Origin of the sequence: Mitsuaria sp. GD03876 (assembly GCF_029840635.1) — a bacterium.
Classification (GTDB): domain Bacteria; phylum Pseudomonadota; class Gammaproteobacteria; order Burkholderiales; family Burkholderiaceae_C; genus Roseateles.
Genome location: NZ_JAOCCU010000015.1, coordinates 55,213 through 111,463, shown reverse-complemented (window position 1 = coordinate 111,463; position 56,251 = coordinate 55,213). Strand labels below are relative to the sequence as shown.

The following is a 56,251-nucleotide window of genomic DNA, read 5'->3' as shown; positions in this document are numbered from 1 at the left end:
TGCCGGCCGCCTGCTCGCCGGGGCGGTTGCGGTGGCTCTGCGTGATGCCGGTCGGCACGAAGTACGGGCACAGCACCGAGGCGCGCACCTGGTCGGTGACCAGCGCCAGGTCTTGATGCAGCGTCTCGCTGAGCGACACGACCGCGTGCTTGGACACGTTGTAGACGCCCATGTTGGGCGGATTCAGCATGCCCGCCATCGAGGCCGTGTTGACGATGTGCCCCTGCCACGCGGGGTCCTGGCGGGCCGCCTCCAGCATCATCGGCGTGAACAGCCGCACGCCGTGCACCACGCCCATCAGGTTGACGCCCAGGACCCAGTCCCAGTCCGACAGCGTGTTCTCCCAGATCAGCCCGCCCGAGCCGACGCCGGCGTTGTTGAACACGAAGTTCGGCGCGCCGAAGCGCTCCCGCACCGCCGCGGCCAGCGCCTCCATCTGGTCGGCCTTGGCGACGTCCACGCGCCGCGCCAGCACCGGGTGCCCGGCGAACTCGGCGGCGGCCTGGTCCAGCGCGTCCTGCTGGACGTCGCACAGCACCAGGTTCATGCCGCGCGCCGCGGCGATGCGCGCCACCTCCAGGCCGAAGCCCGAGCCCGCGCCGGTGATCACCGCCGTCTTGCCTTGATAGTCCTTCATGCGCCTGTCTCCTTGTTCTGCTCGTGGGGCCGTCCGTCGGATCAGCCGGCCTTTTTCAGCGTGTAGCGGATGCGGGGGAAGTGCACGTGCACCCGGCCCGCGCGGTCGTCGTCGCGGGCCAGCGTGACGGTGCGGCAGCTCAGGCCGACCAGCTCGCCGGCGACCGCGTCGCGGGCGTAGTCGTAGGGCGTGACGGTGACCGCGTCGCCGGCCTCGAAGCCCAGGCCCGCCTCGACCGTGGTGGCCCGGGGCGTCGACGCCTGGGCCAGCGCGATCGCGCCGGCGCCGTCGAGCTTGCCCCGCTTGTCGCCATGGCCGATCGCGCCGACACGGCCCATCCACGCCCGCAGCGCCTCGTGCGGCTGCAGGATCTCCGCCAACGGGCCGGTGCGGGTCAGGAACCACAGCGGGTGGTAGACGCTCAGGTCGGCGATGCAGGCCGCGTCGCCCAGCAGCCAGGGCCGCCCGTCGGCCAGCATCGACGACAGCCACTCGAGGTACTGCGTCAGCGCCGCGCCGGCATCGCTGCCGCGCACCTGCGGCATGCCCTCGCTCATCGCCTTGCGGTCGGCGACGAAGACCTTGAGCATCTCCGGCGGCGCGCCGGCGAACAGCGCGGTCGCGCCGGCCGGCTGCATCGCGTACGGCAGCACGGTCCAGAACAGCTCGGTGTCGGCCCACTGCGCCAGCGCGCGCGCCTGCCCCGCGATCGCCGCGGGGAACAGGCTGGTCGACGGGCGGCGCGCCTCCAGCAGCTCCGCGATCAGCGCGGTGTCGCAGAAGATGTCGGCGCCGACCTGCAGGAAGGGCGTGCGCCGGTAGCCGCCGGTCAGCGCGACCACGTCCGGCTTGGGCAGCACCATCGGCACCGTCACCGAGTGCCAGGCCAGGCCCTTGAGGCCCAGCATCAGCCGCGCCTTCTCGGCGAAGGGCGAGCTGCCGTAATGGTGCAGGACCAGGTCGTCGCCCGTCACCGCGTCGATCGCGTCGCTCATGGCGTCGCCTCCTTGCGCATGTCGATGTGGGGGATGCCGTCCTCGTCATAGACGTCGGAGACCGGCACGAAACCGAAGCTGCCGTAGAACGCGCGCAGGTGGGCCTGCGCGCCGAGCTCGATCGGCGTCGCGGGCCAGAGCTTCTGGCACTCGCGCACCGCCTGGCTCACCAGCGCCCGGCCCAGCCCGCCGCCGCGCGCGGTCGGCGCGGTGATCACGCGCCCGATGCGCGCGCTCCCGTCCCCGATCGACGGCGGCAGCAGCCGCGCGTAGGCGAAGAGCATCTCGGCGCCGTCCACGCCCTGCCCCAGGCCCTGCAGGTGCCAGGCGTCCTCGTCGAGCCCGTCGGGGTCGAGGTAGATGCAGCGCTGCTCGATGACGAAGACCTCGGAGCGCAACCGCAACGCGCGGTACAGGCCCCGCAGGCCCAGGTCGTCGAAGCGCTGACAGGTCCAGCGCGGCCCGGACATCAGAGGAGCTTCACCAACTGCTTGCCGAAGTTGCGGCCCTTGAGCAGGCCCAGGAAGGCCTCGGGCGCGGCGGCCAGGCCCTGCGCGACGGTCTCGCGGTACTTCAGCTTGCCGGTGGCCACCAGCGTGCCGAGTTCCTTCAGCGCCTCGGGCCAGACCTCCATGTGCTCGGAGACGATGAAGCCCTCGATCTTCATCCGGTTCACCAGGATCAGCTGCGGCGCGCTCAGCGGGATGGGCTCGCCGTTGTAGCCGGCGATCATGCCGCACATCGCCACGCGGCTGAACGCGTTGGCGCGGGACATCACGGCGTCCAGGATCATGCCGCCGACGTTCTCGAAGTAGCCGTCGATGCCGTTGGGGCAATCGGCCTTGAGCGCCGCGGACAGCGACTTCGCGTCCTTGTGCTGCTTGTAGTCGATGCAGGCGTCGAAGCCGAGTTCCTCGACGACGTAGCGGCACTTGTCAGCGCCGCCGGCGATGCCGACCGCGCGCGCGCCGCGCGCCTTGGCCAGCTGGCCCACCGCGCCGCCGACCGCGCCGCTGGCGGCGCTGACCACGACGGTCTCGCCCGGCTTCGGATCGATGATCTTCACCAGCCCGTACCAGCCGGTCACGCCCGGCATGCCGACCGCGCCCAGGTAGGCCGACAGCGGCACGTGGGTGGTGTCGACCTTCTGCAGCACGCCGCGCTGGCTGGCGTCCACGAGCTGGTACTCCTGCCAGCCGCCCATGCCGACGACCTTGTCGCCGACGCCGAAGTGCGGGTTCCTGGACGCGACGACCTCGCCGACGGTGCCGCCGATCATGACCTCGTTCAGCGGCTGCGGCGTGGCGTAGCTCTTGCCCTCGTTCATGCGGCCCCGCATGTAGGGATCGAGGCTCAGGTAATGGTTGCGCACCAGGACCTGGCCGTCGGCCAGCTCGGGCAGCGGCTGTTCGACCAGCTTGAAGTTGTCAGCGGACGGCTCGCCGGTCGGGCGGGACGCCAGCAGGATCTGACGGTTCACTTGGCTCATCGGGGACTCCTCGGTCTTGATTCAGCCATGTCAGGGCATGGCTTCGATGGGGGATCGGCGGGTGGGTCACCCACCTCGATCCGTGACGGAATGCCGGCGATTGAACCACGCCCACCCCCTACGCCGCGTCCCTCGCGCGACAGAAAAGAACGAGCGTGCTTTTCTGCGGCGGGGTGCGGATGACGCCGATGAAGGTCAGCAACCCGCGGGGGCGGATGGCGACTGACCACCTTCTTTCGACCCTGGCAGCCTGCCATCACCGCCATGCAGATCTTCCGCCGCTCGAATCTCCCCTGGGCCGACCACAAGTCGCACCCGGAGCGGGCTCCCAACGACGCCGAGGTGCGCGACTGGATGAAGCGCGACACCCTGCCCAAGCCGCTGACCGAACCGCTGGCGCGGCTGATCGAGAAGGCGCTGGCGCGCAAGCCCGAGACACTGGACCTGTCGTCGGTGCACTACCGGGCCCTGGAAAGCCTGAAGGTGTCGCTGCTGGTGCGGCTGCGCGGCCCGACGCGCGTCCTGGTGCTCGACGAAAGGACCTGCCCGCCGCAGCTGGCCGCTCGATTGATGCTGGAAACCGGCGCCCGGCGGATCGAACCGCAGTCGCTGATGGACACCGTGGAAGAGAAGTGGCGACCGCACCAGCGTCGGCCGTTGCCCCCGATACCGACGGACCCGTCCGCAGCCGGCGTGGGCGCCAAGGCCGCGCCACCGCGCCATGGACCGATCGGCGCCGTGCCGCAGCCGCGCGAGGAGAACGTCTACGAAGCGCTCCCGGGCCTCCAGGCGGACCCGATCTACGACGTGCCCCCGCGGCGCGAGGTGGCGTCGATCTACGACGTGCCTCCGCGGCGCGAGGCGGCCCCGACCTACGACGTGCTCCCCCGCCGCCCGTCGGAATCGATCTACGACGTCCCGCCCCGGCGCGACGAACTCTTCGCCCGGCGACCTCGCACCGGCCTGGCGCGGCAGATCGACATGCCGCCGTCGCCGTCCGCGCCGCGGGTCTCCCAGCAGGACCTCGAGGCCGCCGATACCGTGATGCGCACGCTCCATGCCTGGCAGCGGGCGCACGCCGGCAACGAGGGCCAGCATCCCCGCTGCGCGATGTCGTCCCAGAACGCCGACGCGCTCGCCCGGGCGTTGCTGGATACGCCGACGCGGCTGCTCAAGCCCCACGAGCGGACTTCCTTGCACCGGGCCTCCGCGGTCCTGGCCGCGCGCCAGCCCGGACGCCTGCTTCAACTCGATCCGGAGACGGTCCGCCACTTCGGCGTCGCGATGCAGGCCGTGCAGGGCCTGGCGACCGACCGGGCGCGATGACGATCGAGGGCCGCGGCCCGGCCGTCAGCCCTCGCTGCGCTGCAGCGCCTTGAGGCTGCGGCCCTTGCCGGGCAGCGCCTTGAGGTACTTGAAGGTCCCGGTCGCGTGCGCGCAGAGCTTGCCGTCCTCGCCGTAGACCGAGCCGTCGCAGAAGGCCATCGTGGTGGAGCGGTGCAGCAGCCGCCCCACCGCCCGCAACGCGCCCTCGCCCGGGCGCATGAAGCTGGTCTTCATCTCCACCGTCACCACGCCCGGCCCGAAGCCGGGCTGGTCGCGGTGCACGCTGCGCGCGGCATGCGCCATCGCCACGTCCAGCAGCGTCATCAGCACGCCGCCGTGCGCCACTTCCCACGAGTTCAGATGCAGCTCGCGGATGTCCACCCGCAGTTCCGCCTCGCCGTCGTCGATGCGCGTCAGCTCGAAGCCCAGCTGCTGGACGAAGGGAATGTGGACGGGGAACTTCAGCGGCTCGGACATGGGATCGGCGGGGTGGAAGGCATCAGCTGCCGTGGACGGCGGACACGCCGCCGTCGACCGCGAGGACCTGCCCGGTGATGTGTTTCCCGGCGCGGCTCGCGAACAGCAGGGCGGCGCCCTTGAGGTCCTCATCATCGCCGATGCGCTTGAGCGGGGCGTGCTCGGCGAGCTTGTCCTCGCCGATCGCCGCCATCAGGCCCTTGGTCATCTTGCTGGGGAAGAACCCCGGCGCCAGCGCGTTGACGGTGATGCCGTAGGCGCCCCACTCGCCGGCCAGCGCGCGGGTGAAGTTCACTGCGGCGCCCTTGCTGGTGTTGTAGGCGATGGTCTTCATCATCCCGCTGTTGCCGCCCAGGCCGGCGATCGAGGCCACGTTGATGATGCGGCCCGACTTGCGCGGGATCATGCTGCGCCGCGCGACCTCCTGGCTCATCACGAACAGGCTGCGGATGTTGAGGTCCATGACCTTGTCCCAGGCCTCGACCGGATGGTCCTCGGCGGGCGCGCCCCAGGTCGCGCCGGCGTTGTTCACGAGGATGTCGATCTTGCCGAGCCTGGCCAGCGTCTGCTCGACGATGCCGCGCGCCTGCGCCTCGTCGGACGCGTCCGCGGCGACGAACTGCGCCTCGATGCCGCGCGCCTTCAGGTGGGCCACGGCCTCCTCCAGGTCGGCCGCCTTGCGCGAGCTCAGCATCAGCGTCGCGCCGGCCTCGCCCAGCGCCTCGGCGATCTGCAGGCCCAGCCCGCGCGATCCGCCGGTCACCAGCGCCACCTGGCCGGTCAGGTCGAAAAGGTCTTGCACCTTGCTGCTCATCGTCGTCTCCTTGGGTCGTTCGTTCAGAACCACGCGTCCTGCATCTCGCGGGTGAGGGCCTCGCGCCGCGCCACCACGCCCAGCCAGGCATGGATCTTGGGCAGCTCGTAGGCGAAGAAGTAGCGCTGCGCCGAGCGCTTGCCGTGGGCGAAGTCGTCCTCCCGCCCGTCCAGCGCCAGCACCACGTCCAGCCAGACCCACGCCAGCACCAGGTGGCCGAAGGCCTGCAGGTAGGGCGTCGCGTTGGCCAGCGCCGCCTCGGGCTCGCCGGTGGACCAGGCCTTCTTGGTCGCGCCGCCGACCGCGGCCAGCGCCGCGCCCAGTTCATTGGCCGCCTCGGCAAGACCTGGCACCTGGCCGGCGCGCTGCGCGGTGTCGCTGACGCGCGCGGCCAGCGCCATCAGCGCCTGGCCGCCGTCCATGACGACCTTGCGCCCCAGCAGGTCCAGCGCCTGGATGCCGTGCGTGCCCTCGTGGATCATGTTCAGGCGGTTGTCGCGCCAGTACTGCTCCACCGGGAAATCGCGCGTGTAGCCGTAGCCGCCCAGCACCTGGATCGCCAGCGAGTTCGCCTCCAGGCACCACTCGCTGGGCCAGCTCTTGGCGATCGGGATCAGCACCTCGAGCAGCCGCTTCGCCGCGGCCGCCTCGTCGTCCGAGCCGGTGTGCTGCTCGTCGACCAGCCGCGCGCAGAACAGCTCCAGCGCGAGCCCGCCTTCGACGTAGCTCTTCTGCGCCAGCAGCATGCGCTTGACGTCGGCATGCTCGACGATCGGGCGCTGCGGCTGCGCCGCGTCCTTGCCCGCCGCCGTCACCGGCCGGCCCTGCGGGCGCTGGCGCGCGTACTCGAGGCTGGCCTCGTAGCCGGCGTAGCCCAGCATCACCGCGCCGAGGCCCACGCCGATGCGGGCCTCGTTCATCATGTGGAACATGCAGCGCAGGCCCTCGCCCGGCTTGCCGACCAGGTAGCCGATCGCGCCCTTCGCGCCGCGCGGCGCGTGGCGGCCCTCGCCGAAGTTGAGCAGGCAGTTGGTCGTGCCGCGGTAGCCCAGCTTGTGGTTCAGGCCGGCCAGCGCGACGTCGTTGCGCTCGCCGGTCAGTTGGCCCTGGGTGTCGACCAGGTGCTTGGGCACGATGAACAGCGAGATGCCCTTGGTCCCCGGCAGCGGCTTGCCGTCGGGCCCGGGGATCTTGGCCAGCACCAGGTGGACGATGTTCTCGGTGATCTCGTGCTCGCCGCCGGAGATCCACATCTTGTTGCCGGCGAGGCGGAAGCGCGGGCCGAGCGGATCGGCCTCGAAGTCCGCGCCGTCGGGCTCGGCGCGCGTGGCGACGTCCGACAGCGACGAGCCCGCCTGCGGCTCGGACAGGCACATCGTGCCGAACCAGCGCCCGCTGAACCCGTTCATCGCGAACACCTCGCGCTGCGCCGGCGTGCCGTGCGCCATCAGCAGGTTGGCGTTGCCGTTGGTCAGCATCGCGTAGCCGCCCAGGGCCACGCTGGCCTTGCTGAAGAAGCAGTTGGCGGCCATCTCGACGACGCAGGGCAGCTGCATGCCGCCGTGCTCGTAGTCCTGCGCGGCGGCCAGCATGCCGGAGCCGACGTAGGCGGCGAGCGCCTCGTGCGTCGCGCGGGGCAGGTGCACCCGTTCGCCGTCGAAGCGCGGCTCCTCGGTGTCGGCCAGGCGGTTGAACGGCGCGAACTTCTCGCGGGCGATCTTCTCGCAGGTGTCGAGCACCGCGTCGAAGGTCTCCCGCGAGTGCTCCGAGAAGCGCTCGCGCCGGCCGAGGTCCTGCACCTTCAGCCAGTCGTAGAGCAGGAATTCCAGCGTCTGGCGCATGCGGACCTCGCGTCGGTCAGAGGACTTCGAACACGCCCGCGGCGCCCATGCCGCCGCCGATGCACATCGTCACGCACACGCGCTTGGCGCCGCGGCGCTTGCCTTCGATCAGCGCGTGGCCGGTCAGGCGCTGGCCCGACACGCCGTACGGGTGGCCGATCGCGATCGCGCCGCCGTTGACGTTCAGCCGGTCCATCGGGATGCCCAGCGTGTCGGCGCAATACAGCACCTGCACCGCGAAGGCCTCGTTGAGTTCCCACAGGTCGATGTCGGAGACCTTCAGGCCCAGGCGCTTGAGCACCTTGGGCACGGCGAAGACCGGGCCGATGCCCATCTCGTCGGGCTCGCAGCCCGCGACCGCGAAGCCCAGGAAACGGCCCAGCGGCTTGAGGCCCTTCTTCTCTGCATAGGACTCGCTGACGATCGCGCAGGCGCCGGCGCCGTCGGAGAACTGGCTCGCGTTGCCCGCGGAGATCACGCCGCCGGGCAGCGCCGTGCGCAGGTCCTTGATGCTCTCGTAGGTGGTGCCCACGCGCAGGCCCTCGTCGACGGAGACGGTGACCTCCCGGGTCATCATCCCGCGCACCTTGTCGGCCACGCCGGCCATCACGGTGATGGGCACGATCTCGGCGTTGAACAGGCCCTCGGCCTGCGCCGCGCAGGCGCGCTGCTGCGACGCCGCGCCGTAGCGGTCCATGCGCTCGCGCGGGATCTTGTAGCGCTGCGCGACGTTCTCGGCCGTCTGCAGCATCGACCAGTAGATCTCGGGCTTGTGCGCCGACAGCCAGCTCTCGTGGATCATGTGGCGGTTGGCCTCGTTCTGCACGCAGGAGATGCTCTCCACGCCGCCGGCGACGAACACGTCGGCCTCGCCCGCGACGATGCGCTGCGCGGCCGTGGCGATGGTCTGCAGGCCGCTGGAGCAGAACCGGTTGACGGTCTGGCCCGAGACGCTGACCGGCAGCCCGGCGCGCAGCGCGACCTGGCGCGCGATGTTGCTGCCGGTGGCGCCCTCGGGCGTCGCGCAGCCCATCAGCACGTCCTCGACCTCGCCGCCCTCGATGCCGGCGCGCTCCAGCGCGGCACGCACCACGTGGCCGCCCAGCGTCGCGCCGTGGGTCATGTTGAACGAGCCCTTCCAGCTCTTCGCGAGCGGGGTGCGGGCCGTGGAAACGATCAATGCCTTGCTCATTCTTTTCTCCTGATGCGGGTCCGCGGGGTCAGTCGTTGAAGCCCTTGCCCTGGTCGGCCAGGCGCTGCAGCAGCGGCGCGGGCTGCCAGAACTTCGCGTCGTCCAGCGGGTTCTTGGCGAAGCGCTTCATCGACTGCGCGACGTTGTACAGGCCGACCGTGTCGGCGTAGCACATCGGGCCGCCGCGGAAGAGCGGGAAGCCGTAGCCGGTCAGGTAGACCATGTCGATGTCGGAGGCGCGCAGCGCGATGCCCTCCTCCAGGATGCGGGCGCCCTCGTTCACCAGCGCGAAGACCAGGCGGTGCACGATCTCCTCGTCGCTGATCTTGCGCGGCGTGATGCCCAGCGTGGCGCGGTGCATGTCGATCATCTCGTTGACGGTCTTCGAGGGGATCGCGTCGCGCTTGCCCGGCAGGTAGTCGTACCAGCCCGCGCCGGTCTTCTGGCCAAAGCGGCCCATCTCGCACAGCAGGTCGGCGGTCTTGGAGTAGCGCAGGTCCGGCTTCTCCAGGTAGCGGCGCTTGCGGATGTACCAGCCCACGTCGTTGCCGGCCAGGTCGCCCATGCGGAACGGGCCCATCGCGAAGCCGAAGCGCTCGACCGCCTTGTCCACCTGCTGCGGCGTGCAGCCCTCCTCCAGCAGGAAACCGGCCTGGCGGCTGTACTGCTCGATCATGCGGTTGCCGATGAAGCCGTCGCAGACGCCGGAGACGACGCAGGTCTTGCGGATCTTCTTGCCCAGCGCCATCACGGTGGCCAGCACGTCCTTGGCGGTGGCCGCGCCGCGCACCACCTCCAGCAGCTTCATCACGTTGGCCGGGCTGAAGAAGTGGGTGCCGATGACGTCCTGCGGCCGCCTGGTGAAGGCCGCGATCTTGTCCACGTCCAGCGTCGAGGTGTTGGAGGCCAGGATCGCGCCGGGCTTCATCACCTCGTCGAGCTGCTTGAACACCTGCTCCTTGACGCCGATGTCCTCGAAGACGGCCTCGATGACCAGGTCGGCGTTGCCGATGTCGGCGTAGTTCAGCGTGGTGTCGAGCAGCGCCATGCGCTGGGCGTAGCGGTCTTCCTTGAGCTTGCCCTTCTTGACCTGCGCCTCGTAGTTCTTGCGGATGGTGGCCACGCCGCGGTCCAGCGCGTCCTGCTTCATCTCCAGGATCACGACCGGGATGCCGGCGTTGAGGAAGTTCATCGCGATGCCGCCGCCCATCGTGCCGGCGCCGATGATGGCGACCTTCTCGACCTTGCGCAGCGGCGTGTCCTCGGGCACGTCGGGGATCTTGGAGGCGGCGCGCTCGGCGAAGAACGCGTGGCGCAGCGCCTTGGATTCCGGCGTCAGCATCAGGTGGGCGAAGGCCTCGCGCTCGGCGCGCATGCCGTCCTCGAACTTCATCGACACCGCGTTGGCCACGGTCTCCACGCACTGCAGCGGCGCGGGGAAGTTCTTGGCCATCGCGCCGACGGTGTTGCGCGCGAACTGGAAGTAGGCCTGCGCCTCCGGGTGCTGCGCCTTGATGTCGCGCACGCGCGGCAGCGGGCGCTTGTCGGCGATGTCCATCGCGAACTGCACCGCGCCGTCGATCAGGTCGCCGTCGATGACCTTCTGGAACAGCACCTGGCCGGGGACCTGCGCGAGCAGTTCGCTGGCCACCGGCTCGCCGCTGACGATCATGTTCAGCGCGGGCTCGACGCCCAGCGCGCGCGGCAGGCGCTGCGTGCCGCCGGCGCCGGGCAGCAGGCCCAGCTTCACCTCGGGCAGCGCGATCTTGGCGCCCGGCGCGGTGACGCGGTAGTGGCAGCCCAGCGCCAGCTCCAGGCCGCCGCCCATGGCCACGCTGTGGATCGCGGCGACGACCGGCTTGGTGCAGGACTCGACCCGGTTGATCAGCGAGCCCAGGTTGGGTTCGGCCAGCGCCTTGGGCGAGCCGAACTCGCGGATGTCGGCGCCACCGGAGAAGGCCTTGCCGGCGCCGGTGATGACGATGGCCTTGATGGCGGGATCGTTCTCGGCCTGCTCGACGCCCTCGGCGACGGCCAGCCGCGTGGCATGGCCCAGGCCGTTGACCGGCGGATTGTTGAGCGTGATCACCGCGACCTGGCCGCGGACTTCGTAGCTGGCACCCATGTGAGTTCCTTCCAGTGGGGGAATGAGCCTCGCCGCCGGCGCGATGTCTCCTCGGACGCCAGGGCGAAAAGAACGATCGTTCGATTCTAGGCAGCCCGGGTGCGAGACGCTTGTCTCTGCTGTGACAAGCAGTTCGGCGCGGCATCGGGGGAAGCCCCGACGGCCGGGGCGACCAGGGCGACCAGGGCGACCAGGGCGATCAGGGCGGCCAGGGCGGCCAGGGCGACCTGGACGGCCGGGTCGATCAGGCTGGTCGGGACCGACAGGGGCCGCGACGCGGCCGGACCGGCGCTCCCGCGCCGGCCGGGGTGGTCAGAACGGCTTGTCGAGCTGCGTCGGCGCGAAGCCGCGCGGCGCGGCGTCCGAATCCTGGATCTCGGTGCGGGCGAAGCCGCCCTCGGCGGCGCGTTCGCGGGCGCGTTCGGCGCGCTGCGCGGCCAGGTCGACCGGCGGCTCGGGCGCGCGGGGTTTCTCGATCGGACGGAAGCTCGACAGCGGCGAGGGCGCGCTCACGGGCGAGACGGAGTCCAGCGGCAGGATCGACTCGGCCGCGTCCTGCTGCGAGTCATGCGGCACGGCCGCGAGCGCCGCCTTGCGGCGCATGCGCTCGGCGATCAGGCGCAGCTCGCCGAGCTCCATCTGCATGCGCTCGATCTGGCGCCGGGCCTGCGTGGTCTGCTCGTTGAGCAGCTGGCGCGACGATTCGATGCGGTCGATCAGGCGCCGAGCCCGCTTGAGCTTGGCCCACCACCATCCGCTGGCGACCGCCCCACCCACCGCCAATCCAGCCAGCGACCCCGCGACGACCATCCAAGGCTGCACCGAATTCATGGGCGGCTCCCTGTTCTTCTGTCCTGGCGGCCAATGTAGTCCGCCACCCCCCGCTTGTCGCGGGATGGGCCACCCGGATCAGGGGACGCCGGCACGCGGCGGGGGGCCTTCGAACGTGGGGGGAGGCGATGTCGGGAATGCCGACATCCCGACGGGGCGCGGTGGCCCGCCGGGACCTGCCTCAGACCTCCAGCCACTCCTTGCGCACGTAGGCGTTGGCGCGCAGCTCGGCAGGCGTGCCCTCGAACACGATGCGGCCATGGCCCATCACGTAGCAGCGCTCGCTGATCTCCAGCGCGATCGCCAGCTTCTGCTCCACCAGCAGCACCGACACGCCGCGCCGCTTGAGCTCCTTGAGGTACTCCGCCACCAGCTCGACGATCTTGGGCGCCAGCCCTTCCGTCGGCTCGTCGATCATGATCAGGTCCGGGTCGCCCATCAGCGTGCGGCACAGCGTCAGCATCTGCTGCTCGCCGCCGGAGAGCACGCCGGCCTCGGTGTGCTGGCGCTCCTTCAGGCGCGGGAACATCGCGTACATGTCGTCGAAGCTCCAGCGCGGCTTGGCTCCGCGGCGGCCGCCCTTCTCCCCGAGCATCAGGTTCTGGTGCACCGTGAGCTTGGGGAAGATGTCGCGGTTCTCCGGCACGTAGCCGATGCCGCGGTGCGCGATCTCGTAGGCCTTTCGGCCCAGCAGCTCCTCGCCGCCCCAGGCGATCGAGCCCGTGCCGTCGACTTGCCCCATGATCGTCTTCACCGTCGTCGAGCGCCCCGAGCCGTTGCGGCCCAGCAGGCTGACGATCTCGCCGGGCCGCACCGTCATCGACACGCCGTGCAGCACATGGCTCTTGCCGTAGAAGGCATGGACGTTGTCCAGCGCCAGCGCCCGCGTGCCGGCCGCCGTGGCGCCCGCCGCCGCGGCGCGCATCGCGCCGACGTTGCTGTCGTGCAGGGCGGCGCTCATGCGTGCGCTCCCGCGGCCTGAGACTCGGCCAGCACCGAGCCGAGGTAGGCCTCCTGCACCCGCGTGTTGGCGCGCACCGCGTCGGGCGTGTCGAAGGCGATCACCTCGCCGTAGACCAGCACCGCGATCTTGTCGGCCAGGCCGAAGACGACCCCCATGTCGTGCTCCACCGTCAGCAGCGTGCGGCCCTCGGTGACCTGGCGGATCAGCTGGATGAAGCGCCTGGTCTCGCTCTTGCTCATGCCTGCCGTCGGTTCGTCCAGCAGGATCACCTGCGAGCCGCCGGCGATCGTGATGCCGATCTCCAGCGCGCGGGCCTCGGCGTAGGTCAGGTTGACCGCCGGCACGTCGCGCTTCTTGTCCAGGTGGATCATCTCCAGCAGCTCCTCGACCCGGTCGTTGACCTCGTCCATGCCGGCGAGGAACTTCCAGAACGCGTACTTCTGGCCCATCGACCACAGCAGCGCGCAGCGGATGTTCTCGAACACCGACAGCCGCGTGAACAGGTTGGACACCTGGAAGCTGCGCGACAGGCCGCGGCGGTTGATCTTGTAGGGCGGCAGCTGGTCGATGCGCTCGCCGAAGAGCCGGATCTCGCCGCTGGTGGGCGCGAAGCGGCCGCTGATCAGGTTGAACAGCGTGGACTTGCCGGCGCCGTTCGGGCCGATGATCGCCACGCGCTCGCCGGGTTTCACCGCGAGCTCCGCGCCGCGGATGATCTCGCTCTTGCCGAAGCTCTTGCGCACGGCCTTGAGCTCCAGCGCGTACGGGGTGTTGGCGGCGCTCACAGGCTCTCCCTCCGCTTGATCTCCTTCTCGATCTCCTCCTGCGCCTTGTCCCACTCGGCGCGGAACTGGCGGCGCAGCAGCTCGAACAGGCCCAGCCCGGTCAGCAGCACGAAGCCGGCGCCGAACCAGGACTCGACGCTCCTGGCGTTCAACGCCAGGCCGAGGTAACTCATCTTCGGACCGAGGGCCTCGTTGAGCTGCAGGTGGTAGAGCATCTCCACCATCGCCGAGCCGCCCAGCAGCATCGTCACCGCCGCGCCGGCCAGGCCCAGGTAGGACGGCCACAGCGCGCGCAACTTGCCGAAGGCCGCCAGCCGCAGGTTCATCATGATCAGCGAGGCGATGCCGCCCGGCGCGTACATCACCATGAACAGGAACACCAGGCCCAGGTAGAGCAGCCAGGCCTTGGTCAGCTCCGACAGCAGCACCAGCGCGACCACCATCAGCACCGCGCCGATGATGGGCCCGAAGAAGAAGGTCGCGCCGCCCAGGAAGGTGAACAGCAGGTAGGCGCCGGAGCGCGCCGCGCCGACGACCTCCGCGGTGACGATCTCGAAGTTCAGCGCCGACAGCCCGCCCGACACGCCGGCGAAGAAGCCCGCGATCAGGAACGCGAGGAAGCGCACCCACTGCGTGTCGTAGCCGATGAATTCGACGCGCTCGGGGTTGTCGCGCACCGCGTTGAGCATGCGGCCCAGCGGCGTGCGCGTGAACGCGTACAGCAGCGCCGTGCAGACGAAGCAGTAGACGGCGATCAGGTAATAGACCTGGATCTGCGGCCCGAAGCTGATGCCCCAGACCGCCTTGCCGACGACGCGGTTGGAGGAGATGCCGCCCTCGCCGCCGAAGAACTCCGGCAGCATCAGCGACATCGACCAGATCAGCTCGCCCAGGCCCAGCGTGATCATCGCGAACGGGGTGCCGGATTTCTTGGTCGAGACGTAGCCGAACAGCGCCGCGAAGCCCAGCCCCGCGAAGCCGCCGACGATCGGCACCAGGCTGACCGGCAGCGCGAGCTGGCCGGCGCCGACGGTGTTGAGCGTGTGGATCGCGAGGTAGGCGCCCAGCCCGCTGTAGACCGCGTGGCCGAAGCTGAGCATGCCGCCCTGCCCCAGCAGCAGGTTGTAGGACAGGCACGCGATGATCGCGATCCCCATCTGCGACAGCATCGTCTGCGCCAGGCTGCTGGTCCACATCAGCGGCGCGACGATCAGCGCGATCGCGTACAGGCTCCAGATCAGCCAGCGGCCGACGTTGTGCGGCTTGAAGTGGTAGGTCTCGCCCCGCTTCGCGCGGCCGGGGCGCTCGCCGGCCGACGCGGCCGCCGGCGTGGCGGCGGTGGAGGAGGTGCTCGAGGACGGCATGACGGCGGACATCGGTCAGCCCTCCCGCGTGCCGAGCAGGCCCTTGGGCCGGAAGATCAGGATCAGGACCATCAGCAGGTAAGGCAGGATCGGCGCGACCTGCGCCAGCGTGAGCTTGAGCAGCGGGTAGCCGAAGGTGTCGGGGCCGAGCTGGAACGCCTGCGCCAGCGACACGTCCACGGTCAGCGGCAGCGTCTGCAGCAGCCCGATGACGATCGAGGCGACGAAGGCGCCGGCCAGCGAGCCGATGCCGCCGACCACGACCACCACGAAGATGATCGAGCCGACGATCACCGCCATCGCGGGCTCGGTGACGAAGGTGATGCCGCCGATCACGCCGGCCAGCGCCGCCAGCGCGCAGCCGCTGCCGAACACCAGCATGAACACGCGCGGCACGTTGTGGCCCAGCGCCTCCACCATCTCCGGATGGGTCAGCGCGGCCTGGATCACCAGCCCGATGCGGGTGCGCGTCAGCAGCAGCCACAGCGACAGCAGCATGAACAGCGCCACCAGCATCATGAAGGCGCGGGTCAGCGGGAACTTGGAGCAGCTGGCCGCGGCGCACAGCGCGGCCGGGGCCTCGCCCCAGACCAGGCTCAGCGCCTGGTCGGGCGCGTGCACCAGCGTGAAGGCCGCGCCCTGCAGCGCCGCCGGCGGCGGGAACGGCACCGCCGTGCGGCCCCAGACCAGCTGGACCAGCTCCAGCACGACGTAGGACAGGCCGAAGGTGATCAGCAGCTCGGGGACATGGCCGAACTTGTGGACGCGCCGCAGCGCGCCCCGCTCGAACACGGCCCCGAGGCCGCCCACCACCAGCGGCGCGAGGAACAACGCGGGCCAGAACCCGATCCATCCGGCGATCGTGTAGGCGACATAGGCGCCCAGCATGTAGAAGCTCGCATGCGCGAAGTTCAGCACGCCCATCATGCTGAAGATCAGCGTGAGGCCGGAGCTCAGCATGAACAGCAGCAGCCCGGAGGACAGGCCGTTCAGCAGGTTGATCAGGATCTGTTCCACGTCGTGTCGCTCGCGTTGTCGGAGACGGTCAGCCCGGGCGCTTCATCTGGCAGCTCGTGGGCGTGCTGGCCACGTAGGCGTCGTAGGTCTTCACCATCGCGAAGTTGAAGCCGGTGTTCTCGACGTTGTACGGATGCTTGGCGTCGACCTTCTCCCAGCGCGAGATGAAGATCGGCTGCTGCAGCTGGTGGTCGGTCTTGCGCATCTCGACGTCGCCGTTGAAGCTCTTGAACTTCAGGCCCTCCAGCGCGGCGGCCACCTTCAGCGGGTCGGTGCTCTTGGCCTTGGCCATCGCCGCGCCCAGCGCCGAGTAGATGTGGATGACGCTGCCGGTGTAGAAGTCGTCGTTGAACTTGGCCTTGAACTCGTTGGCCCACTGGTCCATCTGGCCGCCCATGTTGTTGTAGTTGTAGGCCGCCTGGTAGACCCGGCCGGCGCCCGCGGCGCCGATGGCCGTCGGCGTGCCGGTGACGCCGGCGTAGTAGGTGTAGAACTTGCCGTTGAAGCCGGCCTCGGCCGCGGCCTTGACCAGCAGCGCCAGGTCCGAGCCCCAGTTGCCGGTGATCACCGTGTCGGCGCCGCTGGCCTTGATCTTGGCGACGTAGGGCGCGAAGTCGCGCACCTGGGCCAGCGGATGCAGGTCCTCGCCGACGACCTGGATGTCGGGCCGCTTCTTGCCCAGCATCTCCTTGGCGTACTTGGCGACCTGGTGGCCGTGCGCGTAGTTCTGGTTGAGCAGGTAGACCTTCTTGACGTCGGGCTGGTCCTTCAGGAAGGTCGTGATCGCCTCCATCTTCATCGACGTGTCGGCGTCGAAGCGGAAGTGCCAGTAGCTGCACTTGCTGTTGGTCAGGTCGGGATCCACCGCCGAGTGGTTGAGGTACAGCACCTCCTTGCCGGGGTTGCGCTCGTTGTGCTTGTTGACCGCGTCGATGATGGCCAGCGCGGCGCCCGAGCCGTTGCCCTGCGTCACGTAGCGCACGCCCTGGTCGATCGCCGACTTCAGCGCGTTGAGCGACTCGGCCGGGCTGAGCTTGTTGTCGATCGGGATGATCTCGAACTTCACGCCGGCGGGATTGGTCGCGTTGAACTTCTCGGCGAAGAACTGGAACGACTTCACCTGGTTCTGCCCCACCGGGGCCATCAGCCCGGACAGCGGATCGATCCAGGCGATCTTCACCACCTCGCCCTTCTGCGCGTGGGCGCCGGCGGCGGCCATCAGCGCGAACGCGCCGACCACCACGGACCGGGCCACGGGAAGGGCCAGCGAAGGAATCGGACGCGTGCTGTGCTTGCTCATGCTTGTCTCCTGATGTGGTTGTGATTGCAAGGCGATCGGAAGCGACGTAGTACGGCGTGAAGCGACGGACTGCTGAGGACTGCGGTGAAGAAAATCGGCGGGACGACTCCTGCGGAGAGGGACCGGGCGCGGCGGGCTCGATACCGCGCGGGATCCGGGGAACGCGGCGGGCTCAGCAGCCCGGCAGCTTGTGGGACTTGAACTGCTCGCGCAGCCGGAGCTTGAGCATCTTGCCGGTGGCCGTGTGCGGGATCTCGTCGACGAACACGACGTCGTCGGGCACCTGCCACTTGGCGATCTTTCCCTCGTAGAACCCGAGCACCGACTCGCGGGTCAGCGCCGCGCCGGCCTCGCCGGGCTTGCGCACGACCACCAGCAGCGGGCGCTCGTCCCACTTCGGATGCGGCACGGCGATGACGGCGGCCTCGTGGATCGCCGGATGCGCCATCGCGATGTTCTCGACGTCGATCGAGCTGATCCACTCGCCGCCGGACTTGATGACGTCCTTGCTGCGGTCGGTGATCTGCATGAAGCCGTCGGCGTCGATCGCGGCGACGTCGCCGGTGGGGAACCACAGGCCGGCGTCGCGGCCGTCCTCGCCGGTGACGCGGATCAGCGGCGAGCCGTCATGGCCGAAGTAGCTGTCGATCACCCAGGGCCCGCGCACCACCAGGTTGCCCGAGGTCTTGCCGTCCCAGGGCAGCGCGCGGCCGGTGTCGTCGACGACGGCCATGTCCACGCCGTAGATCGCCTTGCCCTGCTTCTCCAGCAGGTGGCGCTGCTGCTCGACGGGCAGCTCGAGCTGCCGGCTGTTGAGCCTGGAGAGCGTGCCCAGCGGCGACATCTCGGTCATGCCCCAGGCGTGGATGACGTCGACGCCGTAGTCGTCCATCAGCGTGCGCAGCATCGCCGGCGGGCAGGCGGAACCGCCGATCACCGTGCGCTTGAAGGTCGAGAACTTCAGCCCGTTCGCGCCGACGTAGTTCAGCAGGCCCAGCCAGACGGTGGGCACGCCGGCGCTGAAGGTCACCTGCTCGTTCTCGAAGAGCTCGTACAGCGACTTGCCGTCCAGGTGCGGCCCCGGCATCACCAGCTTGCAGCCCACCAGCGCGGTGCTGTACGGCAGGCCCCAGGCGTTGACGTGGAACATCGGCACCACCGGCAGGATCACGTCGCGCCGCGAGGCGGCCATCGCGTCGGGCAGCGCCGCGCCGTACGCGTGCAGCACCGAGCTGCGGTGGCTGTAGACGGCCCCCTTCGGATGGCCGGTCGTGCCGCTCGTGTAGCAGATGCTGGAGGCGGTGTTCTCGTCGAACTCCGGCCAGACGTAGCGGCCGTCCTCGGCGGCGACCAGGTCCTCGTAGCACAGCAGGTCCGGGATGGCCGTCGACGCCGGCATGTGGGCGCGGCCCGTCATCAGGATGAAGTGGCGGACCTGGCCGAGCTGCGGCGCGATCTTCTCGATCAGCGGCAGGAAGGTCAGGTCGAAGCACAACGCGCGGTCCTCGGCGTCGTTGGCGATCCAGGCGATCTGCTCGGGGAACAGCCGCGGATTGATCGTGTGGCAGACCAGCGCGGAGCCGGAGGTGCCGTAGTAGATCTCCAGGTGGCGGTGGCCGTTCCAGGCCAGCGTGCCGACGCGCTCGCCGGGCCGCAGGCCGAGCCGGGCGAAGGCCTGGGCCAGTTGCCGGGAACGGAACTCGACCTCCGCCCAGGTGGTGCGGTGCACGTCGCCTTCGACGCGCTTGCTGACGATCTCGGTGTCCCCGGAATGCCGCGCCGCATGCTGGATCAACGACGAGATCAGCAGCGGCATCGACATCATCTGGCCCATCAGTGCCATGTCGTCTCCTGGTGTTGTGGACGGGTCTCTTCGCGCCGGCGCGCCCGGACCCGCTCGTTGTCGGCCTTCGGGTCAGTCTATCGACCGGCCCCCACGCCTCGCGTCACCCTAGTGACGCGGCGGCGGTTCTGGCATAGGGGATTACACGGGACCGACGCGTGTGGAAGTTCTCTTGGCGCTGACACGAAGCGCTGCTCAGAATCGGTGCGTCCGGCTCCCGGCTTCCGAAAACCAGAACCCACGACCAAGGAGACACCGATGCGGCTCAACGACCTTCCCCTGGCCAGCAAGCTCAACGGCGCGATCGTGCTGCTCATCGTGGCGATGCTCGTGGTGGGCACGCTCACGCTGTGGCGCAACGACCGGATCGCCAGCGAGTCCACCGCGGCGATCAACGACGCGCAGGACATCATCCGCAAGTCGGTCCAATGGCAGGGCATGACGCAGACGGCGGTGGCGCGCAGCATGGCCAGCGCGATCAGCTCCGACCCCGCGGTGGGCGAGCTGTTCAAGGCCAACATCGCCAACGACGCGCCCGAGGTCGCCAAGCTGCGCGAGCAGATCGCCGCGCAGGCGCAACGGCCCGAGGACCAGGCCAAGCTCAAGGAGATCGTCGGCCTGGGGCAGACGCTGCTGGCGGCCAGCAAGAAGGCGCGCGAGGCCGGCGCGGCCGGCGACTGGAGCGCCACCAGCCGCATCGTGCAGAACGAGTACGCGCCGTCGGTGAAGGTCTACCTCGAGGCGATCGGCCAGTTCGTCGCGATGCAGGAGCAGCGCGCGGACGCGGCGCGCCAGGCGGCGGTCGACGCGCGGTCGGCGCTGCGCTGGCAGGCGGGGCTGAGCGCGATCGTGATCGCGGCGGTCGGCCTCGTCACCGCCTGGCTGCTGAGCCGCGCGATCGTGCAGCCGATGGCGCAGGCGGTGCGCGTGGCCGAGGCGGTCGCCGGCGGCGACCTGCGCTCCGACATCCGCATCGACAGCCGCGACGAGACCGGCCAGCTGCTGGGCGCGCTCAAGCGGATGAACGACAGCCTGACCGGCATCGTCGGCCAGGTGCGGATGAGCAGCGACTCGATCGCCACCGGCACCGGCGAGATCGCCACCGGCAACGCCGACCTGTCGCAACGCACCGAGCAGCAGGCCGCCAACCTGGAGGAGACCGCCGCCTCGATGGAACAGCTGACCGCGACGGTCAAGCAGAACGCCGAGACCGCGCGCACCGCCACCCAGCTCGCGCAGACCGCGTCGACGGTGGCGGCCGAAGGCGGCCAGGCGGTGCAGGAAGTGGTCGCGGTGATGCGGCAGATCGACGAAAGCTCGCGCCGCATCACCGACATCATCGGCACCATCGACGGCATCGCGTTCCAGACCAACATCCTGGCGCTGAACGCGGCCGTCGAGGCCGCCCGCGCCGGCGAACAGGGACGCGGCTTCGCCGTCGTCGCCAGCGAGGTCCGCGCCCTCGCTCAGCGCAGCGCGGCGGCGGCCAAGGAGATCAAGACACTGATCGGCGACAGCGGCGCCAAGGTCGAAACCGGCTCCCGCCTCGCGGGATCGGCCGGCGAAACCATGGGACAGATCGTCGACCAGGTGAAACGGGTCTCCGACCTGATCTCCGAGATCAGCGCCGCCAGCGCCGAACAAAGCCAAGGCATCGACCAGATCGGCGACGCGATCAGCCAGCTCGACCAGGTCACGCAGCAGAACGCCGCGCTCGTCGAGGAATCGGCCGCCGCGGCCGAAAGCCTCAAGCAACAGGCCGCGCAGCTCAATCAGGCCGTGGCCGTGTTCAGGCTGTGAGGGTCAGGTCTTGCGACCCTCGGGCAACTCGATCTTCACCTCGAGCACCTCGAGGTCGTCCTGGCGCTCCATGTGCACCTTGATGTCGTCCGGATTGATGGCGACGTACTTCGAGATCACCGCCAGCAGCTCGCGCTGCAACTGCGGCAGGTAGTCGGGGCTCGCGCCCCGGCCATTGCGTTCGTGGGCGAGGATCAGTTGCAGGCGCTCCTTGGCGACGCTGGCAGTGCTTTTCTTCTCGCCCAGGAAGAAGGACATGAATCCCATGGTCTCTCCCCGTGGATGTCAGCGACCGAACAGGCGCTTGAAGAAGCCCGGCTTCACCGCCTCGACGAAGCGCATCGGCTTGTCCTCGCCCAGGAAGCGGGCCACGACGTCGGCATAGGCCTCGGCGACATCCGTGCCCTTCAGGTGGATCGCCGGCAAGCCCTGGTTGGACGCCTGCAGCACGCTCTCGCTCTCCGGGATCACGCCGATCAGCGTCGTGCGCAGGATCTCGTGGATGTCCTCCAGCGACAGCATCTGCCCGCCCTCGACCCGGTTCGGGTTGTAGCGCGTGATCAGCAGGTGCTCCTTGACCGGCTCCTTGCCCTCGATCGCCCGCTTGGTCTTGCTGTTGAGCATGCCCAGGATGCGATCGCTGTCGCGCACCGACGAGACCTCGGGGTTGGTCACCACCAGCGCTTCGTCCGCGTAATGCATCGCCATCAGTGCGCCCGTCTCGATGCCGGCCGGCGAGTCGCAGACGATGTAGTCGAACTCCATCGTCTTGAGCTCCTCCAGCACCCGCTCGACGCCCTCCTGCTTGAGCGCGTCCTTGTCGCGCGTCTGCGAGGCCGCCAGGATGAACAGCTTGTCCAGCTGCTTGTCCTTGATCAGCGCCTGGCCCAGCTTGACCTCGTCGTTGATGACGTTGATCAGGTCATACACGACGCGACGCTCGCAGCCCATGATCAGGTCGAGGTTGCGCAGGCCGACGTCGAAGTCGATCACCGCGGTCTTGTAGCCGCGCATCGCGAGGCCGGTGGCGAAGCTGGCGCTGGTCGTGGTCTTGCCCACGCCGCCCTTGCCGGAAGTCACCACAACGATCTTGGTCATGGGTCGAGGTCCTTCTTTCAATGTGTCTGGTTGGGGAGGATCCCGGGCCCTCAGGCGCCCAGCGGCTCCATGATCAATTTCTCGCCGTCGAGCCGGACCTGCGCCGCCTTGCCGCGCACGTTGTCCGGCAGCGGGTTCTCGCTGGTGCGGTAGATGCCGGCGATGGCGATGAGCTCGGCCTCGAGCTGCTGCGCGAAGATGCGCGCCTGCGCATTGCCGCGCGCCCCCGCGATCGCCTTGCCGCGCAGCGGCGCGTAGACGTGGATGCTGCCGTCGGCGATCACCTCGGCGCCATGGTTCACCGCCGCCAGCACCACCAGGTCGGCCCCCTTGGCGTAGACCTGCTGGCCCGAGCGCAGCGGCTTGTCGACGTAGACCGTCTTCGACTCCGCCGGCACCGGCACCTCGACCGGACGCTCGACGACCACTTCCTTGACGACCTGCTGGACGACCTGTTCGACGCGCGGCTCGCGCTCGGCGCGCACCGGCTGGTCCGGCGCCTCGGCCAGGCCCAGCGCCGCGGCCTGCTCGAGTTCGGCGGCGTTCGCCCCGATCACCCCCACCGGCTGCAGCCGGTGACGGCGCAGCAGCGGCAGCAGCGCGGCGAGCTCCACGCGGGCCGCCGGCTCGGCCGCGGCGACCGGCGCCTCGGCGTCCAGGCCCAGTTCGCCCTGGCCGTCGGCGGCGGCGGAAGCCTCCACCGGGGCCGGCGCCTCGGCCGACTCGGCCACGGCGGGCAGCTGGCTCAGGTCCAGCAGCAGCGGATCGTGGTGGAAGGCGTCGGGCGTCTCGCCCAGCCTGGCGGCCAGTTCCCCGTCGAGCGCGGCCGGATCGGCCGTCTTCAGGACGAGGGCGAGCAGGCTCAGCGAGGCGCTCTTCAGTTCAAAAAGTTCCGGAGTCTTGCCGGCGGCCGACCGCCCCGACAAAGTGCCCGCCACTGCCTGCGTCATGAAAGAAATGAGGAATGCGTTTGCAAAGTCGCGGATTTTAGCGGTGCGCCGAGCGCCTCCTTTTAGGGGCCTGCCCGGCCCGCGCGGCCCTCGACACCGTCATCGGCTGTCGCGCGGATGTCATCCACGGACGCCATGTCGCCTCGTCCAGCGTCATGGCCTCGTTGTCAACCTAAAAATCATGGACCTGGGGCTTGACTTATCCCCATCGCGCCGCTTACCCGAACTGGCGCGCACCCGTGCTGCATCGCAGCTGCTCGTTTTCCCGGCACGCCGCCAAGTCGTTGATTCATATGGAGCGATTTCGCGTGCCCGGAAAAGAGGCACGGAACCTCCGACGACCGTCGATCAAGGGTTTAGAGCGATCCCCGGCAGGTTTCCCACAAAGTTATCCACAGCCACGGTGGATAGCTTTCGGGGGTCTTTGAAATCAACCATTTAGCGGGGGTCGTTGAACCGCCGGACGAGGTGGATCCCCCTTCCGGAAGGCGCCGGAGGGGCTGTCGGAGGGGCACGACAGGCGCCCGGACCGTTACAAGTCGGGGCCATGACGCCGTGCGCAGGCCCGTCGGGCCGTGCGATTGCCGTCATGAATGCACCACCGCGCGTCACGAATCCGACATCCGGGGCGGACAGCGTTCCGCCGCGCTCGTCAATCGGGACACCGGCAAGGCTGATGACAGGCGGGCAAGTCGCGCGCCCGCTAGAGTCCCTGCTTTCCCCGATGGTCACGACATGCCGGCCCCGCCGGCGGAAGGAAAGCGATGGGCATCCGCGCCTGGGTCCGCAAGGAGTGGTTTCTGATGGCCCTGGTCGGCGCGGTCGCGCTGGCCAGCGCCTGGCCCGACCTGGGCCGCAGCGGCGGGCTGCTGCGGCTGGAGGTGGTCAGCAACTGGGGCGTGGCGCTGGTGTTCTTCCTCACCGGCCTGGGCCTGTCGGCCGCCGCGCTGCGCGACGGCGCGCTGAAGTGGCGCGTGCACGTGCTGGTGCAGCTGTCGACCTACGTGCTGTTCCCGCTGCTGTGGTGGGGCTTCACCGCGCTGTTCGGCCGCTGGCTGCCGCCCGACCTGGCGCTCGGCTTCGCCTACCTGTGCGCGCTGCCGTCGACGATCTCGTCCTCGGTGGCGATGACGGTGCTGGCCAAGGGCAACGTGCCCGCGGCGATCTTCAACGCCAGCGCCTCCAGCCTGCTGGGCATCGTGCTGACGCCGCTGCTGGTGACCTGGATGGCCGGCACCAGCGGCGCGACGCTGCCGCTGGGCGAGGCGGTCTGGAAGCTGACCCAGCTGCTGCTGCTCCCGCTGGTGGCCGGCCAGTTGCTGCGGCCGCTGCTACTGGGTTTCCACACCCGGCACAAGGCGCGGATCACGCTGGTGGACCGCTGGGTGATCGTGCTGCTGGTGCTGTCGGCGTTCAGCGACTCGGTCGCCTCGGGCCTGTGGCGCGACCACGGCGCGGAACTGCTGGTCAAGGCCGCCCTGGGCGCCGCGGCCTTCCTGGCCGTGGTGATCGTGCTGAGCCGCCTGGCGGCGCGCGCGATGGGCCTGTCGGTGGAGGACGAAATCGCCGCCGTGTTCTGCGGCTCCAAGAAGACGCTGGCCTCCGGCGTGCCGATGGCCAAGCTGCTGTTCGGCGCGCATCCGGCGGTCGGCGTGATCGTCCTGCCGATCATGTTCTATCACCAGCTGCAGCTGATCCTGTGCTCGTGGCTCGCCCAGCGCTACGCGGCGCGGCCAAGGCCCTCAACCGGCGCCTAAAATGGCCGGTTCCCCGCACGTGGCCGCACCGATCCAGGCTCCGGGCGCGCGGGGAACCCCTCGCAGCTCCCATCGCGCCATGACACGCAAGCTCTTCGTCACCACCGCCCTCCCCTACGCCAATGCGAACTTCCACATTGGCCACATCATGGAGTACACGCAGGCCGACATCTGGGTGCGCTTCCAGCGGATGGCGGGCAGCGAGGTGCACTTCGTCTGCGCCGACGACGCGCACGGCGCGCCGATCATGATCGCGGCCGAGAAGGCCGGGAAGGCGCCGCAGCAGTTCGTGGCCGACATCGCCGCGGGCCGCCAGAAGTACCTCGACGGCTTCCACATCAGCTTCGACAACTGGCACACCACCGACGGCGCCGAGAACCACGAGCTCTGCAAGGAGATCTACAAGTCGCTGCGCGCCAACGAGCTGATCTCGGTGAAGACCATCGAGCAGTTCTTCGATCCGCAGAAGTCGATGTTCCTGCCCGACCGCTTCATCAAGGGCGAATGCCCGAAGTGCGGCGCCAAGGACCAGTACGGCGATTCCTGCGAGGTCTGCGGCGCCGTCTACACGCCCACCGAGCTGAAGAACCCGTTCTCCGTGCTGACCGGCGCGACGCCGGTGATGAAGAGCTCGGAGCACTACTTCTTCAAGCTGTCCGATCCCCGCTGCGTCGAGTTCCTCGAGCAATGGACCCAGAGCACCGGCCGGCTGCAGTCCGAGGTGCTCAACAAGATCAAGGAATGGTTCGCCAAGGACGAGGACGGCAAGGGCGGCCTGGGCGACTGGGACATCAGCCGCGACGCGCCCTACTTCGGCATCGAGATCCCCGACGCGCCGGGCAAGTACTTCTACGTGTGGGTGGACGCGCCGATCGGCTACCTGGCCTCGCTGAAGAACTACTTCGGCAAGATCGGCCGTGACTTCGACGCGTTCATGAAGGACCCGTCGACCGAGCAGATCCATTTCATCGGCAAGGACATCACCTACTTCCACACGCTGTTCTGGCCGGCGATGCTGCACTTCAGCGGCCGCAAGACGCCCAACCACGTCTACGTGCATGGCTTCCTGACCGTCAACGGCGGCGAGAAGATGTCCAAGAGCCGCGGCACCGGGCTGGATCCGCTGAAGTACCTGTCGCTGGGCATGAACCCCGAGTGGCTGCGCTACTACCTGGCCGCCAAGCTCAACAGCAAGGTCGAGGACCTGGACTTCAACCCCGAGGACTTCGTCGCCCGCGTCAACTCGGACCTGGTCGGCAAGTACATCAACATCGCCAGCCGCGCCGCGGGTTTCCTGTCCAAGCGCTTCGGCGGCCAGCTGTCGGCCGATGTCGGCGTCGAGGGCCTGGCCCTGCTCGACGGCCTGCGCGCGCACAAGGCGACGATCGTCGAGCTGTACGAGACCCGCGAGTTCGGCAAGGCGCTGCGCGAGATCATGCTGCTGGCCGACCGCGTCAACGAGTACGTCGACCAGAACAAGCCCTGGGAGCTGGCCAAGCTCGAGGGCAAGGACCAGGTGCTGCAGGACGTCTGCACCGTCTGCATCGAGGCCTTCCGCCTGCTGTCCATCTACCTGAAGCCGGTGCTGCCGGCGCTCGTCGCCAAGGTCGAGGGCTTCCTGCAGGTCGCGCCGATGGTCTTCGACGACGCCGACCGGCCGCTGGGCGCGCATGTCATCGGCGGCTACGAGCACCTGATGCAGCGCGTCGATCCCAAGATGCTGGACGCGCTGTTCGAGCCGCCCGCCCCGCCCAAGGTCGTGCCCGGCGGCGAGGAACTCGCGCCCGAGATCAAGATCGACGACTTCGCCAAGGTCGACCTGCGCATCGCCCGGATCGTCAAGGCGGAACTGGTCGAGGGCTCGGACAAGCTGCTGCGCCTGACGCTGGACGCCGGCGAAGGCCGGCTGCGCAACGTCTTCAGCGGCATCCGCAGCGCCTACCAGCCCGAGCAGCTCGAGGGCAAGCTCACCGTGCTGGTGGCCAACCTGGCGCCGCGCAAGATGAAGTTCGGCGTGTCCGAGGGCATGGTGCTGGCCGCCAGCCATGCCGACGAGAAGGCCCATCCCGGCGTCTTCGTGCTGGAGCCCTTCCCCGGCGCCCAGCCCGGCATGCGCGTGCGCTGAGCCCTCCAACTAGAATCCATCCCCAGTTTTCGCCCCTCGATCAAGAGACGACCATGCCGCTGTTCTGGAAGAAATACGAATCCGAAGCCACGCAGTTCATCAATGAGCTCAAGGCCAAGAAGCCGACGCTGGAAGCCGAGCAACGCGCCGGCCGCGCGCTGCTGTGGGACCGCGAGCAGGACCGCCAGGCGCAGGCCGGCTACAGCCAGTCGCGCGTGGCCCAGCAGGCCTACGTCTACCAGACCAAGTCCGAGTAATCCGGACACCGGCCCCGCGTCGCCCGCTGCGTGAGCAACGCTGACGACCACCGCGACACCGCCCTGACGCTGCCGGACGATCCGGCGGATCAGGGCGGCGGCGCTTCTTCGCCCGAGGAAGTCGACCACGTCGCCGTCGCGCGCCTGTACGGCGAGCCGCTGTTCGCGCTGCCGCAGGACCTCTACATCCCGCCGGACGCGCTGGAGGTGTTCCTGGAAGCCTTCCAGGGACCGCTGGACCTGCTGCTGTACCTGATCCGCAAGCAGAACTTCAACATCCTCGACATCCCGCTGGCCGAGGTGACCAAGCAGTACCTCAGCTACGTCGAGCAACTGCGCAAGCACAACCTCGAGTTGGCGAGCGAGTACCTGCTGATGGCGGCGATGCTCATCGAGATCAAGTCGCGGATGCTGCTGCCGCCCAAGAAGTCCGAGGACGGCGCCGAGCCCGAGGACCCGCGCGCGGAACTGGTGCGGCGGCTGCTGGAGTACGAGCAGATGAAGCAGGCCGCGATGCGGCTGGACCAGATGCCGGTGCTGGGGCGCGACTTCCTGCGCGCGCAGATCCACATCGAGCAGTCGCTGGCGCCGCGGTTGCCGGACGTGCATGTCGACGACCTGCGCGCCGCCTGGGCCGACCTGATGCGCCGGGCCAAGCTCAACCAGCACCACAAGATCTCGCGCGAGCAGCTGTCGGTGCGCGAGTACATGTCGCACCTGCTGCGCAAGCTGCAGGGCCAGCGATTCGTGGAGTTCGAGGACCTGTTCGAGCTGGACCGCGGGCCGCAGGTGCTGGTCGTGTCCTTCATCGCGATGCTGGAGCTGGCGCGGGAACGGCTGCTCGAGATCACGCAGGCCGAAGCCTTCGCGCCGATCTACGTGCGCCTGGCTTACTCGCCGAGCTGACGACCGACGTCCAGCGCCCGACCCGCGCCCGATGCCGGCGCCAATGACAACGACCTCCGCTCGGGAGGTCGTTTCATTTGCGGGAGCCGCGCGGGGCGCGGTCCGGCAGACTCAGCGGAAGGTGGTGAACGCGGCGTTCGGCTGCCGCTGCACCATCTGGCCGACGGCCAGCACCGCCTGCGTCCGAGAGCTGACGCCCAGCGCCTTCAGCACTGCGGCGACGTGGTCCTTGATCGTCTCCACCGACACGCCCAGCTCGCGGGCGATGATCTTGTTGGGCTTGCCCTGCAGCAGCAACGCCAGCACATCGGTCTGGCGGGGCGTCAGCTGCAGGCTCTCCAGCCCGGCGGTCGTCTGGTAACCGGCCTGGCTGGCCAGCGCCTGCACCTGGTGCAGCTTGGTGTTGACCGGCGCCGACGCGCTGTCGGCGACGACGATCGGTTCCGGCTCCGGCGCGTCCGAGCCCAGCGACATCGGCGGCACGTAGATGCCGCCCGACATCACCAGCTTGAGCGCCTGCGCCAGCACGTCGTTCCCGGTGCGCTTCGGGATGAAGCCCATCGCGCCCTGGTCGATCGCGCGGATCACGTCGCTGGCGCGGTCCGAGGCGGAAATCACCACCACCGGCAGCGACGGGTACTGCGCGCGGAACTCCTCCAGCACGTCGAAGCCGCTGGCATCGCCCAAATTCAGATCCAGCAGCACCAGGTCGAAATCCTGCCTCGCCTTGAGCGTGTCCCGCGCCTGAGCCGCGCTGTCGGCGCCCAGCACCTGCACGTCTTCTCCCAGACCTTGAATCACAGTCTGGAGCGCGGCCAGGATCAGCGGGTGGTCGTCGATCAGCAGAACCCTCACGGGCGTGTCTCCTTGGATAGAACTAGGGCGCGATCATAGGCGCGCACTTTCGGCCCGGCACTCCCCCTTACGGTGGCATCGCTACCAGCGGAAAGTTCTATTGGCAAACACAAAAAATGATGCTCGCACGGGCGAGTACCCCTGTGTAAGGGTAGTCCGCTTCCTGTCACGACAGCAAAAAGCCGCTTCCGAAATGATGGAAATGCGAGCGCCGTGCGCGTTTCGCGCAGCCGCCACGTGGCGGCAAACGCACGTCAGCGGTACTGGCGCGTCAGCGATTCGGCGATGCAGACCGGCTTGCCGCCGGCCTCGCGCTCGACGGTGACCTCCACCATCATCTGCACGCCGCCGTCGACCGGCTCCAGGCGCTTGAGCACGAAACGCCCGCGCAGCCGGCTGCCCACCGGGACCGGCGCCGGGAAGCGCACCCGGTCCAGCCCGTAGTTGAGGCCCATGCGGACTTCCCTCACCCGAAAGGCGGTCTCGTAGAAACGCGGCAGCAGGCTGAGGGTCAGGAAGCCGTGCGCGATGGTCGCACCGAACGGTCCGGCGGCGGCGCGTTCCGGGTCGGTGTGGATCCATTGCTGGTCCTCGGTCGCGTCGGCGAACGCCTGGATCCGCGGCTGGTTCACCGCGATCCAGTCCGACACCCCGATCTCCTCGCCCACCAGGGGCGCCAGGTCTTCCAGCTTCTCGAACATCCGCATCCCGATCTCCTGTCGTTGGATCAGGCGCCGGGCGGATGCGGAGCGATCACTCCTTGCCGACCGCGGTCGACCGTTCCAGCCAGGCGCACAGCCGTTGCCATTGCTCCAGATCGCGCGTCACCCGGCCCGGGGCGATGTCCCAGAGCGTCAGGCCGCGGGCGGCCAGCTGCACGTAGTTCTGGGTGTCGCGCAGCTCCGCCAGCAGCGGCAGCCCGAGCTGCTCGATGAACTGGTGCAGCTGCTGCTGCGACAGCGTCCCCTCGCGCACCCGCATCGCCACCAGGGCGATCTCGGGCCGCTCGCCGAGCTTGTCGCGATCGTGGGCGTGATCTTGCAGCTCGCGCACGAAGTCGTATGTCGCCTGGATGTCAAACAGGCTGGGCTGCAGCGGCACGACCACGCGTTCGGCGACCTTGAGCGCCTGCGTCAGCCGCTTGCCGCGCAGGCCCGCGGGCGTGTCCAGCACCGCGTGCGACACGCCCTTGGGCGTGCGCAGCTGTTCCGTCGAAGCGAGTTCCCAGCCGCGGATCGCCGGCAGCGCCGCGGGGCGCTGGGCCAGCCAGCGGGCCGAGGACTGCTGGCGGTCGATGTCGCCCAGCATCACCGCGTGGCCGCGATGCGCCAGGAAGCCCGCGATGTTGCTCGCGAGCGTGCTCTTGCCAACGCCGCCCTTCGGGTTGGCGACCAGGATCACGGGCATGGCCTCTCCTCTCCTCGATGAGGTGCGCGGGATGTTATGCGATACCGCAAAATCCGCCGCCATGACCGCCCCGTCCATCCTCATCCTGAGCGCGCATCCCGACCTGGCGCACTCCCGCGTCACCCGCGCGATGCTGTCGGCCGCCCACGGGCTGCCCGACGTCCGCGTGCGCGACCTCTACGCGCTCTATCCCGATTACGCGATCGACACCGCCGCCGAGCAGGAGGCGCTGCGCGACGCCGAGCTGCTGGTCTGGCTGCACCCGATGCACTGGTACGGCATGCCGGCGCTGATGAAGCTGTGGGTGGACGAGGTGCTCAGCATCGGCTTCGCCTACGGCCAGGAAGGCCACGCGCTGCACGGCAAGGACCTGTGGCTGGTGACCTCCACCGGCGGCAGCGCCCACTCGTACGGCGCCGACGGCTACAACCGCCACCCGGTCGGCGACTTCCTGCTGCCCTATGCCCAGACCGCCGCGCTGTGCGGCATGCGCTTCCTGCCGCCGCTGGTGCTGCACGGCGCGCAGAAGGCCACCGCCGAGCAGGTCCAGGCCCATGCGCAGGCCTTCCTGGAGGGCCTGCGCGCGCTGCCCGAATGGTGCGAGCGCCAGCCCGAACCCGCCCAGGAGGCGGTCCCCGACGACGAGCGCCCGGTGCGCGAGGAAGGAGCGCCGGTCTGATGGACACCGCTTCCCATGCCGTTCATGGCAACTGGCTGCTGACGCCGCTGGTGCTGCTGGCCGCCGCCGTGCTGGCGGTGCCGCTGGCCCGGGGCCTGAAGCTCGGCTCCATCCTGGGCTACCTGGTGGCCGGCGTGCTGCTCGGGCCGCAGGTGCTCGGACTGATCAGCCAGCCGGCCACGGTGCTGGAGGTCGGCGAATTCGGCGTCGTGCTGATGATGTTCCTGGTCGGCCTGGAGCTCGAGCCCAAGCGGCTGTGGGCGATGCGCCGGCCGATCTTCGGCTGGGGCTCGGCGCAGATGCTGGGCTGCGCGGCGCTGCTGCTGATCCCGTCGTTCTTCCTGGACGCCGACTGGCATGCCGCGGTGATCGCGGCGCTGGGGCTGGCGATGTCGTCGACCGCGGTGGCGCTGGCGGTACTGGCGGAGAAGAACCTCGGCGGCACCCGCGCCGGCCAGAGCGTCATCAGCGTGGCGCTGCTGCAGGACATCGCCGCGATCCCGGTGCTGGCGCTGGTGCCGATCCTGGCCAGCCAGGGCCGGCCCGCGGCCGGGCATTCGGGCGGGCGGATCTGGCTGGCGCTGGGCGCGCTGGTGCTGATCGTGCTCGGCGGCCGGCTGCTGCTGCGGCCGCTGCTGCGCTGGATCGCGCGCAGCGGCACGCCGGAGATCTTCACCGCCGCGTCGCTGCTGCTGGTGCTCGCGGCGGCGATGCTGATGCAGAAGGTCGGGCTGTCGATGGCGCTGGGCGCCTTCGCCGCCGGCGTGCTGCTCGCCGAAAGCGAGTACCGCCGCGCGCTGGAGGCCGACCTGGAGCCGTTCAAGGGCCTGCTGCTCGGGATGTTCTTCATCGCCGTGGGCATGGGGCTGGACCTGACGGTGCTGTGGCAGAAGCCGTTCGCGGTGCTGGGCCTGCTGGCGGCGCTGTGGCTGTGCAAGGGCCTGGTGCTGGCGGTGCTGGGCCGGCTGATGGGCTTGCCCCGGCCGGAGCGCGCGGTGTTCGTGATCCTGCTGGCGCAGGGCGGGGAATTCGGCTTCGTCGTCTTCCAGCTGGCCGAGCAGGCGACGCTGCTGGACGCGGCGCAGCGCTCGGTGCTCGTCGCGGCGGTGGCGCTGTCGCTGGCATTGACGCCGGCGCTGCTGGCCTGGGCGCAGCGCCGCGCGGGCCAGGTCGAGCGCAAGTCCCCGCACGAGCTCACCGAGCAACAGGACTCGCAGGTCGTCATCGCGGGCTTCGGCCGCTACGGGCAGATCATCGGCCGGATGCTGTTCGCCAACGGCATCCCGGCGACCGTGCTGGACCACGACGCGGACACGGTGGAGTCGCTGCGGCGCTTCGGCTGGCGGGTGTTCTGGGGCGACGCGACGCGGCTGGAGCTGCTGCGCACCGCCGGCGCCGAGCGCGCGCACGTGCTGGTGCTGGCGGTCGACGACTTCAACCACAGCGTCAAGATCGCCGAGATCGCGCGGCAGCACTTCCCGCACCTGACGATCGTGGCGCGGGCGCGCAACGTGCAGCATTACTACGCGCTGCGGGAGCTGGGCGTGGAGCTGATCGAGCGCGAGACGCTGGACTCGGCGCTGATGAGCGCGCGCAGCGTGCTCGAGCAGCTCGGCTGGGAACGGCACGCGGCGCGGCAGATGGCCTGGCGTTTCCGGCGCCACACGGTCGAGCAGACCGAGGAGATGCGCCCGCACCGCGGCGACCTGGACACGCTGATCGCGATGTCCAAGCGCGGCCGGGAACAGCTGGAGGAGCGCCTGGCCGCCGAGCGGCGCGCGCTGGCCGAGGGCAAGCGGACCAATCCGTGGCACGAGCCGCATCAGGCGCCGGGGGCCGCGCCCGCCGCGTCGGACCATCAGCCCCAGCCCGACAAGGCTTGAGCGGCCCGGCGACAATCGCGCCCTTATGTTTGCCCCTTCCCAACTCGAGGTCCGGCGTTTCTTCTGCCAGACCTACCGCAAGCAGCGCGACAGGCTGCCGCTGACGCCGATGGAGGCGATCGCCGCCGACTGGATCGAGCAGCACCCGGAGTACCACGATGAGCTGTCCGACGAGGACGCGGCGCTGGCGGCGGTCTACACCGTCGAGGACGGCCGCACGAATCCGTTCCTGCACCTGTCCATGCACCTGAGCCTGATCGAGCAGCACCAGATCGACCAGCCCACCGGCGTGCGCCAGGCGCTGGACCTGCTGGCCGCGCGCCGGCAGTCGCTGCACGAGGCGCACCACGAGGCGATGGAGTGCCTGGGCGAGATGATCTGGAGCTCGCAGCGCAGCGGCCTGCCGCCGGACGGCCACGTCTACCTGGACTGCCTGCGCCGCAAGGCGACCCGCACGCCGACCTGAACGGCGGCCCCAGAAGCAAAAAGGCCACGCATCGCGTGGCCTTTGTCGTTCAGGGAGCGAACTGGCGTCAAGCCTGAATCGACCCGCCCATCGCCGACTTGCGCTCGTTCTTGCCGGAGGCGCCGTACAGCCCGGTGGGCTCGCCAGGCATCAGCACGTCGATGGCGCGGTCCAGCGCCGCGGTCGCCCGGGCCAGCGACTCGCGCTGGGCGGCGACGCGGCCGCCGGCCTGCATCAGCCGGGTGCGCAGCTGGGCAGGCACCGTGCCGGTGCGCGCGGCCGCGCTGAACTGCTCGATCGCGCGGGCCAGGGCCGCGTGCAGCGACGCGGCATGCAGCTCGATCGCCTGCGAGTCGCGACGATGCAGCGCCTCGCCCAGCAGGTTGAGGCAGCTTTCGACGTCCTGCAGCGGCTGCTCCAGGTCGACGGGGGTCGTGTTCAGAGGCGTGGCGGTCATGGCGTCACCGGAAAAACCGTTGGTGAAAGTCGCTTCAGTTCAGCTTTTCACGAATCGCGAATTCAATGCGAGGGCTGGGTCCGGCCCAGCATCTCGGTCGCGTTGGCGATCAGCTTGTCGGCGATCGCGTCGGCGTTGATCTTGAACTCGCCCTTCTCGATCGCGCTGGCGATGCGCGCGACCTTTTCCGCGTCGAAGCTGCCGTCGTCCGCGGTGGCGCCCGAGATCAGGCTGCTCGCGGTGCTCGACAGCTCGACCTTGGACCCCTCGTCCGACTTGGCGACGCCGCCCTTGGCGGTCGCCTTCGCGCCCCCGTCGACGGCGCCCGAGGCGGTGCCGCCCACTTTCGAGTAGGCGTTCAGGTCAGCGTTGTTACCGATCTTCATGGCAAATCTCCATGGGCCCGAGGACTTCCGGAGCCCTTCCAATGACGGGTATATCGACCCGTCCGGGCGGAACTTGAGGGGCGAGCTTCACAAAAAGGACAGATCGCGGCGCGAGGGGCGTCACAGTACCACCTCCACCCGTCGTTCACCGATCGTACGCCCGGTGACCATGCGGCCATTGTCGAAGCGCACCCGGACGTCCTGGCCTTCCAGCCCGACGCCCATCGCCTGGCCTTCGCCCGCGATCGCGTAACCGTCGCCGGTCGCCATGACCTGCACCCGGTCGCCCGGTTGCACCCATTGGCGCAGTTTCAGGTCAGCCGACCGCAAGGCCTCCCCGGCCGCGACCGGCCGGGACAGGTGGCGGCCCAGCCAACCTTCCGCTTGTGTATAGATGGCGCCGGCCTCGCCGGCAATATCAACTTCGGCCAGCCGCAGATGTTCTTGAGTCAGGACCGTGCCGGCCGGCAGGTCCGCCGCGGCGACGAAGGCCTGACCGTACACCTTGATCGTCAGCGGCAGCGTGACATTCCATTTGGTCACGCCCGACAGGCAGCGCAGGCCCAGCCGGGTGCGGCCCCACATCCGGGAGCCCGCCGGCAGGTAGGGCTGGATCTGCGCGCACGGCGCCAGGCGCAGGCGCGGATCGAGCCGGCCCAGTTCCACCTCGACGCGGGCCTGGTTCGGCGCCACCTGGCGCGCGCCGGCCATCGCCAGCGTCTGCAGCCGGTCCTCCAGCGTCGCGTCCAGCGCGCCCAGGCCGGTGCCGCCGGCGGTCGACGACGGTTCGCTAATGGAAACAGCCTGCGGCGCCGAGGCGACCTGCACCGTCTGCGCCTCGGCCACGTCCAGCCATCCGAACATCAGCCACACCGACAGCAGCGCCCCCGCCAGCAGGGCGGGCAGCGCCTGCGCGTGGCAGGCAGGGGTGGAGGGGCAGCTTCTCGGCATGGGTCAGGACTGTACGGATCCGGGCAGCGCCAATGGCTTGGAAATGCGCCCGGATCACCCGTCTTATCGCGCTCATGTTTTCCGACCCGCTGCCCACAATGCCCGAACGTGACAAACCGGGCCCGCAGCCATGCCGGTCCGGCCCCGTCCCGAAGGAGCCGACCATGTTGAACCGACTGACCGACGCGATGAATTTCCAGGCCCAGGCGCTGACCCTGCGGGCCGAGCGTCAGCGCCTGCTCGCCAGCAACATCGCCAACGCGGACACCCCGGGCTACCAGTCCAAGGACATGGACTTCGCCAAGGCGCTGCGCGAGGCCACCTCCCCGGCCGCCGGCACGGACTCCAACCAGACCCTGACGCAACGCACGCAGCACGCGCTGCAGAGCAGCCTGAGCGCCATGACCAGCATGGACAGCAACACCGTCGACATGGACCGCGAGCGCGCCAGCTTCGCCGACAACACGGTGAAGTACGAGGCCTCGCTGCGGTTCCTCAACGGCTCCATCCGCACCATGATGGATGCGATGAAGTCGCCCAACGCGGCCTGAGCGGCCTGACGCCGAGCCAGAAGAAGGAGCCCGTCATGTCGATGTTCAGCATCTTCCACATCAGCGGCAGCGCCGTCAGCGCGCAGAGCCAGCGCCTGAACGCGGTGGCCAGCAACATGGCCAACGCCGACACCGTCGCCGGCCCGGACGGCCAGGCGTACAAGGCCCGCCAGGTCGTGTTCCAGAGCGTGCTGGCCCAGAACGGCACCGACGCGACCGACGTCGGCGTGCAGGTCGTCGGCGTCCAGGAGAACCAGGCCGCCGGCCGCCGCGTCCACGATCCCAGCCACCAGCTGGCCGACGCCGACGGCTACGTCACCTACAGCAACGTCAACAGCGTCGAGGAGATGGTCAACATGATCTCCGCCTCGCGCTCGTACCAGAACAACCTCGAGGTCATGGGCACCGCCAAGTCGCTGCTGCTCAAGACCCTGCAGATGGGCCAGGGCTGAGGCCCCGCTCTTCGTAGAACGAACAGACCGGAAGGCCCGCCATGGACTACACCTCGCTCAACGTCAACTCGAGCACGAACAAGACCGCGACCTCCTCCGCCGCCCAGAGCAGCGGCGCCGCGGACACGCAGGACCGCTTCCTGAAGCTGCTGGTGGCGCAGATGCAGAACCAGGACCCGATGAACCCGATGGACAACGCGCAGGTCACGACCCAGCTCGCGCAGATCCAGACGGTGACCGGCGTGGGCACGCTGAACAACAGCATTCAGAGCCTGTCCAACCAGTTCGAGCAGATGCAGGCGCTGCAGAGCGTCAGCCTGGTCGGCCGCGACGTGACGGTGCCCGGCAACAAGGTCACGGTCGCCGACGGCAAGGCCACGATGAACTTCGACCTGGCCGACGCCGCCGACACGGTGAAGCTGGAGGTGCTCAACGGCGCCGGCGCGGTGATCTCGACGCAGGACCTCGGCAAGATGAAGGCCGGCACCCAGTCCTACACCTGGGACGCGTCCAAGTCGCCCGAGACCGCCAACCTGACCTTCCGCGTCACGGCGACCAAGTCCGGCAACGCCGTCACCAGCACGACGCTGATGCGCGACACCGTGCGCTCCGTCAGCACCACGGGCGGCACGCTGCAGCTCGACCTCAAGAATTCCGGCCTGGTCTCTTACGACAAGGTCCGCGCGCTCGGCTGACGTTCAGCCGTCTCCCCCACGCCTCCCTCACGCCAGCCCCGCTAGCTTCGCTCGCCTGAACCGCCCAAGGACATCCCCATGAGCTTCCAACAAGGCCTCTCCGGACTGAACGCCTCCAGCAAGAACCTGGAGGTCATCGGCAACAACATCGCCAACGCGCAGACCTACGGCGCGAAATCGTCGCGGGCGGAGTTCGCCGACATGTACGCCTCGGCGCTCAACGGCGCGGGCACCAACCAGGTCGGCATCGGCGTGCAGATCCAGACGGTGGCCCAGCAGTTCACGCAGGGCAACATCTCGATCACCGAGAACCCGATGGACCTGGCCGTCAACGGCGCGGGCTTCTTCCAGGTCAGCGACGGCAAGAACCCGACGACGTACACCCGCAACGGCCAGTTCAAGGTCGACAAGGACGGCTTCATCGTCAACAACAGCCAGCTCAAGCTCCAGGGCTACCCCGCCGACGCCAACGGCGTGATCCAGCCCGGCCTGGCGCAGGACCTGAAGCTGCCCACCGGCGGCATCGACCCCAAGACCACCGGCAACATCAAGATGGAGTTCAACCTGGACTCCCGCGCCGGCCCGACCGCGGCCTACGACCTGACCGATCCGGCCGACCCGAACTCGGCCAAGATCGACAAGACCGGCCTGACGCTGAACGACCCGACGACGTACAACAACGCCACCTCGATGACGGTGTACGACGCCAAGGGCCAGCCGATCGCGCTGACGATGTACTTCCAGCGCGCCAACAACGACGACGCCAACGGCAACACCGTCTGGAACGTCTACCTGACGGCCAACGGCTCGGCGGTGCAGTACGACGCCCAGGGCAACCCGATCGAGACCGACAGCGGCCAGCCCAACGGCAACCCGCTGACGCCGTACACCCAGATGACCTTCCTGCCCACGGGCGGCAAGCCGGTCTCGCCCGGCCCGAGCGAATTCCTGAACCTGAAGGTGCCCGCCGGCGTGAACTCGCAGGGCGCGCCGACGCTGCCGATCCCCTCGCCGCCGGCCGACCCCTCCGACCCGTCGGTCAAGGGCATCTCGCTGGACCTGCGCTCGGGCACGGAGAACGGCTCCAACTTCGCCGTCACCGACCTGACGCAGGACGGCTACGCGCCGGGCCAGCTGGTGGGCATCAAGATCGAGGACAACGGCATCGTCACCGCCCGCTACTCGAACGGCGAATCGAAGCCGGCCGGCCAGGTCGAGCTCGCCAACTTCCGCAACCCGCAGGGCCTGCAGCCGCTGGGCGGCAACCTGTGGGCGCGCACGAACTCCTCGGGCGATCCGGTGGTGGGCGTGCCCGGCGACGGCAACCTGGGCTCGCTGACCCCGGGCGCGCTGGAGGAATCCAACGTCGACCTGACCTCCGAGCTGGTGAACATGGTGACCGCGCAGCGCGTCTACCAGGCCAACGCGCAGACCATCAAGACGCAGGACCAGGTCCTGCAGACGCTGGTCAACCTGCGTTGAGCGCGCAGCCGACGCCGCATCCGACCCGCGCTGAGGAGTTCCCATGGACCGCATGATCTACCTGTCGATGAGCGGCGCCCAGGCGGCGATGTCGCGCCAGGACGTGCTCTCCAACAACCTGGCCAACGCCAACAGCAACGGCTTCCGGGCCGAGCTGCAGGCGTTCCGCGCGGTGCCGATCCGCGGCGACGGCGCCTCCACCCGCGCCTTCGCGCTGGAGACGACCACCGGCCACGACCTCTCGGCCGGCCCGATCCAGCAGACCGACCGCAACCTGGACGTCGCCATGAAGGGCAAGTCCTGGATGGCGGTGCAGGCGCTGGACGGCACCGAGGCCTACACCCGCGCCGGCTCGATGGACGTGGACCAGGACGGCGTGCTGCGCATGCGCAACGGGCTGCAGGTGCTGGGCGATGGCGGCCCGATCACCGTGCCGCCCAACTCGACGATCTCCATCGGCGACGACGGCACCGTCGTGGCCAAGGCCGACGGCCAGCGCCCGGTGAACATCGGCCGCATCAAGCTCGTCACCGAGGACGGCCGCTTCACCCGGCGCGACGACGGCCTGTTCATCGCCGACGGCGGCGACCCGCTGCCCGCCGACCCGAACGCCCGGCTGCAGTCGGGCGCGCTCGAGGGCTCCAACGTCAGCCCGGTCGAGACCATGGTCGGCATGATCGCCGCCGCCCGCCAGTTCGAGCAGCAGATGAAGCTGCTCTCGATCGCCCAGACCCACGGCCAGGCAGCGTCCAAGCTGCTGTCCGACAGCTGATCCGCCCCCCCGGCCGATCCGCATTAGCTCAGGAATCAGGAGTCCCCGATGCTTCGCTCGCTCTGGACCGCCAAGACCGGCATGGAAGCCCAGCAGACCCAGCTGGACGTCATTTCGCACAACCTGGCCAACGTCTCGACCAACGGCTACAAGAAGTCCCACGCGGTCTTCGAGGACCTGATGTACCAGACGCTGCGCCAGCCCGGCGCCAACAACACCGAGCAGACCACGCTGCCCACCGGCATGCAGGTCGGCCTGGGCGCGCGCGCGGTGGCCACCTCGCGCAGCCACTCGCAGGGCAGCCTGACGCAGACGTCCAACTCGCTGGACGTGGCGGTCAAGGGCAACGGCTTCTTCCAGATCCAGATGCCCGACGGCACGACGGCCTACACCCGTGACGGCAGCTTCCAGCTCGACCCCAACGGCCAGATCGTCACCAACAACGGCAACACCGTGCTGCCCGGCCTGATCGTGCCGGCGGACGCCAAGTCGATCACCATCGGCGCGGACGGCACCGTCAGCGTCACCACCGCCGCCAGCGCCACGCCGACGACGCTGGGCCAGCTTCAGCTGGCGAACTTCATCAACCCGCCGGGGCTGGAGTCGCTGGGCGGCAACCTGTACGCGGAGACCGTCGCCTCGGGCACGCCGCAGACCGGCGCGCCGGGCCAGAACAGCCTGGGCACGGTGCAGCAGGGGTTCGTCGAGACCTCGAACGTCAACGTGGTCGAGGAACTGGTGCAGATGATCCAGACGCAGCGCGCCTACGAGATGAACTCCAAGGCGATCCAGACCACCGACCAGATGCTCCAGAAGCTGTCGCAGATCTGAGCGGCCAGGGCCCCGCTCTTCCGGCGACCGGGCGGTGAGCGCCCGGGCGACCATGCGAAGGCCCGCGCCCTTGTCCGCGATCCCAGGAGTAGTCATGCATCCGATCCCGTCTTCTTCCCGTGCGCTCGCCCGTCTGGCGAGGCGGCTCAGTGTTCCCGCCGCCGCGCTGGTTCTCAGCGCCTGCGGCACGATGTATCCGCAGCCGCGCGTGGACATGCAGCCCGCGCCGGTGGTGAAGATGCCCGAGCCGATTCCCGCCTCGGCCAACAACGGCGCGATCTACCAGAACGCGAACTACCGTCCGCTGTTCGAGGACCATCGCGCCCGGCTGGTCGGCGACATCGTCACGGTGCAGATCGTGGAGAAGGTCAGCGCCTCGCAGAAGTCCAGCAGCGACCTGGAGAAGACCGGCGGCCTGACCGCCGGCGTCACCGCGATCCCGGGCTTCAGCCCGAACTCGTTCGCCAGCGGGCGGGCGGAGGTCAGCGGCTCCTCGTCCAACAAGAACGCCGGCAAGGGCACGAACGAGAACACCAACGACTTCTCCGGCACGATCACCGCGGTGGTCACCGGCGTGCTGCCCAACGGCCACCTGCTGATCTCGGGCGAGAAGCAGGTCGGGGTGAACAACAACGTCGACGTGCTGCGCTTCTACGGCCAGGTCGACCCGCAGTCCATCCGCCAGGGCAACACGGTGGCCTCCACCGCGATCGCCAACGTGCGGGTGGAGCAGCGCGGCCGCGGCGCCGTGGCCGACGCGCATGGAATTGGCTGGCTATCCCGCTTCTTCTTGAACCTTTCGCCCATTTAAGTTTCCCCACAATCGGTCACACGAGTCTGGCAACCGTGTGACCGAGATGTACCCCTCCACTTCCGCCTTCCCCCGCTTCTTCCCCCGCTCCTCGCAAGGCGCTTTCCGCCTGCTGGCGTCCGGGCTGCTGTCGCTGATGGCCCTGCTGGCCGTGGCGACGCCGGCCCAGGCCACCCGCATCAAGGAAGTCGCGGCCGTGCAGGGCGTGCGTTCCAACCCGCTGACCGGCTACGGCCTGGTCGTGGGCCTGGACGGCACCGGCGACCAGACCACGCAGGCCCCGTTCACCGGCCAGAGCATGACCGCCATGCTGCAGCAGTTCGGCGTGCTGCTCCCGCCCGGCGTGACCATGCAGCCGCGCAACGTGGCCGCGGTCATGATCACCACCCAGCTCCCCCCGTTCGCGCAGCCCGGCCAGCCGCTGGACGTCGTCGTCTCGTCCATGGGCAACGCCAAGAGCCTGCGCGGCGGCACGCTGATCGCCACGCCGCTGCGCGGCGCCGACGGCCAGGTGTACGCGATCGCCCAGGGCAACCTGGTGGTCGGCGGCGCCGGCGCGTCCGCGGGCGGCTCCAAGGTCCAGATCAACCACCTGAGCGCCGGCCGCATCCCCGGCGGCGCGCTGGTCGAACGCAGCGTGCCCACGCCGCTGCAGCAGAACGAGTGGCTGCAGCTGGACCTGAACAGTTCCGACTTCGGCACCGCGCGCGCCGTCGCCAAGGCCATCAACCGGGCCAAGGGCGAAGGCACGGCGATGGCGCTGGACGGCCGCGTGGTCAAGGTCCGCGCGCCGCTGACGCCCGACGCCCGCGTCGCCTTCCTGGCCGACATGGAGAACCTGAGCTTCGACCAGGAGGTCCCGGCCGCGCGCGTCGTCATCAACGCCCGCACCGGCTCGGTGGTGATGAACCAGGCCGTCACGCTGCAGCCCTGCGCGGTCGCGCACGGCAACCTGGCGGTGACCATCTCCAGCACGCCGCAGGTCAGCCAGCCCAACGCGCTCTCGGGCGGCCAGACCACGGTCACGCAGAAGACCGACATCTCCATCAAGCAGGACCCGGGCACGCTGATCCAGCTGCCCGCGGGCACGCGGCTCAACGACGTCGTCAAGGCGCTGAACACGCTGGGCGCGACGCCGCAGGACCTGCTGGCGATCCTCCAGGCGATGAAGAGCGCCGGCGCGCTGCAGGCCGAGCTCGAGGTGATCTGACATGGCCCTCTCCACACCTCTCAGCACGGCGCTCGGCATGGGCGTCAATGGGCTGTCGTCCGACACGCGCTCGGTCGAGCAGCTGAAGTCGACCGCCTCGCGCGACCCGAAGGCCGCGGTCAAGGAGACCGCGCGCCAGTTCGAGGCCCTCTTCATGCAGGAAGTGATGAAGAGCATGCGCCAGGCCACGATGAGCAGCGGGATGATGGAGAACTCGGCCACGCAGATGGGCTCCGAGATGCTGGACCAGCAGTACGCCGCGAAGATGACCGGCCTGCCCGGCGGCCTGTCGCAGGCGATCGAGCGCCACCTGCAGCGCCAGCTCGGCGTCAAGGACGGCGAGCTCCCGAGCGCCAAGGACGCGACCAAGACCCAGCAGCTGCCGCAGCTCGCGGTCAAGAACGTGCAGCCGCACGTGCAGGACTTCATCCTCAAGCACGACGCGGCGGCCAAGTCCGCGCAGGCCGCCACCGGCATCCCGGCCAGCTTCATGATCGCGCAGGCCGCGCATGAGTCCGGCTGGGGCAAGCGCGAGATCCTGAACAAGGACGGCTCGAGCAGCTTCAACGTCTTCGGCATCAAGGCCGGCGGCAGCTGGACCGGCAAGGTCGCCGAGGTGCCGACCACCGAGTACGTCGACGGCAAGCCGGTCAAGGTGATGGCCAAGTTCCGCGCCTACGGCAGCTACGAGGAAGCGTTCAAGGACTACGCCAAGCTGATCGGCAACAACGACCGCTACCGCGACGTCGTGGCCAAGGCCAACACCGGCAGCGCCGAGGGTTTCGCCAAGGGCCTGCAGAAGGCCGGCTACGCGACCGACCCGGACTACGCGACCAAGCTCGCGCGCACGATCAACACCACGATGCGCGTGCAGCGCGCGCTGGCCTGACGGGCGCCGCTGAGCACGCCGAAGGATCGAGGAGACATCGATGAGCACTTCTCCGCTGCTGTCGCTGGGCATGCGCGCCATGTTCGCCAACCAGGCGGCGCTGCAGACCATCGGCCAGAACATCGCCAACGCCAACACGCCGGGCTACTCGCGCCAGGACGTCGTGCTGACGACGCCCGAGGGCCAGTTCACCGGCGCGGGCTACTTCGGCAAGGGCGTGAACGTGCAGACGGTCACCCGCTCGCACAACGAGTTCCTCACGCGCGAGGCCGCGGCCGCCAAGTCGCAGGCCTTCGCCGACACGACGATGCAGTCGCAGCTGGCGCAGCTCGAGAAGCTCTTCCCCACCGGCGCCGACGGCCTGGGCCAGTCGGCCAACGACTTCCTGAACGCGCTGGTCGACGTGGCCAGCCGCCCGTCCGACCCGTCGGCGCGGCAGGTGGTGCTGGGCAAGGCGCAGGCGCTGGCCTCGCGTTTCCAGAGCGCGGGCCAGCAGCTGGCCGACCTGCAGTCCGGCGTGGTCAGCGACATGAACGCCGACGTCAAGCAGGTCAACGAGCTCGCCAAGCAGATCGCCGCGGCCAACGACCAGATCGCCCGCTCGGCCGGCACCAGCCACACGCCCAACGACCTGCTGGACAAGCGCGACCAGCTGATCTCGCAGCTCAGCCAGTACGTGCAGGTCAGCACCGTGCCCAACAGCCGCGACGGCACCACCGGCGTGTTCATCGGCGGCGGCCAGGTGCTGGTGCTGGGCGGCCAGGCGCAGCAGCTCTCGGTCACGCCCGACCCGTACGACGGCGCGCGCGCGCAGCTCTCGATCAGCGATTCCTCCGGCACCCGCGCGCTGGACGACAGCACGCTGACCGGCGGCTCGCTCACCGCGCTGCTGCGCTACCAGAACACCCACCTGCAGGACGCCCGCAACCTGCTCGGCCAGATGGCCACCGCCGTCGCCACGCGGGTCAACGAGCAGCAGAAGCTCGGCATCGACCTGAAGGCGCAGGCCGGCGGCCCGCTGTTCACCATCGCCGATCCGACGGTGCTGCCCGCGGCCACCAACAAGGGCGACGCCAAGATCAGCGCCACCGTCACCGACGGCGCGCTGGTGCCGGCGCTGTCCTTCACCGTCACGCCGGACCCGACCGGCACGCCCGACAGCTACCAGATCGCGGTCCGCCCCGGCGGCCAGCCGACGATCATGAGCAACGACCAGATCAAGAAGGCCTACGGCATCAGCCTGTCGACCAGCGGCACGATGCAGCCCGGCGACAGCTTCCTGCTGGAGCCAGTGGCCGGCGCGGCGGGCAGCTTCAAGCGCGCGCTGGACGATCCGGCGGGCCTGGCGGCGGCCTCGCCGATCATCGCGACCACCGACGTCAACAACAAGGGCACGGCCACCGTCGACTCGCTCTACGCGATCAACGACAAGTTCGACAAGAGCAAGCAGCCCGCGACGGTGCAGTTCGGCACCGTCAACGCCGACAACAGCATCAACTACACGATCACGCTGTCGGACAACACGACGGTCAGCGGCACCTGGAAGGCCGGCGGCGCGATCGGCAACGACCCGGCCCACGGCGTGGACCTGGGCTTCGAGCTGCGCCTGAACGGCGCGCCCCGCGAGGGCGACAAGATCGCGCTGCAGGTCTCGGACCAGGTGGTCGCCACCAACAACGGCAACGCCAAGGCCTTCCTGGCGATGCAGACCGAGCCCTTCGTGGGCAAGCAGCTGCAGGCCGACGGCACCGTCAGCCGCGGCCAGACCGTCAACGAGGCCTATGCCGCGGCGATGGCCGACATCGGCTCGCGGGTGCAGGGCGCGGACTACCTGGCGTCGGTCTCGACCTCGGTGGCCTCCGACGCGGAGGCCACGCGTTCCAGCCAGGCCGGCGTCAACCTGGACGAGGAAGCCGCGCGGCTGATGCAGTACCAGCAGGCCTACCAGGCCTCGGCCAAGATGCTGCAGACGGCGCAGAGCCTGTTCGATCAATTGCTGAGCATCGTCTCGCGCTGACGCGCCGACGACGACCTGAATCCCGAGGGACCGAGCCATGCGACTCTCCACCGCCAACATGTTCGACGCGAGCATCGCCACGCTGCAACGCCGCCAGCAGGAGATGCAGGACGCGCAGCAGCGCCTGACCAGCGGCAAGCGGGTCGAGAAGGCCAGCGACGACCCGACCGGCGCGGCCCGCGCCGAGCGCGCGCGCACCTCGATCGGCCAGGTCGACGCCAGCCAGCGCGCGCTGGACGCCAGCCGCAACAGCATGACGCTGGCCGAAAGCGCGCTGGGCGACGCCAACGAGCTGATGCAGCAGATCCGCGAGACGCTGGTCGCCGCCGGCAACGCCAGCTACAGCGACCCGGAACGCCAGGGCCTGGCCAACAAGATCCAGGGCCTGCGCGACCAGCTGCTGTCCATCGCCAACCGCGGCGACGGCGCGGGCGGTTTCCTGTTCTCGGGCCAGGGCACCTCGGGCGTGCCCTTCCTGGACAACCCGGTGCAGCGCGACGCAGCCGGCAACCGCACCGGCGGCGGCGTCGGTTTCGAGGGCGTGGCCGGCAACGTCACCACCGGCAACATCGAGAACTACCCGCTCAGCGTGGACGGGCGCATGGCCTGGGAGCAGGCGCGCTCGGGCAACGGCACCTTCGAGACCGGCCCGGCGGCCAACGCGCTGACCGGCAAGTCGCCGGCGGGCTACATCGACTCGGGCCGCGTCACCGATCCGTCGCAGATCACCGGCGACAGCTACAGCATCGTCATCAGCGGCAACGCGCCGTCGCAGACCTACACCGTCTTCAACGAGACGCAGGGCCACGTGCCGGTGGCCAGCGACAACTACGCCGGCGGCAACAGCATCAAGTTCGCCGGCATGGCGATGACGGTGGCCGGCGCGCCGGTGGACGGCGACACCTTCACCGTCAAGCCGTCGACGGCCGACCTGAAGCTGTTCGACGTGCTGGACCGCACCATCGAGTCGCTGAAGACGACCGGGCGCACCTCGACCGAGGTGACGCAGGCCAACCTGGTGAACCTGCGCGACCTGGAGGCGGTGATGGGCAACCTGTCCAACGTGCGCAGCCAGGTGGGCGAGCAGATGAACAACCTGGACGGTTCGGAATCGCGGCTGCAGACGCTGAAGGTTTACAACCAGGCTGAGCAATCTGCCGCAGAGGACCTGGACATGACCCAGGGCATTTCCGACTTCCAGAACCAGCAGACGGGCTACGATGCGGCGCTGAAGACCTATTCGATGGTGCAGCGCATGTCGCTGTTCCAGTACATCAACTCCTGATGCGCCGATCTGCATGAACTCGACACACGCCGTGCTGGGCCAAGTGGCCCTGGGGTACGCGCCCCTGGTTTCCAAGTCCCTCGAGATCGAGGCCACCCGCGTCACGGTGTCCGCGCTGCGCCCGGAAGCGACGCCCGACGCGGGCGAGCTGCTGGCAGCGCTGGCCGAGGCCTTCCCGGCCAAGCCGGTGCTGCTCAACGTCGCGCACGAGGGCCTGCTCAAGGGCCTGCTGGCGGCGGCGCTGCCGGGCAACGTGAAGATCGAGGTGCCCGCCTTCCTGCTGTCCGACGCGGACGTGGCGGCCCAGGCGCAGGCGCGCGGCGCGCTGCTCAAGGGGCGTTCGGACGCGGCCGGCTTCAAGCAGCTGGTGCTGGACCTGCAGGACCTGAGCGGCGGTCCGCTGCCCGCGGGCAAGTCGGTGCTGGTCTCGGGCGCGCGCAGCGCGGCCGACTTCAAGCAGGCGCTGGACGCGGGCGCGGCCGGCGTGCTGGGCTGGACGGTGCATGGCGAGTTCGAGGCCCCGGCCACCCCGGCCGCGCGCAACGACGGCCAGGCGGACTTGCAGGTGATCGTGGAGCTGATGTCGCGGGTCGACCAGGGCGAGGACGTCGAGCGCCTGGAGCAGACGCTCAAGCGCGACCCGAGCCTGGCCTTCAAGCTGCTGCGCTACATGAATTCGGCGGCTTTCGGCCTGTCGGTCGAGGTGTCGTCGTTCCGTCACGCGATCATGCTGCTGGGCTACGCGCGGCTGCGCCGCTGGCTGGCGCTGCTGCTGGCCACGGCGAGCAAGGACCACGCGATGCGGCCGGTGATGTTCGGCGCGCTGCGCCGCGGCCTGGTGATGGAAGAGCTGGCCAAGAGCATGTCGGACTCCGAGGTCCGCGACGAGATGTTCATCTGCGGCCTGTTCTCGCTGCTGGACCACATGCTGAAGCAGCCGTTCGAGAAGCTGCTGCAGTCGATCCCGGTGCCGGAGCGCGTGCGCCAGGCGCTGGTCGAGAAGACCGGCCCGTACCACGGCTACCTGGAGCTGGTGCAGGCGATCGAGAACGAATCGGTCTTCGACATCCGCGCCGGGCTGGACACGCTGATGCTGGGCCCGGACGAGGTGAACCACGCCGTGCTGCGCGCGCTGCACAAGGCCGCCCAGCTCGAGTGAGCCGACGCGCGCCCCGGCGCGCCTCCGCCCCCGTCGATCAAGGCCCCGCCGGCACCGCCGCGGGGCCTTTGCCATTGGCGAGTCCGGCCCAGCGCTCGCCGATGAACTTGTAGCCGCGCCGATGCAGCGTGATCAGGTGGGCCGGGTTGCGCGGGTCCGCCTCGATCTTCTGCCGGATCCCCGCCACGTGGACGTCGATGGTGCGCGTGGTCGGGAGGAAGTCGTAACCCCACACGTCCTTCAGGATCTTGTGGCGGGTCAGGACCAGGCCCTCGTTCTGGATGAAGTACCGCAGCAGCTTGAACTCCATCGGCAGCAAGGGCAGCCGCTCCGTGCCGCGGGTGACCTCCTCGCGCAGCAGGTCCACGGCGACGGCGCCGATCCTGACGACGCCGTCCCCGGTCCTGGACGCGTACCGGCCCGACCGCCCCCGCCGCTGCAGGGCCTCCAGCCGCGCCAGCAGTTCCGCCGTCTCGAAGGGTTTGACCAGGTAGTCGTCCGCCCCCGACTTCAGGCCCTGGACGCGGTCCTCGGTCTGGCCCCGCGCCGTGAGCATCAGGATCGGCACCTGGCAGCCCGCGGCGCGCAGGCCCTTGCACACCTCGAAACCATCCCGCCCCGGCAACCGGACATCCAGGACGACCACGTCGAAGGGCTCCGCCAGCGCGCGCGCCAGGCCGCGATCCCCGTCGGTCGCCTGCGCGACCGCGTACCCCTCGCTGGACAAGCGGTCGGTCAGGGACATCATCAGCCCCTCCTCGTCCTCGACCAGCAGGATCCGCGGGAACATCGACGACGCCTCAGGCCGCATCGCCGACATGCCTCGGCAGCCAGAGCGTCACGACCGTGCCTTGGCCGACCACGCTCTGGATCTCCACTCGCCCGCCGTGACGGTCCGCGACGCGCTTGACCAGGCTGAGCCCGACCCCGGTGCCCGGCACGTTGCGCTCGAGGGCCTGGTGGCCGCGGCGGAAGGGCAGGAAGACCTGGTCCAGCTCCGACGCGGGAATGCCCACGCCCCGGTCCTCCACCGAGACGCCCACCCAGGACCCGGCGCCGTCCTCGCGCGCCAGCACCGACACGCCGATCTCGCGGACGTCCCCCGAGTACTTCAGCGCGTTCGACAGCAGGTTCTGGAGCGCCTGCTCCACGGCGCCGGCGTCGCCCAGGACCTGGAGGCCGCTCGTTTCCTCGACGACGCTGCAAGCGCACTTCGATTCACGCATCAGGACCTCGTAGGCATCGAGAGCGGACTGCACCACCCGCGCGATCGGAAACGGCCGGAACTCCGGCGACAGGTTCGACTCGATCTTCGCGAAGGCCAGCACCTGCTCGGTCATCTCCGCCAGGCGGCGCCCTTCCCGCAGCATGACCTGGCCGTATTGCCGCACCTGGCTCGGCTGGACGACCAGGCCGTCCGCCAGGTTCGCGGCGGACAGGCACACGACCGACACCGGCGTCCTCAGCTCGTGCGAGATGCCGGCGACGAACTCCAGTTGCTGCTGTCGGAGGTCGGAGGAGCGCTGCCATGCCAGCAAGGCGACGGACGCCGCGGTGAGCAGGAGCAGCAGCACGGCGGCGCTGATCGCCAGGTTGCGGCGCAGGTTCCCCTCGACGAACGACGCCAGCGAGCCCGAGCGGTGCAGCGCCGTCAGGCGCCAGGCAGGCGGCGCGGGTTGCGACGCGGCATCCGCCCTCACCAGGGCGACGGCCGTGGGGAGGTTCAGGTCGGCGCGAACGCCGGGCACCGCTTGAACGACCGCGTCGTCCTGCACCCGCGCGAGCGTGCCGAGCGCCACCGGCTGGAATCCGGCCGCCAGCGGCGTGATCCGCAACAGCGGCACGCTGGCGTCGGGCGGATGGAGTTCGTCGGCGAGGTTGCCGAAGGTCGAGAAGACGACCTCGCCCGCGTCGGTGTCCCTGCGGACCGCGATGTCGTACGCGTCGGCGTCGTCGGCGCCGGCGGCCTGGCGTCCGAAGTGCTTGACCGCCAGCGCCGGCAGCACGGTCTTCAGGACCTGGTCGCGACGCAGGACGACGAAGGCGAAACCGGCCTGGAAAGGCGCCTCGACGGCCGCCGTCCCGGTCCGCGCCGGGATCGTGACGGCCAGGCCGGAAGCGAACAGCGGCGCCGTGATCGTGAGCGACGCCTCGTCCAGCCAGCTGGGTTCACGGAACTCGCTCGCGGCGGTCGTGGGGACCGGGAACATCCCGGTGCTCGCGACCGCCTCGTCACGCAGGCGCTCGAGGCGCTGCGGCAGGGTGCCGGGCAGCAGGCGCCGGGTCTCCGGATCGAAGCGCCGGACGATCCAGGCCCGCTGGCCCGGCGCGACCGCCGCGCGCGCGGCGCCCGGATCGTCCTGCGCCACCACGACCCAGATCTCCTGGACCAGGGTGGGGAACTTCGTCTGCCGCCGCCAGGCATCGAAGTGCTCGGCGATGCCGTCGTCGCCCTCCCGCGTCGCGGCCGCCGGACTCATCTGGAACTGCAGCTGCAGGCGCGACAGCTCGCCGTCGAAGTCCTCCGCGAAGTTGGCCAGGCTGGCCTGGAGGCTCTGCAGGTGCCGGTCCCGCTCCAGCTCGCCGACCTTGGCCATCCATTGGACCTGAAGCACGCCGAAGGTGAGGACCAGCAGCACCAGCACGGCCGCGGCGATCCGTGCTCCTTTTTCTCTCAGCGCCTGGGGGATGGTCTTCATGGGTCATCGGTCCTGGACAAGTCGCGCCGTCACCGCCCGGCCGTCGCCGAACAGGATCAGCGAGTACACGCGCTGCGCGGTCAAGGTCGCCCCGGGTTCGTCGGTCTTGAACAGCGGGGCCGGCAGGGACGGCGTCGTCACCTCGATGCGCACCGGGGTCCCCGCCGTCACGTCGCCCGGCAAGGAGGTGGTCCCGAATTCCACGCTGTCGGCGATGGACTGGTAGCCCGCGCTGAGCGCCAGGTTGGTCTCGAGACCGTTGACGAGGTGCACCAGCCGCAACCGGGCGCGCCCCGTCACCTCGGAGACCGCATTGTTGTCGGTGAACAGCTTCGCGCGGGGCGTGGCGGCCGCACCGAAGACCGCGAGCGTGGCTTCCGTCCCGGCTTGCAGCGAAATTCCGGACACGTCGAGGGCGGTGCCGTTCACCGTCACGCCCAGGCCGGTCAGCGCGGCGGGCACGAACGCGTAGGACGACTCCACCGCCGGCGCCTGCACCGACTTGTTGACGCTGAGGTCCGCCGTCTTCACGACCACGCGCGGGTTGCCTGCCGCCACGGCGACGACCCGCAGCAGCGCATGCGTCCCCTTGAACGCGGTCACGCCGCCGCCCTGCGTCATCAGCAGCCCGTTGAGCAGGCGGCTCGACGCGGTGCCGGTCACGGCGAAGGTCGCGATCTGCTGGTCGGAGAAGGCGATCTCGGGCACGTCCAGCCGCAGGTCCGTCTTGCTCCCGGCGCCGGTGACCCTCAGCCGGTAGCTGCCCTTGGCCGTCTCGACGTAGGACGACGCGTAGGTCGGCGCGACGTTGCTGACGGTGGGCGAGGCGCTGGCGAGGTCGGCGTCCCGGGCGGTCAGGTAGATGTCCACGTTGCCGGCGGAGGTCGTGGCGGCATTGAAGAAGCGCAGCGCCGCCGTGCCGGCGGTGGGCGCGCCCTTGTCGTCCGCGAAGTTCGTCAGCTTCAGGACGCCGCCCTCGTTGTACGCGAGCAGGGTGTAGAGCTTCTTCTCCGTCAGCGTCAGGGAGGCCGTCGCGGCGGTCGCGTTGTTGCCGGCCTGCTTGACGCGGAAGGTGTAGGTGCTGGCATCGAACGGCAGGTAGTCCGTTCCCGCCGTCGCCTCGACCTGCGACTGGATCTTCTTGTCGTCGTTGTAGAAGTCCACGGCGCCATATTGGGCCGTGGCGTTGACGAGCCGGATCCGGGCCTGACTGCCCGCGCCGTCTCCGCCGCCGCCGCAGGCCTGCAGCACCAACGCCGACGCCAGCATCAGTGCCAGCGATTTCCAACCGAACCTTCCGATCACGTTCTCTCCTCGGGACATGGGATGGCCGTGATGCTCGCGGCCGCCGGCAGGCGTGAAGTTAGGAAGTTGCAAAATCCGCGTGGCGGCGACGGTCCCGGCGCCCGCGCATAAACTCGCCGCGTGTCGCCGCAACTCCCCCTCGCCTCCCCGGATCTCGACGCGCTGCGCGCCCTGCTGACGGCGCGCGGCCTGGAGCTTCCCGCCCTGCTCGCGGGCTTGTGGGACGGCCCGTGGCCGGCGTTCCTGCTGGAGGCGAAGGGCCAGGTCTTGCTGGCCAACGCGCGGCTGCAGGGCCTGATGGGCGAGGTCTCGCTGAAGGGCCAGCGGCTGCTCCCGAGCGGCAAGGCGCAGGAGTTGCGCCTGATCGACGACCAGGGCCGCGAGCACCTGCTGCAGGCCTGGGTCCATCCGCTGGACGGCGGGTTGGGCGTCGCGCTGCTGCAGGACCACAGCACCGAGCTGGCGGCGCGGGAACGCGCGGACCGGATGCAGTCGGAGATCGACCAGTGGCTGGACCTGTGCCCGCTGCCGGCGCTGATGCATGACGACCAGGGGCTGCTGCTGCGCTTCAACACCGCGTTCTCGGCGCTGTGCCGGCGGCTGAGCCCGCAGATGCCGATCAGCCTGCACGAGCTGCCGCCCGAGTGGCGCGAGCTGCTGCATGGCAAGGTGCCCGAGTCGGGCCAGGAATCGCTGCGCAACGCGCTGCTGGCGCCGCCCGGCGACCGCCGGCGCTGGATCCGGGTGCGCGCGCGGCGGCTCAGCGGGCCGTGGACGCGGCCGCGCACGCTGGTGATGCTGGAGGACCGCAGCGCGGAGCAGGACCTGGAGCTGGCGCAGCAGCAGCTGCAGACCTTGATGGACACGGCCGGCGTCGGCCTGGCGACCTTCCAGGCGGAGGCCGGCTGGTCGCGTCCGGGCACCGGCGCGCCGCCGCCCGCGGCCGTGCCGGGCGACGACGGCCTGCGCCCGGCGCCGGCGTTGCAGGGCGTCAACCGCGAGATGGTCGAGCCCGAATCGCGCGCCGAATACGAGAAGCTGCAGCTGGCGCTCAAGCAGGCGGCGCCGACGGTGGCGCGCTACGCGGTGCGCCATCCCGAGCACGGGCTGCGCTGGCTGATGACGCGGGTCGAGATCGGCCAGCTGGCCTCGGGGCAGAAGACGACCTCGGTGCTGACGGTCGACATCACCGACCACCAGCAGGCGCAGGCGCGCAACGAGCTGCTCCAGCACTCGCTGCAGCTGCAGACCGAGCGCGAGCGGGCGGTGCTGGATTCGGTGCTGGTGGGCATCGTGACGGTGGGCCGCCAGGGCATCGAGTGGATGAACCGCTCGGCGCGGCGCATGTTCGGCGGCGACCTGCCGGAATTCGCCGGCCAGCCGATCAGCAGCGTCGCGACCGACGCGCCGGACCATCCCTTCCGCCAGACCCATTACCTGGACGACCTGCCCGAGGGCCAGGCGGAGACCTTCGAATGCCGCGTCGTCGCCCGCGACGGGCGCGAGTTCTGGGTGGTCGGCAACGCGGTGGCGACGGTCGGGCCGGACGGCTCGCGGCAGCTGACCTACGCGCTGCTGGACATCGAGCGGCGCCGCCAGGCCGAGGCGCAGAGCCAGCAGGCGCAGGCCTCGCTGCAACGGATCATCGAGGCCGCGCCGATCGCGATCAGCCTGCACGACGCGCGCACGCTGCAGGTCCGGCAGATCAACCAGGCCGCGGCGGCGCTGGCCGGCCGGCCCGAGGAGGAGCTGCTGGGCGCGAGCCTGGAGGCGCTGTTCGGCGCGGGCGAGGTGCTGGGGACCATCCGCGCGGACATGGAGTTCGCGCTCCAGAGCAGCGAGGTGCTGCAGCGCGAGTACCGGCTGACGGTGCGCGGCCAGCCGCGGATCTGGGACGCGCGGCTGCTGCACCTGGCCGGCGTCAACGACGCCAGCGGCGAGCTGGAGCCGGAACAGCTGCTGCTGGTGGCCAGCGACGTCACGCAGCAGCGCGCGCAGGAAGCCGCGCGGCTGGAGGCGGCGATCGCGCAGCGCGAGCTGCTGGTGCGCGAGGTCCATCACCGGATCAAGAACAACCTGCAGGGCGTGGCCGGGCTGCTGCAGCAGATCGCGGCGCGGCGGCCCGAGGTCCAGGGCGTGATCAACGAGGCGGTCGGCCAGGTCCAGGCGATCGCGCAGGTCTACGGGCTGCAGGTGGGCATGTCCGGGCCGCTGCGGCTGCGCAAGGTGGTCGAGGCGGTGATGGGCTCGGTGCAGCGGATGTTCGGCCGCGAGATCCTGGTCGAGGTCGACGGCGCGATGGCGGAGCAGTCCCACCGCTGGGGCCTGCCCGAGGCCGAGGCGATCCCGATCGCGCTGACGCTCAACGAGCTGTTCACCAACGCGCTCAAGCACGGCGGCCAGGCGCCGGTGCGCTGCGAACTGCGCTTCGATCCGGAACAGGTGGTGCTGCGCATCGTCAACGAGGGGACGCTGCCGGCGGGCTTCGACCTGGCGCAGGTGCGCGGCGGCGTCTCGGGCCTGGGGCTGGTGCGCGCGCTGCTGCCGCGCCGCAGCGCGCTGCTCGGCCTGACCCAGGACGGCGACCGGGTCGTCTGCGAACTCAGCCTGTGGCCGCCCGGGGTGCAGTTGCTCGAGGCCTTGTGACCACCCGAAACCGGTGCCGTCCGGGGCCGGGTCCCGGCGCGGCATTTCGGTGACAATCCTCGGTCACCCTCCGGGGAGCCTTGGATTCGGGAGCAGCGTGGATAGCGTGAGCAAGGACGTGGGCGCGAGCGGCAAGGGCCGCATCCTGGTCGTGGACGACGACCGGCTGGTGCTCGCCACCCTGACGCACGGCCTGGCCCAGGCCGGCTACGAGGTGCTGGACGCCGACAACGGCGACGACGCCATCCTCATCGCCCGCCAGCACCGCCCCGACCTCGCGCTGCTCGACATCCGCATGGAAGGCATGACCGGCTTCGACGTCGCCGGCTACCTGCGCGACTACCTGCAGCTGCCCTTCATGTTCCTGTCCGCCTTCGCCGACGAGGCGACCGTGGCCAAGGTCAAGGAACTCGGCGCGCTGGCCTACCTGGTCAAGCCGCTGGACATCCACCAGATCGTGCCCGCCGTGGAGGCCGCCTTCGCCAACCGCCCCGCGCGCGCCGCCGCGGCGGCGCCGGCCGCCCCGGCCATCGACGCCGCCGCCTCGCTCGAGGTCGTCGAGGCCATGGCCCTGGGCGTGCTGATGCACCGCTACTCGCTGACCCGCGCGCAGGCGCTGTCGCGCCTGGAGCGCATGGCCGGCGAGCAGAAGATCGATCTCGGGGAACAGGCCCGCCGCATCGTCGAGGCGGTCGAGCAACTGGCGCTCGGCAGCTGAGGCGGCCATCGGCCGGCGGCGGCCGGGATCGACGCCGGCCGGCCGTCGCCGGAGCGACGCCGGGACCGGCGTCAGTTGGGCAGCGTGAAGTAGAAGCGGGCGCCCTGCCCGACCTCGGATTCGGCCCAGATGTCGCCGCCATGGCGGCGCACGATGCGCCGCGCGGAGGCCAGCCCGACGCCGGTGCCCTGGAAATCGCTGGCGCTGTGCAGGCGCTGGAACACGCCGAACAGCCGGTCCGCGAAACGCATGTCGAATCCCGCGCCGTTGTCGGTGACGACGAAGACGCGGCCGTCCGCGCGCTGCTCGGCGTCGAAGCGGATGACCGCCTCCTCGCGCTTGCCGCTGTACTTCCAGGCGTTGCCCAGCAGGTTCTCCAGCACCATGCGCAGCAGCGTGGGATCACCGAGCACCCGCAACCCGGGCTGCACGTGGGCCTCGACCGCGCGCTCCGGCGCCGCGCGCCGCAACTCGTCCATCACCTGCGAGGCCAGCAGCGACAGGTCCACCGTCTCATGCCGCAGCGCCTGCGAGGACAGGTGGGACAACGCCAGCAGCGAGTCGATCATGCTGTGCATCCGCGCCGACGCGCCCAGCACCCGGTCCAGGTGGTCGTTGCCGGCGCGGTCCAGCAGCCGGCCGTAGTCTTCCTTGAGGATGCGGGTGAAGCCCTCCACCACGCGCAGCGGCGCGCGCAGGTCGTGCGACACCGTGTAGCTGAACGACGCCTGGTCGGCGCGCGCCTGCTCCGCCGCCTGCATCGCCAGCGCCGCCGGCACCGTCTCCGCCGCGCCTTGCGGCCACAGGCTCAGCAGCGTTCCGCCACCGTGCGGCAGGGCCGTCAGGCACAGCCACCACGCGCCGCAGGCGCTGCCCGACTGCAGGTCGGGCTGGGCCAGCGCCTGGCGCAGTTCCTCGGGCAGGCGTTCCTCGCAGGCGCGCCACAGCTGGCCGCGCGCCTCGGAGCCGCCCATCATCTGCGCCGCCGCGTCGTTGAAATCGATCAGCCGGGTCGACGCGCCGGCATCGCCGCTGAGCAGCCACGCCGGCCCCGGCAGGGCCTGCAGCCAGTCGGTCATCGCCGCGTCGGCGACCGCCGGCGCGGGCAGCGCCGCGGCGGGCGAAGTCACGGGCGGCGTGTCGTCCAGCACGCGGGCGGCGCCGAGGTAACCGGCGAAGCGGCCGGCCGCGTCCAGCGCCGGCTGCGCGCGCAGTTCCCAGCGGCGCCCCTGGCCATCGACGACGCGCAACCGGTCGAAGGACTGGCCCGGCTCGACGCGTCGTCGCACGTCGACGCTCGCGCCGCCGTCGCGCGCGTCCGGCAGCGGCTCGAAGCGTTCCCACAGCAGCTGCGTCACCGCGCCGTTGACCGGCGTGCCGGCCCAGCTCGACGCGGGCGCGCCCAGCGGCGCCTGCCAGCGGACCAGGTGGTGCTGGGCGTCGGTCTGCCACAGCCAGTCGCCCTGCAATTGCGTCAGGGCCTGCGAATGCTGGCGGCTCTCGCGCAGCAGTTCGCCGAATTGCGCCCGCGCCAGCCGCACCGCCAGGTGCCAGGTCAGCGCGGCCACGACGATCGTCAGCGCCACGCCCGCCATCACGGCGGTGAGCACCAGGCCGGGGCCGGCGGGCTCGACATTGAGCGCCAGCAACAGGAGCAGGATCACCACCGCCAGCCCCAAGGCCAGCGCGGCTCCCTTCCATGGCCGACGGCGCGCCGCGGCTTCCCCCAACCTGTTCATGCGAACCATTGTA

General features: G+C 69.8%; 52 protein-coding genes (1 of these 52 cut by a window edge). 23 read left to right on the top strand and 29 right to left on the bottom strand.

Translation table 11 applies throughout. The features are described from left to right. The 4 genes in view from N5D62_RS11900 to N5D62_RS11885 are tightly spaced (at most 41 nt apart) and all read right to left on the bottom strand, a layout consistent with a single transcriptional unit that may run on beyond the window. Positions 1-637: the 5' portion of an SDR family oxidoreductase gene (locus N5D62_RS11900; protein WP_279758019.1), read on the bottom strand. Its footprint begins 257 nt before the window's first position; the window shows 637 of its 894 coding nt (coding positions 1-637); its start codon is at positions 635-637; its stop codon lies off the left edge, out of view. A gap of 41 nt (positions 638-678) precedes the next feature. Beyond that, positions 679-1,632, bottom strand: coding sequence for a glutathione S-transferase family protein (locus N5D62_RS11895; protein WP_279758018.1), 954 nt, complete (start codon positions 1,630-1,632; stop codon positions 679-681). Further along, entirely contained in the window at positions 1,629-2,102 is a 474-nt protein-coding gene (locus tag N5D62_RS11890; protein ID WP_279758017.1) for a GNAT family N-acetyltransferase, read from the bottom strand. Before N5D62_RS11890 ends, N5D62_RS11895 begins: the two co-directional genes overlap by 4 nt. Further along, a complete protein-coding gene (locus N5D62_RS11885) occupies positions 2,102-3,121 on the bottom strand; it encodes an NADP-dependent oxidoreductase (protein WP_279758016.1) in 1,020 nt (339 codons plus the stop codon). Before N5D62_RS11885 ends, N5D62_RS11890 begins: the two co-directional genes overlap by 1 nt. Before the next feature lie 264 nt (positions 3,122-3,385). Here N5D62_RS11885 and N5D62_RS11880 point away from each other — a divergent pair, with 264 nt between their 5' ends. Then, positions 3,386-4,447: a hypothetical protein gene (locus tag N5D62_RS11880; RefSeq protein WP_279758015.1), complete on the top strand. Its 1,062-nt coding sequence runs from the start codon at positions 3,386-3,388 to the stop codon at positions 4,445-4,447. Positions 4,448-4,471: 24 nt separating this feature from the next. Here N5D62_RS11880 and N5D62_RS11875 read toward each other — a convergent pair whose 3' ends face one another. From N5D62_RS11875 to N5D62_RS11820, 12 genes are all read right to left on the bottom strand, one after another. Further along, positions 4,472-4,924 carry a PaaI family thioesterase gene (locus N5D62_RS11875; RefSeq protein ID WP_279758014.1) on the bottom strand — a complete coding sequence of 151 codons (453 nt, stop codon included), beginning with the start codon at positions 4,922-4,924 and terminating at the stop codon, positions 4,472-4,474. 22 nt (positions 4,925-4,946) lie between these two features. Beyond that, positions 4,947-5,738 carry an SDR family oxidoreductase gene (locus N5D62_RS11870; RefSeq protein WP_279758013.1) on the bottom strand — a complete coding sequence of 264 codons (792 nt, stop codon included), beginning with the start codon at positions 5,736-5,738 and terminating at the stop codon, positions 4,947-4,949. A gap of 23 nt (positions 5,739-5,761) precedes the next feature. Further along, the gene (locus N5D62_RS11865; RefSeq protein ID WP_279758012.1) at positions 5,762-7,579 is read right to left on the bottom strand and encodes an acyl-CoA dehydrogenase; all 1,818 of its coding nucleotides are present in this window, start codon (positions 7,577-7,579) and stop codon (positions 5,762-5,764) included. A 16-nt stretch (positions 7,580-7,595) separates the two neighbouring features. Further along, the gene (locus tag N5D62_RS11860) at positions 7,596-8,771 is read right to left on the bottom strand and encodes an acetyl-CoA C-acyltransferase (RefSeq protein WP_279758011.1); all 1,176 of its coding nucleotides are present in this window, start codon (positions 8,769-8,771) and stop codon (positions 7,596-7,598) included. A 28-nt stretch (positions 8,772-8,799) separates the two neighbouring features. Further along, positions 8,800-10,896, bottom strand: coding sequence for a 3-hydroxyacyl-CoA dehydrogenase NAD-binding domain-containing protein (locus N5D62_RS11855; RefSeq protein WP_279758010.1), 2,097 nt, complete (start codon positions 10,894-10,896; stop codon positions 8,800-8,802). 312 nt (positions 10,897-11,208) lie between these two features. Then, a complete protein-coding gene (locus tag N5D62_RS11850; protein ID WP_279758009.1) occupies positions 11,209-11,727 on the bottom strand; it encodes a hypothetical protein in 519 nt (172 codons plus the stop codon). A 181-nt stretch (positions 11,728-11,908) separates the two neighbouring features. Continuing rightward, positions 11,909-12,652: an ABC transporter ATP-binding protein gene (locus N5D62_RS11845; protein WP_279758045.1), complete on the bottom strand. Its 744-nt coding sequence runs from the start codon at positions 12,650-12,652 to the stop codon at positions 11,909-11,911. Between the two features lie 32 nt (positions 12,653-12,684). Then, the gene (locus N5D62_RS11840) at positions 12,685-13,476 is read right to left on the bottom strand and encodes an ABC transporter ATP-binding protein (protein ID WP_279758008.1); all 792 of its coding nucleotides are present in this window, start codon (positions 13,474-13,476) and stop codon (positions 12,685-12,687) included. Beyond that, positions 13,473-14,840, bottom strand: coding sequence for a branched-chain amino acid ABC transporter permease (locus tag N5D62_RS11835; RefSeq protein ID WP_279758044.1), 1,368 nt, complete (start codon positions 14,838-14,840; stop codon positions 13,473-13,475). Before N5D62_RS11835 ends, N5D62_RS11840 begins: the two co-directional genes overlap by 4 nt. 15 nt (positions 14,841-14,855) lie before the next feature. After that, a complete protein-coding gene (locus tag N5D62_RS11830; protein ID WP_279758007.1) occupies positions 14,856-15,857 on the bottom strand; it encodes a branched-chain amino acid ABC transporter permease in 1,002 nt (333 codons plus the stop codon). Positions 15,858-15,885: 28 nt separating this feature from the next. Continuing rightward, positions 15,886-17,076, bottom strand: a complete 1,191-nt coding sequence (locus N5D62_RS11825) for a branched-chain amino acid ABC transporter substrate-binding protein (RefSeq protein WP_279758043.1) — start codon at positions 17,074-17,076, stop codon at positions 15,886-15,888. 253 nt (positions 17,077-17,329) lie between these two features. After that, on the bottom strand, positions 17,330-19,000 hold the full coding sequence (locus N5D62_RS11820) for a 3-(methylthio)propionyl-CoA ligase (RefSeq protein WP_279758006.1): 1,671 nt from the start codon (positions 18,998-19,000) through the stop codon (positions 17,330-17,332). Positions 19,001-19,258: 258 nt separating this feature from the next. Between N5D62_RS11820 and N5D62_RS11815 the strand changes: the two genes are divergently transcribed. After that, positions 19,259-20,800: a methyl-accepting chemotaxis protein gene (locus N5D62_RS11815; RefSeq protein ID WP_279758005.1), complete on the top strand. Its 1,542-nt coding sequence runs from the start codon at positions 19,259-19,261 to the stop codon at positions 20,798-20,800. A gap of 3 nt (positions 20,801-20,803) precedes the next feature. On the opposite strand, the gene minE is transcribed toward N5D62_RS11815, so the two are convergent. The 3 genes from minE to minC are packed head-to-tail and all read right to left on the bottom strand — an operon-like array spanning position 20,804 to position 22,848. Continuing rightward, positions 20,804-21,067, bottom strand: coding sequence for a cell division topological specificity factor MinE (minE, locus tag N5D62_RS11810; RefSeq protein WP_279758004.1), 264 nt, complete (start codon positions 21,065-21,067; stop codon positions 20,804-20,806). Between the two features lie 18 nt (positions 21,068-21,085). After that, positions 21,086-21,898, bottom strand: a complete 813-nt coding sequence (gene minD, locus N5D62_RS11805) for a septum site-determining protein MinD (RefSeq protein ID WP_279758003.1) — start codon at positions 21,896-21,898, stop codon at positions 21,086-21,088. Between the two features lie 50 nt (positions 21,899-21,948). Beyond that, positions 21,949-22,848, bottom strand: coding sequence for a septum site-determining protein MinC (gene minC, locus N5D62_RS11800; RefSeq protein WP_279758001.1), 900 nt, complete (start codon positions 22,846-22,848; stop codon positions 21,949-21,951). A 764-nt stretch (positions 22,849-23,612) separates the two neighbouring features. Here minC and N5D62_RS11795 point away from each other — a divergent pair. From N5D62_RS11795 to N5D62_RS11780, 4 genes are all read left to right on the top strand, one after another. After that, a complete protein-coding gene (locus N5D62_RS11795; RefSeq protein ID WP_279758000.1) occupies positions 23,613-24,605 on the top strand; it encodes a bile acid:sodium symporter in 993 nt (330 codons plus the stop codon). A gap of 79 nt (positions 24,606-24,684) precedes the next feature. Then, on the top strand, positions 24,685-26,730 hold the full coding sequence (metG, locus tag N5D62_RS11790; protein ID WP_279757999.1) for a methionine--tRNA ligase: 2,046 nt from the start codon (positions 24,685-24,687) through the stop codon (positions 26,728-26,730). Positions 26,731-26,783: 53 nt separating this feature from the next. Continuing rightward, positions 26,784-26,987, top strand: a complete 204-nt coding sequence (locus N5D62_RS11785; protein ID WP_279757998.1) for a DUF3460 family protein — start codon at positions 26,784-26,786, stop codon at positions 26,985-26,987. Between the two features lie 63 nt (positions 26,988-27,050). Continuing rightward, positions 27,051-27,893, top strand: a complete 843-nt coding sequence (locus N5D62_RS11780; protein ID WP_279758042.1) for a ScpA family protein — start codon at positions 27,051-27,053, stop codon at positions 27,891-27,893. A gap of 111 nt (positions 27,894-28,004) precedes the next feature. Here N5D62_RS11780 and N5D62_RS11775 read toward each other — a convergent pair whose 3' ends face one another. From N5D62_RS11775 to N5D62_RS11765, 3 genes are all read right to left on the bottom strand, one after another. Next, positions 28,005-28,748: a response regulator transcription factor gene (locus N5D62_RS11775; RefSeq protein ID WP_279757997.1), complete on the bottom strand. Its 744-nt coding sequence runs from the start codon at positions 28,746-28,748 to the stop codon at positions 28,005-28,007. Between the two features lie 254 nt (positions 28,749-29,002). Continuing rightward, complete coding sequence (locus N5D62_RS11770; protein ID WP_279757996.1) at positions 29,003-29,455, bottom strand: MaoC family dehydratase; 453 nt, start codon at positions 29,453-29,455, stop codon at positions 29,003-29,005. 46 nt (positions 29,456-29,501) lie between these two features. Next, positions 29,502-30,155 (bottom strand): ParA family protein, encoded by a 654-nt coding sequence (locus N5D62_RS11765; RefSeq protein ID WP_279757994.1) that lies wholly within the window; start codon positions 30,153-30,155, stop codon positions 29,502-29,504. 61 nt (positions 30,156-30,216) lie between these two features. Here N5D62_RS11765 and N5D62_RS11760 point away from each other — a divergent pair, with 61 nt between their 5' ends. Genes N5D62_RS11760 through N5D62_RS11750 form a run of 3 tightly spaced genes read left to right on the top strand, consistent with a single transcriptional unit; the run spans position 30,217 to position 33,183 of the window. Then, a complete protein-coding gene (locus tag N5D62_RS11760) occupies positions 30,217-30,834 on the top strand; it encodes an NAD(P)H-dependent oxidoreductase (RefSeq protein WP_279757992.1) in 618 nt (205 codons plus the stop codon). After that, complete coding sequence (gene kefC / locus N5D62_RS11755; RefSeq protein ID WP_279757991.1) at positions 30,834-32,717, top strand: glutathione-regulated potassium-efflux system protein KefC; 1,884 nt, start codon at positions 30,834-30,836, stop codon at positions 32,715-32,717. Before N5D62_RS11760 ends, kefC begins: the two co-directional genes overlap by 1 nt. 25 nt (positions 32,718-32,742) lie before the next feature. Further along, positions 32,743-33,183, top strand: coding sequence for a DUF1841 family protein (locus N5D62_RS11750; protein ID WP_279757990.1), 441 nt, complete (start codon positions 32,743-32,745; stop codon positions 33,181-33,183). A 67-nt stretch (positions 33,184-33,250) separates the two neighbouring features. Here N5D62_RS11750 and N5D62_RS11745 read toward each other — a convergent pair whose 3' ends face one another. The 3 genes from N5D62_RS11745 to flgA form a co-directional block, all read right to left on the bottom strand. After that, complete coding sequence (locus N5D62_RS11745; protein WP_279757989.1) at positions 33,251-33,640, bottom strand: hypothetical protein; 390 nt, start codon at positions 33,638-33,640, stop codon at positions 33,251-33,253. A 62-nt stretch (positions 33,641-33,702) separates the two neighbouring features. Continuing rightward, positions 33,703-34,026 carry a flagellar biosynthesis anti-sigma factor FlgM gene (gene flgM / locus N5D62_RS11740; RefSeq protein ID WP_279757988.1) on the bottom strand — a complete coding sequence of 108 codons (324 nt, stop codon included), beginning with the start codon at positions 34,024-34,026 and terminating at the stop codon, positions 33,703-33,705. Positions 34,027-34,146: 120 nt separating this feature from the next. Further along, on the bottom strand, positions 34,147-34,977 hold the full coding sequence (flgA, locus tag N5D62_RS11735) for a flagellar basal body P-ring formation chaperone FlgA (RefSeq protein ID WP_279757987.1): 831 nt from the start codon (positions 34,975-34,977) through the stop codon (positions 34,147-34,149). A 164-nt stretch (positions 34,978-35,141) separates the two neighbouring features. Here flgA and flgB point away from each other — a divergent pair, with 164 nt between their 5' ends. The 12 genes from flgB to N5D62_RS11675 all read left to right on the top strand — a co-directional run bounded on the left by flgB (position 35,142) and on the right by N5D62_RS11675 (position 47,131). Continuing rightward, complete coding sequence (gene flgB, locus N5D62_RS11730) at positions 35,142-35,528, top strand: flagellar basal body rod protein FlgB (protein WP_279757986.1); 387 nt, start codon at positions 35,142-35,144, stop codon at positions 35,526-35,528. A gap of 35 nt (positions 35,529-35,563) precedes the next feature. After that, the gene (flgC, locus tag N5D62_RS11725; RefSeq protein WP_279757985.1) at positions 35,564-35,980 is read left to right on the top strand and encodes a flagellar basal body rod protein FlgC; all 417 of its coding nucleotides are present in this window, start codon (positions 35,564-35,566) and stop codon (positions 35,978-35,980) included. A 41-nt stretch (positions 35,981-36,021) separates the two neighbouring features. Next, positions 36,022-36,675, top strand: a complete 654-nt coding sequence (locus tag N5D62_RS11720; RefSeq protein ID WP_279757984.1) for a flagellar hook capping FlgD N-terminal domain-containing protein — start codon at positions 36,022-36,024, stop codon at positions 36,673-36,675. A gap of 78 nt (positions 36,676-36,753) precedes the next feature. Then, on the top strand, positions 36,754-38,157 hold the full coding sequence (flgE, locus tag N5D62_RS11715; RefSeq protein ID WP_279757971.1) for a flagellar hook protein FlgE: 1,404 nt from the start codon (positions 36,754-36,756) through the stop codon (positions 38,155-38,157). Between the two features lie 43 nt (positions 38,158-38,200). Beyond that, entirely contained in the window at positions 38,201-38,929 is a 729-nt protein-coding gene (flgF, locus tag N5D62_RS11710; protein WP_279757968.1) for a flagellar basal-body rod protein FlgF, read from the top strand. A gap of 48 nt (positions 38,930-38,977) precedes the next feature. Then, entirely contained in the window at positions 38,978-39,760 is a 783-nt protein-coding gene (gene flgG / locus N5D62_RS11705; protein WP_279757965.1) for a flagellar basal-body rod protein FlgG, read from the top strand. A gap of 94 nt (positions 39,761-39,854) precedes the next feature. Beyond that, entirely contained in the window at positions 39,855-40,571 is a 717-nt protein-coding gene (locus tag N5D62_RS11700; protein WP_279757964.1) for a flagellar basal body L-ring protein FlgH, read from the top strand. A gap of 136 nt (positions 40,572-40,707) precedes the next feature. Further along, a complete protein-coding gene (locus N5D62_RS11695) occupies positions 40,708-41,781 on the top strand; it encodes a flagellar basal body P-ring protein FlgI (RefSeq protein ID WP_279758041.1) in 1,074 nt (357 codons plus the stop codon). Position 41,782: 1 nt separating this feature from the next. After that, positions 41,783-42,670: a flagellar assembly peptidoglycan hydrolase FlgJ gene (flgJ, locus tag N5D62_RS11690; RefSeq protein ID WP_279757963.1), complete on the top strand. Its 888-nt coding sequence runs from the start codon at positions 41,783-41,785 to the stop codon at positions 42,668-42,670. A 40-nt stretch (positions 42,671-42,710) separates the two neighbouring features. Then, entirely contained in the window at positions 42,711-44,687 is a 1,977-nt protein-coding gene (gene flgK / locus N5D62_RS11685; protein ID WP_279757962.1) for a flagellar hook-associated protein FlgK, read from the top strand. A gap of 37 nt (positions 44,688-44,724) precedes the next feature. Beyond that, positions 44,725-45,972, top strand: coding sequence for a flagellar hook-associated protein FlgL (gene flgL / locus N5D62_RS11680; RefSeq protein WP_279757961.1), 1,248 nt, complete (start codon positions 44,725-44,727; stop codon positions 45,970-45,972). A gap of 13 nt (positions 45,973-45,985) precedes the next feature. Next, the gene (locus tag N5D62_RS11675) at positions 45,986-47,131 is read left to right on the top strand and encodes an HDOD domain-containing protein (RefSeq protein WP_279757959.1); all 1,146 of its coding nucleotides are present in this window, start codon (positions 45,986-45,988) and stop codon (positions 47,129-47,131) included. Between the two features lie 37 nt (positions 47,132-47,168). On the opposite strand, the gene N5D62_RS11670 is transcribed toward N5D62_RS11675, so the two are convergent. Genes N5D62_RS11670 through N5D62_RS11660 form a run of 3 tightly spaced genes read right to left on the bottom strand, consistent with a single transcriptional unit; the run spans position 47,169 to position 51,135 of the window. Then, positions 47,169-47,921, bottom strand: a complete 753-nt coding sequence (locus N5D62_RS11670) for a response regulator transcription factor (RefSeq protein ID WP_279757958.1) — start codon at positions 47,919-47,921, stop codon at positions 47,169-47,171. Positions 47,922-47,931: 10 nt separating this feature from the next. Beyond that, complete coding sequence (locus N5D62_RS11665; protein WP_279757957.1) at positions 47,932-49,830, bottom strand: HAMP domain-containing sensor histidine kinase; 1,899 nt, start codon at positions 49,828-49,830, stop codon at positions 47,932-47,934. 3 nt (positions 49,831-49,833) lie between these two features. Next, a complete protein-coding gene (locus N5D62_RS11660; protein WP_279757956.1) occupies positions 49,834-51,135 on the bottom strand; it encodes a DUF4397 domain-containing protein in 1,302 nt (433 codons plus the stop codon). 120 nt (positions 51,136-51,255) lie between these two features. On the opposite strand from N5D62_RS11660, the gene N5D62_RS11655 reads away from it, so the two are divergent. Continuing rightward, positions 51,256-53,781, top strand: coding sequence for a PAS domain-containing protein (locus N5D62_RS11655; RefSeq protein ID WP_279757955.1), 2,526 nt, complete (start codon positions 51,256-51,258; stop codon positions 53,779-53,781). A 106-nt stretch (positions 53,782-53,887) separates the two neighbouring features. After that, entirely contained in the window at positions 53,888-54,499 is a 612-nt protein-coding gene (locus N5D62_RS11650; protein ID WP_279757954.1) for a response regulator, read from the top strand. 71 nt (positions 54,500-54,570) lie between these two features. Here N5D62_RS11650 and N5D62_RS11645 read toward each other — a convergent pair whose 3' ends face one another. Then, the gene (locus N5D62_RS11645; protein ID WP_279757952.1) at positions 54,571-56,238 is read right to left on the bottom strand and encodes an ATP-binding protein; all 1,668 of its coding nucleotides are present in this window, start codon (positions 56,236-56,238) and stop codon (positions 54,571-54,573) included. Positions 56,239-56,251 lie beyond the last annotated feature (13 nt).

Coding starts and splice junctions, on each gene's coding strand:
- flgG (WP_279757965.1), top strand. CDS start 38,978: ATGCTTCGCTCGCTCTGGACCGCCAAGACCGGCATGGAAGCCCAGCAG.
- flgE (WP_279757971.1), top strand. CDS start 36,754: ATGAGCTTCCAACAAGGCCTCTCCGGACTGAACGCCTCCAGCAAGAAC.
- N5D62_RS11665 (WP_279757957.1), bottom strand. CDS start 49,830: ATGAAGACCATCCCCCAGGCGCTGAGAGAAAAAGGAGCACGGATCGCC.
- minD (WP_279758003.1), bottom strand. CDS start 21,898: ATGACCAAGATCGTTGTGGTGACTTCCGGCAAGGGCGGCGTGGGCAAG.
- N5D62_RS11885 (WP_279758016.1), bottom strand. CDS start 3,121: ATGAGCCAAGTGAACCGTCAGATCCTGCTGGCGTCCCGCCCGACCGGC.
- N5D62_RS11770 (WP_279757996.1), bottom strand. CDS start 29,455: ATGCGGATGTTCGAGAAGCTGGAAGACCTGGCGCCCCTGGTGGGCGAG.
- N5D62_RS11695 (WP_279758041.1), top strand. CDS start 40,708: ATGGCCCTGCTGGCCGTGGCGACGCCGGCCCAGGCCACCCGCATCAAG.
- N5D62_RS11765 (WP_279757994.1), bottom strand. CDS start 30,155: ATGCCCGTGATCCTGGTCGCCAACCCGAAGGGCGGCGTTGGCAAGAGC.
- kefC (WP_279757991.1), top strand. CDS start 30,834: ATGGACACCGCTTCCCATGCCGTTCATGGCAACTGGCTGCTGACGCCG.
- flgF (WP_279757968.1), top strand. CDS start 38,201: ATGGACCGCATGATCTACCTGTCGATGAGCGGCGCCCAGGCGGCGATG.
- N5D62_RS11870 (WP_279758013.1), bottom strand. CDS start 5,738: ATGAGCAGCAAGGTGCAAGACCTTTTCGACCTGACCGGCCAGGTGGCG.
- minE (WP_279758004.1), bottom strand. CDS start 21,067: ATGGGATTCATGTCCTTCTTCCTGGGCGAGAAGAAAAGCACTGCCAGC.
- N5D62_RS11875 (WP_279758014.1), bottom strand. CDS start 4,924: ATGTCCGAGCCGCTGAAGTTCCCCGTCCACATTCCCTTCGTCCAGCAG.
- N5D62_RS11890 (WP_279758017.1), bottom strand. CDS start 2,102: ATGTCCGGGCCGCGCTGGACCTGTCAGCGCTTCGACGACCTGGGCCTG.
- N5D62_RS11675 (WP_279757959.1), top strand. CDS start 45,986: ATGAACTCGACACACGCCGTGCTGGGCCAAGTGGCCCTGGGGTACGCG.
- flgL (WP_279757961.1), top strand. CDS start 44,725: ATGCGACTCTCCACCGCCAACATGTTCGACGCGAGCATCGCCACGCTG.
- flgC (WP_279757985.1), top strand. CDS start 35,564: ATGTCGATGTTCAGCATCTTCCACATCAGCGGCAGCGCCGTCAGCGCG.
- N5D62_RS11795 (WP_279758000.1), top strand. CDS start 23,613: ATGGGCATCCGCGCCTGGGTCCGCAAGGAGTGGTTTCTGATGGCCCTG.
- flgJ (WP_279757963.1), top strand. CDS start 41,783: ATGGCCCTCTCCACACCTCTCAGCACGGCGCTCGGCATGGGCGTCAAT.
- N5D62_RS11785 (WP_279757998.1), top strand. CDS start 26,784: ATGCCGCTGTTCTGGAAGAAATACGAATCCGAAGCCACGCAGTTCATC.
- N5D62_RS11820 (WP_279758006.1), bottom strand. CDS start 19,000: ATGGCACTGATGGGCCAGATGATGTCGATGCCGCTGCTGATCTCGTCG.
- flgM (WP_279757988.1), bottom strand. CDS start 34,026: ATGAAGATCGGTAACAACGCTGACCTGAACGCCTACTCGAAAGTGGGC.
- N5D62_RS11850 (WP_279758009.1), bottom strand. CDS start 11,727: ATGAATTCGGTGCAGCCTTGGATGGTCGTCGCGGGGTCGCTGGCTGGA.
- N5D62_RS11860 (WP_279758011.1), bottom strand. CDS start 8,771: ATGAGCAAGGCATTGATCGTTTCCACGGCCCGCACCCCGCTCGCGAAG.
- N5D62_RS11895 (WP_279758018.1), bottom strand. CDS start 1,632: ATGAGCGACGCGATCGACGCGGTGACGGGCGACGACCTGGTCCTGCAC.
- N5D62_RS11880 (WP_279758015.1), top strand. CDS start 3,386: ATGCAGATCTTCCGCCGCTCGAATCTCCCCTGGGCCGACCACAAGTCG.
- N5D62_RS11815 (WP_279758005.1), top strand. CDS start 19,259: ATGCGGCTCAACGACCTTCCCCTGGCCAGCAAGCTCAACGGCGCGATC.
- N5D62_RS11855 (WP_279758010.1), bottom strand. CDS start 10,896: ATGGGTGCCAGCTACGAAGTCCGCGGCCAGGTCGCGGTGATCACGCTC.
- metG (WP_279757999.1), top strand. CDS start 24,685: ATGACACGCAAGCTCTTCGTCACCACCGCCCTCCCCTACGCCAATGCG.
- flgK (WP_279757962.1), top strand. CDS start 42,711: ATGAGCACTTCTCCGCTGCTGTCGCTGGGCATGCGCGCCATGTTCGCC.
- N5D62_RS11835 (WP_279758044.1), bottom strand. CDS start 14,840: ATGCCGTCCTCGAGCACCTCCTCCACCGCCGCCACGCCGGCGGCCGCG.
- N5D62_RS11670 (WP_279757958.1), bottom strand. CDS start 47,921: ATGTTCCCGCGGATCCTGCTGGTCGAGGACGAGGAGGGGCTGATGATG.
- N5D62_RS11745 (WP_279757989.1), bottom strand. CDS start 33,640: ATGACCGCCACGCCTCTGAACACGACCCCCGTCGACCTGGAGCAGCCG.
- N5D62_RS11720 (WP_279757984.1), top strand. CDS start 36,022: ATGGACTACACCTCGCTCAACGTCAACTCGAGCACGAACAAGACCGCG.
- N5D62_RS11760 (WP_279757992.1), top strand. CDS start 30,217: ATGACCGCCCCGTCCATCCTCATCCTGAGCGCGCATCCCGACCTGGCG.
- flgB (WP_279757986.1), top strand. CDS start 35,142: ATGTTGAACCGACTGACCGACGCGATGAATTTCCAGGCCCAGGCGCTG.
- N5D62_RS11750 (WP_279757990.1), top strand. CDS start 32,743: ATGTTTGCCCCTTCCCAACTCGAGGTCCGGCGTTTCTTCTGCCAGACC.
- flgA (WP_279757987.1), bottom strand. CDS start 34,977: ATGCCGAGAAGCTGCCCCTCCACCCCTGCCTGCCACGCGCAGGCGCTG.
- minC (WP_279758001.1), bottom strand. CDS start 22,848: ATGACGCAGGCAGTGGCGGGCACTTTGTCGGGGCGGTCGGCCGCCGGC.
- N5D62_RS11845 (WP_279758045.1), bottom strand. CDS start 12,652: ATGCGCGCCGCGGCGGCGGGCGCCACGGCGGCCGGCACGCGGGCGCTG.
- N5D62_RS11645 (WP_279757952.1), bottom strand. CDS start 56,238: ATGAACAGGTTGGGGGAAGCCGCGGCGCGCCGTCGGCCATGGAAGGGA.
- N5D62_RS11865 (WP_279758012.1), bottom strand. CDS start 7,579: ATGCGCCAGACGCTGGAATTCCTGCTCTACGACTGGCTGAAGGTGCAG.
- N5D62_RS11825 (WP_279758043.1), bottom strand. CDS start 17,076: ATGGCCGCCGCCGGCGCCCACGCGCAGAAGGGCGAGGTGGTGAAGATC.
- N5D62_RS11700 (WP_279757964.1), top strand. CDS start 39,855: ATGCATCCGATCCCGTCTTCTTCCCGTGCGCTCGCCCGTCTGGCGAGG.